Below are 44933 nucleotides of genomic sequence, written 5' to 3' on the forward strand. Positions count from 1 at the left end.
TGAACCGCCCTGGGTCTCCCGGAGGGTGGTTGTTTACGCGGCCTCCGAGTTCGGGGCTGCGGTCGTAGCCTGCCGGTGAGCGTTCTCGAACTCAATGGGGGGGGGCACGTGTCCGACCGACGAGTGCAGGCGTCCGTGGTTGTACCAATGGACCCATCGGGCGACCTGCCACTCGACCTCGGCGTGGTTCTTCCACGTCGGTCCGCCGTCATTGATCGCCTCGGTCTTGAACAGGCCGATCGTCGACTCGCACAGCGCGTTGTCCAGTGCGTCGCCGACCGTGCCGATCGATCCGGCGATTCCTGCCTCGGCGAGCTCGGCGGTCAGCGCCAGCGAAACGTACTGAGCTCCGGCATCGCTGTGATGGATGAGTCGGCCGTGTTCCCAGGTGGCGCCGGCCCGGTGACGGACACCGATCGCCTGACGCAGAGCGTCGGTGACCAGGACCGCTCGCATCGAGGAGGCCACCCGCCAGCCCAGGATCCGGCGGGAGTAGACGTCCACGACGAACGCGACGTAGACGAACCCGGTCAGCGTCCAGACATAGGAGAAGTCCGCGACCCACAGCTGATCCGTCGCGGTGGGCACGTTCCAGCCGCGCTTGACCAGGTCGGGATGACGTGGCGCATCACCGCGCGAGCGGGTGGTCACCGTCCGGTGCCGACCCCGGATCGCGCCCGTGATCGAAGGCGATTCTCATGAGCCGTCCGACCTGGTCCCGACCGACCTCGAGACCGGCGCGCCGAGCGGCGTGCCAGAGCTTGCGCACCCCGTAGACGCCCCAGTTCTCCCGGTGCAGAGTGACCAGCGCGTTCGCGAGGTAGGCCTCTTCCAGCAGCGCTTCGCTCACCGGCCGGACCTTGTGCGTGTAGTAGGTGGACGGCGCGATCTTCACGCCGTGCTCGCTGAGCACGACGCAGATCGGCACGGGCGCCGAACCTGTCCCGGTAGGAGTCGATGTAGGCCACGATCACTTGAGTCGGCGGCCTGGCTCCGCCTGAGCGAAAAACGCGGACGCCGTCTTGAGGATCTCGTTGGCCCGCTCGAGCTCGGCCACGCGCTTCCTGACGCGCTCGGACCTCCTCGGACTCTGTTGAACGTGTGGCCGCCGGGCGGGTGCCCTCGTGGCGTTCGGCGTCCTCGACCCAGTTCCGGAGCGTTGCCGGCTTCAGATCCAGCAACGCTCCCACATGCTTGCGGGCACCGAGCTTGGACTCGGCCCCCTCGGCGATCTTCTCGCGGTACATCCGAACCGCGCGCTCTCGGAACTCCTCGTCGTACTTCCGTGGTGCTGACACAAGAACCAGTCTCCCCTTGCTAGATCAGCACCCTCCAGGAGACCCAGGGCGGTTCAAGTGCCGGCGTCGGGCTGTGTGTCGTCGTCGAGTGTGGATCCGTCGTCGTCGGTGTCTGTGCCCGTGCCGTAGGCCGTGTACTTCGCGTTCGAGCCACGGGCGAGGTGCGCCGGGTACCTGGCCGCGTTCGTCACCATCTTCGCCTCCCACGCGGCACCGAGGTCGAGGCCCAGGCTGTCCGCGGTCTGCACGAGGTAGGACAGGACGTCGGCGAGCTCGTCACCCAGGTCCCGAGCGCCGTCGGGCGTCCGTGCCAGGTCGCGCAGCTCGTCGTCCGTGCGCCACTGGGTGAGCTCGGCCAGCTCGCCGACCTCGCCGACGAGGGCGAGCAGGAGGTTGCGCGGCTCGTGGAACTGGCCCCAGTCGCGCTCGGCGGCGAAGGTCCGCAGGTCGTCGCGCACGCGGTCGAGATCCATGGTCCCGTTCTACCGGCTCACGGGTGCACGGGCGAGGAGGGGCCGAGGATGCTCGGGCGCGGGGCGAGAAGCGGGCGAGGATGCTCGGTGTCCTGGCCGAGCGTGGCCGTGGCATCGCAGGCACGGACCACCGTGATGCCCCGCTCCGGACAGCGCCCGGACACCCGGGCGTGGTTCGATGATCGACGTGAACGAGCCCGACGAGCGTCCCCCCGCCGAGCGTGCCGTGCTCTTCGACGTCGGCGGCACCCTTGCCTCCAACGGTCCCGTCGTCTCGATCGCGGCCCGCCTCCTCGGCCTGCCAACCACGGGTCCCCAGGTCGACGCCCTCGCCGAGGCCGTCATGGCCCGCCGCGAGGAGTACGACCGCACCGGCGACGACACCGCCTACTGGCAGCAGGTCTCCGACGACGCCGACGGGCCGGAGCTCTCCGCCGAGGTCGTCGAGCAGCTCGTGGCGGCGGATGTGCAGCGCTGGGCACGCCTCACGCCCGCGGTGCTCGCGCTGCTGCGCGACCTCGACCGGGCCGGCGTCCGCCTGGGGGTGCTGTCGAACGCCCCGACGGCGCTCGCGCGGACCTTCGACAACCAGCCGTGGTCGGAGCTCATCGCGGTCCAGCGCTTCTCCTGCTTCACGCAGCTGAGCAAGCCGGACCGCCGGGCGTACGAGGACGCCGTCGAGCACATGGACGTGCCCGCCGGTCGGGTGATCTTCCTCGACGACCGGCAGGTCAACGTCGACGCCGCCGTGGCGGCCGGCCTGGACGCACACCTCTGGCAGGGCGCGGACGCCGCGCGGGAGCTGCTGGAGCGGCGCGGGCTGATCGCCCCCGACTGATCCGGCGCGTGCTGGTGGCGCCCGACTGACCGGGCGCGGCTACTCGAGCCCGACTGACCGGGCCCGGCTACTCGAGCCCCCGGGCCCGGCGGTCCATGTACTCCCGGATCCCGTGCAGATGGCGGTCGACCATGCGCTCGATGCGGTCGTGGAGGTCGGACATGCCGGGCATCGCCGCGGGATGGGCGACGAACGCCAGGTACATCGCGGTGCCCTCGACCGACGTGATGAGGTCGGTGGCGTCCTCCTCGGTCGGCGTGTGCACACCTTCTGCCTTCTCCAGGAGCGTCGCCGTGAGCTCGCGGATGCTCGCCCCGATCGTCTCCTGCCAGATCGTGTCGAAGACCTCGGGGTAGATGCGCGCCTCGATGTTGAGGCGGTACAGCGCAGGCCCGTAGGTCCCGCCGTACTGCGTGATGCGGCGGTTGGCGGCGAAGATCAGCAACTCGCGCACCCCGGGGCCGTCGTCCTGGCCGGCGTCCGGCGCCACGACCGTCACGTCCACGTGCTTGAGCGCGTCGATGAGCAGCGCCTGCTTGTCCGTCCAGCGCAGATAGATGGACGACTTGCCCAGGCCGGCCTCCGCGGCGACGGCGTCGAGGGAGAGGCCCGCCCAGCCGCGCTGGCCGAACAGCTCGAGAACCGCGGCGAACGCCTTGCGCTCCGCGTCCGCGTTCCTCGGGCGCCCGGGACCACGCCTGGTGGCCATGACGGGGGCCCGACGTGACATGCGGGTGCGGCCCGCGCGGACCTCGCTCGGGTCGAAGCGGTACCCGCCCGGCGGGGGGAGGCGGTCGCCGGCCGCGAGCCAGGGCTCGAACGGTCGGCCGGAGACCGTGGGGCGGCGTCGTGAGGGCCGGTTGTCCTCCGGGTGCGGGTCGAGGTCCGGTGCGGGATCAGGGAGGGCGCTCGCGGCGGCGGCAGCACCCGGGGCGCTGCCGGGCGTGCGCCCCTGCTCGCTGCCCGGCGTGCGGATCCGGTCGCTGCCCGACCCCGTGGGCTCCGAGTCGATCGGTGCCCGTGGCGGGTCGACCGGTGTGGTCGTGCGGACCCAGGGCAGCGGTCGGCGCCCGGGCTGCGAGCTCTCGTCGTCCATCGGGTTCCTCGTTCTGGGAGGTCGGGCCCTCGTCGGCCCGGTCGTGGGGTCGGTCAGGAGTGTGCCGCCGCCAGGGCGAGCGTGAGTGCGAGGGTGAAACGTGTCTCGCGGTCCTCGGGCGACATGTCGCCCGAGTGGTCGAGGAGGTGGTCGGAGATCGTGAGGACGGCGAGGGCCTCCCGGCCGTACTCCGCCGCGACGCCGTACAGGCCGGCGGCCTCCATCTCGACGGCGAGCGTGCCGTAGGAGGCCAGAGCCTCGTTGAGATCGGCCGCGTTGCCGTAGAAGTGGTCCCGCGACACGATCGGTGCGACGTGCACAGGCGTGTCTCCCGCGTGCTCCTTCGCCGCCGCGACCGCCGCCGCCACGAGCCCATAGCTGGCGATCGCCGAGAAGTGCAGGCCGGGGAGCCGGGGCACGTTGATCGCGGAGTCGGTGTGTGCGCCCAGCGCGACGACGACGTCGCCGACCCGCACGTGCCGCGCCAGGCCGCCGGCGGTGCCGACCCGGACGATGCGCTGCACGCCGAAGTGCTCGAACAGCTCGTTGGCGTACAGGACCGTCGAGGCCATGCCCATGCCCGAGGCCATGACGGACAGCGGCTTGCCGTCGACCTCGCCCGTGAAGACCTTGTTCGCGCGGACGTCGGAGACCACGCGGGCGTCGGGCATGAGGAGCTCGGCGATGCGTGCTGCGCGCCGGGGGTCACCGGGCAGGAGGACGGCCGGGGCGATGTCGCCGGGCTCGGCGGCGATGTGAGGGGTAGCCATGACAATGATCCTGACGTCGACAAAGGCGCCGCAGGTGACGGCGTCGTGTGAATGATTCCACGGATGGGACGTGGCGTGGGTCCGTCCGTTGCGATGCCGGTCCGGACGAACCGCCCGGCCGGCCACTCTCTCGACGAGTGAGCGCGGTTCGGTCCGTTCCGTGTGGCGAGTGAGCGGACTTCTGCCGGCTCCGTGTCGCGAGTGAGCGGGGTTCGGTCCGTTGGAGAGCGAGTTGCGGTGTCGCGTCGTTGCGTCGTCACCGAGTCAATCAGGTATCCATCGAGACATGCCCCCCGGTCGACTGACTCGGCGATTACCCCACTGCCTCACCGAACTGACCGAGCCGATGCCGGGCGGGACCATGTCGAGCTGGTGCAGGGAATGACGACGAGGGGCGGGCACCGCACCCCATCAGGGTGCGGGGCCCGCCCGACAGTTGAGCGCCGCCCGGACCGAGATCCGGGCGGCGCCTATCCGTGGAGCAGAACTCCGCTCACTCGTGGAGCAGAGCAGAGGTCCGCTCACTCGCCGATGATCGGCATCAGGTTCTGGTCAGCGGCGGACTCCGAGGGTGTCGGAGCCGTCGCCGTCCCAGTCACCGACGTACACCTCGTCGCCGGCCCGGCCGTACCGGACCTCGGTGTCGGCCACCGTGGAGGTCAGCGAGTTCGACACCAGGTAGAGGTTCCCGCGGCGCACGGCGAAGGTGTCGACCGCGTCGCCGTCCCAGTCACCGACCAGGACGTCGTCCGACGCCCGGCCGTAGTCCAGCTCGACGTCCGCCCAGCCCGTGCTGAGCGAGTTCGAGACGAAGTAGGTGTTGCCGCGGCGGACGGTGAAGGTGTCGACGGCGTCGCCGTCGTAGTCCCCGACCAGCACGGTGTCGTCGGCGCGGCCGTAGTCCAGCACCGCATCCGCGTTCCCACCGGTCAGGGAGTTCGACAGGAAGTAGCTGTTCCCACGACGCACCGCGAAGCTGTCCGCACCGTTGCCGTCCCAGTCACCTACCAGCACCGCGTCGTCCGCGCGGCCGTAGGTCAGCTCGACCTCGGCCGCCCCGCCGTACAGCGAGTTGGACAGGAAGTACCTGTTGCCTCGGCGGACCGCGAGCGTGTCGCTGCCGTCGCCGTCCCAGTCACCGACCAGGACCTCGTCACCCGGGCGGCCGAAGCTGAACTCGTGATCGGCCCAGATCTCCCACCCGTCGTTCAGGTAGAACCCACGCCCCGGTGACGGCGGCACCGGCTCGGGGTCCGGCTCACCCGGGTCGTCCTGCTCGGCCCACAGCTCGTCGAGCATGACCTGTCCGATGTCGGCGTTGTCGAGGTAGCTCCCGCGGACCGGGTCCTCCCCGGTGGCGCGGGCGTGGAAGGCTTCGGAGCCGGCGCCGATGGCGAAGAAGGGCACGAGGTGGTTGGAGTGGGCCAGTCGGTGCCACTCGTGGTCCGGCAGCTCGCCCACGCCGTTGGACACCATGGGCGTCCACGCGGGATCGGAGTCCGGGCCGGTGATGTAGCCGGCCTCGTGGTCGGCGGTGACGACGACCATCGTCTCGTCCCAGCTGCTGTGGGTCTCGACCCAGTCGGAGATCGCCTCGACCGTCTCGTTGAGCGTGATGGTCTCCTCGATGGCCCGGGCCGGGGCATTGAGCTCGGAGGACCAGTCGATCGCGCCGCTCTCGACCGCGAGGAAGAAGCCCTCGTCGGAGGCGTTGTCCAGGACGTTGAGGGCGCCGAGCGTCATCTCGGACAGCTCGGGCACCGTCTCGATGAACGGGTCCTCGAACGGGACGTCGCTCTCGCCGTCGCCCCGGGCTTCCTGGGTGGTGGTCCACGCCTGCGCGAAGCCCATCACGTGCGTCGGCGGTGCCTCGGCTCCCGCGAGCGCCTGGAAGTCGGCCCGTTCCTCGATGAACTCGAACGGCGTGTCGCCGTTCTCCAGCCGCGTCCAGGTCTCCTCGCTCACGTAGTTGAAGTCCGGCTCGTCGTACCGGTCGCCGTTGTCGTCGTACCAGGGGTGGCCGGAGCCCATGACCACGTTGAGGCCGCTCTCGTCGACCAGCAGGTCGGAGACCGCGAGGTAGTCGAGGCGGCTCTCGTTGTGGATGGCGAAGGCGGCCGTCGTGGGGTGGGGGACCACGACGTTCGTGACGACGCCGGTGGCGCGGCCCTGCGCCTGCGCCCGCTCGACGACGTTCTCGATCGGCGCACCCTCGCGGTCGACGCCGACGGCCTGGTTGATCGTCTTCACCCCGGTGGCCATGGCGGTGGCCGCCGCGGCCGAGTCGGTCGGGGCGGCCAGCGTGGAGGCGGCGAAGTCGCCCCACATCACCTCGGGGTCGTAGGAGCCGCCGACCGAGAAAGTGCTCATGGCGTACTGGACGGGCCAGTGCTCGTAGACCTGGGTCGGGGTGTCCCCGTCGACGTCCTCGATCGTGCCGGCCTCCGGGTCGACGGCCACCTGGTAGCGGCTCTGGTCGGACTCGAACATGCTCGCCATGTCGATGTGGTTGTAGCCCATGCCGTCGCCGACGACGACGATGATGTTGTCCGGCCCGTCCTCGGAGCCGTTATCGGAGGTATTGGAAGCACCCGCGGAGGCGTTCGCGGCGTCGGTCGCGTCCCGTGCAGCGGGCTCGCCCTCGCTCGGCTCGTCGGCGGTCGCTGGAGCGGCAAGGGCCGAGAGGACGACCGCGCCGGCGGCCGCCAGCCCGAGTCCGATCGACCGGCGTCGGCCGGTCCTGTGCGTGCGCATGGGAGATCTCCTCTGCTCAGGGGGACGTGCGGTGTGAGGCCGTCCACATCACGGGGTCTGGCGAGGGGGTCGGACGGCGCGGCGACCGTACGGAGGGCAGTCGACCGCACGGCGATGTGCGTACCAACGGACGGTGGCCACTCCGTGAACGGGCAGGTCCCACATATGAGCGGACCGACCGCGCGCGCAGGAGTTTGCCGTGCCGTCGCGCGCCGGTCGCGCGCCGGACACGGGGCCTGCCTAGCGTCCGCCGCGTCCGAAACCGAGCCAGACGAAGGGGACGTCCCATGGCAGCCATCACCCACCGCACGCACCGGTCACGACTACATCCGCGCACTCTCGCCCTTTCGGCTCTCGCGCTCGCGACGACGGCGATGGGTGCCGCCGCCGTGCCGGCCGCGGCCGACGTGTCCGCCACCGCACCTCTCGCCGCGCCCGCCGGCCCCTCGCCGTCCGCCCCCGCACCCGCCCCGACCGCCGAGTCGGAGGACATCGAGATCGAGCGGACCGGCGTCGGCGAGCTCGCGGACGGCGTCCAGCACACGACCTACCGTGTGACCACGCCCGAGGGCGCCTCGACCGCCAACCTCCTCGCGGTCGACCTGCGCACGGCCGGCACCGACCTCATCACCGGGCCGACGATCACCACGCCGCAGCGCCTGGACGACATGGGCGAGGACGCCGGCGCCATCGCCGCCGTCAACGGCGACTTCTTCCAGAACACGGTCGACCCGACCCACGGGGAGATCGCCGCCACCTTCGCGGCCGCGGGCGTGGAGATCCGCGACGGCGAGATCCGCCAGTCCGCGGTGCCCTACGCCCAGCGGCACGGCGAGTCGCTCGACGCGGCCTGGAACGACGGCGACGAGGTCGTCGGCGTCACACGCTCGGGCCGCGGCGTGGTCACGGACGTCGAGCTCGACGCCTTCGCCGCCCCGCGCGGCCAGCGACCGATCGACATCGACGGCCTCAACCAGTACGGCATGGCGACCGACCAGATCACGCTCTTCGACGCCCGGTGGGGCGACACGTGGGGCGACGACACGCGGGCGCGAGCGGCCTGCGGCGACGAGACCGCCCGCGGCGCGGCGTGCACGGATGACGTGCTCGAGGTGCTGCTGGAGGACGGTCGCGTCGTCGACGTCGCCGAGACGGCCGGCGGCACCGGTGCGCTGGAGGAGGGGCAGCAGGTCCTCCTCGGCCGCGAGGACGGCGCGGACGAGCTGCGCGGGCTCGAGGTCGGCGACAGCGTGCGGACGCACATGCGGTCGCGGTCGGACGGCGCCGGACGGCTCGACTGGGCCGTCGGCGGCGGGGTCGTCGTCCGCGACGGCGAGGTCGGCACCATCCCGGAGCGACCGCTCAACCCGCGCACGCTCGCCGGCGTGTCCGAGGACGGGCGCACGCTGTTCCTCCTCGTCGTCGACGGCCGGAACCCCGACAGCGTCGGCGCCTCCACCCGGGACGCGGCGGTCGTCATGGCCGAGCTCGGGTCCGACGACGCCGTCCTCCTCGACGGCGGCGGCTCGAGCACGATGCTCGGCCGGCCCGGCGTCGATGACGAGTTCTCGCTGCTGAGCCGCAGCCGCGAGGACGGCATCGAGGTCCTGCGCGAGGTCCCCAACGGCATCGGGGTCTTCGCCGGCTGATCCTGGCCGGCGGCAGGGGCGCCCGACCCGACCACATGCACGACGGCGGGGCTCACCGTGCAGGTGAGCTCCGCCGTCGTGCAGGGGGGCTGCGACGGGCCGGCCGGCCTGCGCTCAGGCCGCCGCCCCTCGCTCGGCCCGCGCTTCGCACTCGGGCCGGCCGGCCTGCGCTCAGGCCGCCGCGCCGCCCGCGAGGCGCCGGTCCGCGATCCGCGCGCCCTCGACCAGTGAGTCCAGCTTCGCCCACGCGATCTGCTCGTGGACACGTCCCCCGAGCCCGCAATCGGTCGACGCCCACACGCGCTCCGGTCCGACGAGGCGCGCGAACCGCTCGATGCGGTCGGCGACGAGCTCGGGGTGCTCGAGGACGTTGGTGGCGTGCGAGACCACGCCGGGCACGAGCACCTTGTCGGCCGGCAGCGCGAGGTTCTCCCAGACCCGCCACTCGTGCTCGTGGCGCACGTTCGCGGCCTCGAAGGAGTAGGCGGCGGCGTTCACCGTGAGCATCGTCGGGGCGATGTCCGCCAGCGGCAGGTCGGTCGAGTGCGGGCCGTGCCACGAGCCCCAGCACAGGTGGAACCGCACGCGCTCCGTCGGCAGCCCCTCGAGCGCCCGGTTGAGGGCAGCGACGCGCTTCTCGGTGAACGCGACGTAGTCCGCCACCGCCGGCTCGGGCGTGATCTGGTCGAAGTTCTCCGCCACCGACGGGTCGTCGATCTGCAGCCACAGCCCGGCGTCGAGGATCGCCTTGTACTCCTCGCGCAGGACGCGCGCCCAGGCGTCGAGGTAGGCGTCCTCGTCGCCGTAGAACCGGTCGGTGATGCGGGTCGCCGAGCCGGGGGACAGGGCGGTGACGAAGCCGGCGCTCGGCTCCTTGCCGGCGGCCGCGAGCGCGGCGACGAGGTGGTCGACGTCGGCCCGCACGGCGTCGGCGCCGGTGTAGGTGAGCTCGCCGGTGACGACCGGGAACGGGCGTGGCTTGTCGCCGCCGCTCCAGATGCCCGACGTCGGGTCGGCGTAGGCGTCCGCGAACAGCGCCCGGTCGCGGCGGTGGAGGAAGCCGGTCAGGCGCACGTCGCCGGGGGAGGAGACGTAGCTGTCCGCGGCCCACGACTGGTCGTCCGGGTCGATGGTCAGGCCGCCCGTGCGCCCGAACGAGTAGGACCACCAGGCGCCGTAGTCGACGGACTCGCTCATGAGCTTGCCGTACTCGCCGTCGTTGACGTGGTCGAGGCCCGCCTCGGTCTGCCGCGCGACCACGCCCGCGACCTCGGACTCCAGCAGCGCGGTGAGCTCGGCCTGACCGATGCGGTCCTCGGCGCGCGCGGCGTTGGCGTCGATCAGCGCGGCGGTGCGGGGCAGCGAGCCGGCGTGCGTGGTGCGGACCTTCGACATGGTGACCTCTCGGATCGGGGACGGGCTGGCGTCGGGGCGCGGGAACGGCGTACGACGACGTCGCGCGCCACGCCCGGGCGCCCACTCTGGCACCGCGCGGCCGGCCGCGCCGCGCCCGTCGGGGGAGGTCCAGATGACGGGACGCCGTGCCCTGCTCCCGGCCGTCGCACCGGCCGGGCCACGGAGGGTGCGGGCCGTCATTACGCTGGCCGGGTGATCGACAAGCACCCCGACGGGCATGCGGCGACGGCCGGGTACCGGCCCCTGTGGCACCAGCTGCGCGAGCGCCGCGGGTCGGACGCCGCCGCGCTCGTCCTGGACGACCCCGGCCTGCGCCGACGTGTCACCTGGCGCGAGCTCGCCGACGACGTCGAGATGCTCGCCCTGGGGCTGAAGGACGCCGGGGTCCGGCCCGGCCAGCGGGTCGGCGTCTCGATCCCGCCCGGCGTCGAGCTCACGCTCAGCCTGTTCGCGGTCCTGCGCCTCGGCGGCGTCGCCGTGCTCGCCGACCCGCGCCTCGGTGCCCGCGGCCTCGACCGGGCGCTGCGCGGCGCCGAGCTCGACCACCTGCTCGGCACGCCGGTGGCCGCGCGGGCCGCACGCGTGCGCGGCTGGACGGCGAACCGCTACCTCGTGCGCACCCCGTTCGACCGCGTGATCACCGCCAACGAGCGCCGGCTGCTCGGCCTGCGCGGCGTGTTCCTCGAGATCCTCGACCACGGTCGGGAGCTCGTCGCCGGCGGGGTCGCCCTCCCGGAGGAGCCGGACCCCGACGACGACGCCCTCGTCGTCTTCCAGGCCGCCGGCTCACTGCGTCCCAACGGCGTGGTCTACACGCACCGCACGCTCGCGGCCATGTGCGAGGCGACGACCCAGGTCGTCCCCCTCGACCACGACCACGGCCTGGTCGCGGGCTTCGCGCCGGCCGCCCTGCTGGCCCTCGCCGTCGGGGCGCCCGCGGTTATCCCGGGCACCGGGCGCCCGGGCACGCTCACCGGATCGCAGCTCGCGCGGGCGGCCCGCCGCGTCCCGTCGCCGGCGCTCGCCGTGAGCCCGGCCGGCCTGGCCTCGGTCGTCGCGACGGCCGGCCGGCTCGCCCCCGACGAACGGGACGCGCTCACCCGGCTGCGCCGCGTCGTCGTCGGCGGGGCGCCCGTCACCGCCGGTGAGCTCGCCCGCGCCGCGAGGCTGCTCGGCGAGCCCGAGATGCACGCCCCCTACGGCATGGCCGGGCTGCTCCCGCTCACCGACCTCACGCTGCCCGAGCTACGGGCGGCGACGGCGTCGAGCGCGGACGGGGCGGGCGGCGGTACCTGCGTGGGACGACCAGTCCCGGGCGCCCGCGTCGGCATCGTCCCGCTCGACCACCTCGGCGCGCCGGTCGGGGACGCGGTGAGCACGCCCGGCGTGACCGGCGAGGTCGTCGGCACCGCGCCCCACCTGCGCGACCGTTACCTCCTGCCGGCCGCCGAGCAGGCGCGCGCCCAGACACTGGTCGGGTGGCACCGGACCGGTGACCTCGGCCACCTCGACGCCGAGGGCCGGCTCTGGCTCGAGGGCCGGGTCGGGCACGAGATCACCACCGAGAACGGAGTCGTCACCCCGATCGCGCTCGAGATCGCGCTCCGGGCGATCCCGGGCGTGACGGCGGCGTGCGTCGTCGGGGTGGGGCCGCGTGGGGCGCAGGACGTGGTGGCGGTCCTCGAGACCGACCCGCGGCGCCACCGGGGTGCCCGGGCGAAGGCGTCGAGGGCCCCGCGCGGCCTGACCGCCGCGGCGCGCGCCGCGGTGGCCGGGGCCGTGGCGGCCGAGGCTGCGGTGGCCGGCTCCGGTCCGGTGCCGGTCCGGCTCGACGCCGTGCTGCGGATGCCCCGGATCCCCGTCGACGTCCGGTACGGCGCACAGGTCCAGCGGGCCGCCGTCGCGCACCGCGCCAGGGTCGTCCTCGGCCGAACTACCCTGGGGGAGTGACGAGCGAGCAGGCGGGCGGCATCGGGCAGGCGGACGACGCCGGGCAGAGGCCGGACGGCCCCGCTCCCGCCGAGCAGGTCGACCGCAGCGAGCGTGCGGACGCACCCCGGACGGCGCCGGACTCCTCGGCCGCACCCGATCGGACGGACGTCGCCGCGCGGGCCGACGACGTGGCCCCCGCCGGGACGACGCCGGACGAGGCACCCTCCGCCGGGCAGGCCGACGAGGTAGCCCCCGCCGGGACGACGCCGGACGAGGCACCCTCGGCCGGGCGGGCCGACGAGGTAGCCCCCGCCGCGCCGCGCCCGCCGAGGTCCGCCCGGGTTCTGTTCCTCACGGCGATCCTCGCGCTCGAGGCGTTCGTCATGCTCTTCGCCACCCTGGTCGCGCACGGTCTGCGCGTGGCACCGCTGCCGTGGGTGTGGGCGGTCGGGATGACGGCGCTCGTGGTGTGCGTCGTCGGGGCGGGACTCGTGCGGAAGTACCCGCGCGAGGTGGGCGTGCTCGGTTGGTTCGTCCAGATCGGGCTGGCCGCCGTCGCGCTCGTCGTGCCGATGGTGCTCAGCCTCGCGATCGTCTTCGCTCTGCTGTGGCTCATCGCGCTGCGCACGGGGGACGACATCGACGCCGACCGGCGCGTCCGCTACGCCGCCGAGCTCGAGCACCACCGGCTGGCGACAGCCGAGGGCGCCTGACCGCGTGGCGACGGCCGAGGGTGCCCGACCACCTGGCGACAGCCGAGGGCACCTGACCGCGTGGCGACGGCCGCCGGTGCCCGACCACCTGGCGACGGCCGAGGCGCCTGACCGCTGCCGGCCGCGCATCCCTGGGTGCGGCGGGCGCACGGACCTGGCGCGCCGCGCCACTAGGCTGCGGGCATGACTTCCCCGCTCGAGCGCACCCTCGTCCTCGTCAAGCCCGACGGCGTCGCCCGCCACCTCACCGGCGAGATCCTGCGCCGCATCGAGACCAAGGGCTACACGATCACCGCGCTGCAGTTGCTGCACCCGGACCGTGCGCTGCTCGAGCAGCACTACGCCGAGCACGCGGAGCGCCCCTTCTTCGGCGGGCTCGTGGAGTTCATGGGCTCCGGCCCCGTGGTGGCGGCCGTCGTCGAGGGCCACCGCGTCATCGAGGGGATCCGCACCATCGTGGGCGCGACCGACCCGACCGTCGCGGCACCCGGCTCCGTGCGCGGGGACCTCGGGCACGAGGGCGGCGGCGCTGTCATCGAGAACCTCGTCCACGCCTCCGACGCCGTCGAGAGCGCCGAGCGCGAGATCTCCCTCTGGTTCGCCGCCTCCTGACGCACCGCTTGTTCTGACGCTCCGCACTTCTGGCGCACCGCCCCGCCGGCGAGTGAGCGGATCTCTGTGCGGCGAGTGAGCGCGATTCGGTCGCCGGTCCGGTTCGGTTCAGTCCGGTTCGGCTCTCCGGTCGGTGAGTCAGTGGGCTATGTGCCGATTCAGTCGACGCGGGGCACTGCCTCGATGGTTACCCCACTGGCTCGGCGACAGCGCGACGCCGCCCACTCACTGCCCGCAGCATGGCGAGCAGAACCGCGCTTACTCGTCGGGCGGAAGTCCGCTCACTCGTCACAGATGCTCGGGCGGGTTCCGCTGGATCACGGCCCTCCTGACCTAGGCTCGCGGGCGTGTATCTCAAGACGCTGACCATGCGGGGCTTCAAGTCCTTCGCGTCGGCGACGACCCTCCACCTCGAGCCCGGCATCACGTGCGTGGTCGGGCCGAACGGGTCGGGCAAGTCCAACGTCGTCGACGCCCTCAGCTGGGTGATGGGTGAGCAGGGCGCGAAGTCCCTGCGCGGCGGCTCGATGCAGGACGTGATCTTCGCCGGCACCACGGGCCGCGCCCCGCTCGGTCGCGCCGAGGTCTCGCTGACGATCGACAACACCGACGGCGTGCTGCCCATCGAGTACACCGAGGTGACGATCTCCCGCACCTTGTTCCGCTCCGGCGGCTCCGAGTACCAGATCAACGGCGAGTCCTGCCGGCTGCTCGACATCCAGGAGCTCCTGTCCGACACGGGCATGGGCAAGGAGATGCACGTCATCGTCGGGCAGGGACGGCTCGACTCCGTCCTCCAGGCGACCGCCGAGGACCGCCGCGGCTTCATCGAGGAGGCCGCCGGCGTCCTCAAGCACCGCCGCCGCAAGGAGAAGGCGCTGCGCAAGCTCGAGGCCACGGCCGCGAACCTCGCCCGGCTGAGCGACCTCACGGCCGAGATCCGCCGCCAGCTCGGTCCGCTCGCCCGCCAGGCCGACGTCGCGCGCCGCGCCCAGGTGGTCCAGACCGACCTGCGCGACGCCCGCGCCCGTCTCCTGGCCGACGACCTCGCCCAGCTCCGCGCCGCCGCCGACTCCGCGACCACCGACACCGCCGCGATCGCCGCCCGCCTCGAGCAGGCCGAGGGCGAGCAGGACGTCGCGCGGCGCTCGCTGGCCGCCCTCGAGCAGGCCGCCGCCGACGCCGCCCCGCGGCTCGGCGCCGCCACCGACACCTGGTACCGGCTCTCCGGCGTGCGCGAGCGGCTGCGGGCGCTCACCGACGTCGCCACCGAACGGGTCCGCCTCCTCGGCGGCACGGGCGAAGAGCACGACGACGAGGGGCCCGCCCAGGACGGCGACCGCGAGGGCGCCGGCCGCCAGGACGACGCCCGCGACCCCGACGTCCTCCAGGCCCGCGCCGAGCAGGCTCGCGCCGCGGAGGCCGAGCTCGGCGTCGAGCTCGACGCCGCCCGCACCACCCTGACCGACGCCGAGGCCCGCCGCACGGAGGCGGAGACCGCCGAGCGCGCGGCCGAGCACGCGCTCGCCGCCGTCCACCGCGCCGACGCCGACCGCCGCGAGGGGCTCGCCCGGCTCACGGGCCAGGTGGCCGAGCGCCGGTCCCGACTCGAGGCCGCCCAGGCCGAGCTCGACCGCCTGCACGACGCCGAGGCCGCCGCCCGCACCCGCGCCGAGGACGCGCAGCGCGAGTTCGACCGCCTGGAGCGGGACGTCGCGGGCGCCGAGTCCGGCGAGGAGGACCTCGACGACGCCTACGAGAGGGCCGCCGACCGGCTCGCGGCCGCCGAGGCCGAGACCGAGCGGCTCGACGAGGATCTGCGCGCCGCCGAGGAGGCACGTACCTCCGCCCAGTCCCGCGCCGAGGCACTGGCCCTCGGCCTGGCCGCCTCCGACGCCGCGCCGGCCGGGGACGTCGAGGGCCTGCTCGGCCCCCTCCCGGAGCACCTCGAGGTCGAGGCCGAGTGGGCCGACGCCGTCGCCGCCGCCCTCGGGCCGCTCGCCGCCGCGCACGTGGTCGCCTCGCTCGATGCCGCCGTCACCGCTCTGCGCGCCAGCCGCGAGGAGGGAAGCGGCAAGCTGCGCCTCGTCGTCGCGGCGGACCCCGGCGCCGACGCCCCGCCGGCGGCGGGCGGCTCGTCGGCCGGCGACCTCCCGGACGGCGTCGTCGCGGCCCCGTCGGTCGTCACGGCGCGCACCGACGTCGCCGTCACCCTCGCCCGGCTCCTCGACCGGGTCGTCCTCGCCGAGGACCTCACGGCGGCCCGGGCGGCCGTCGCGGCCCGCCCCGACCTCACGGCGGTGACGAGCGACGGCGACGTCGTCGGTGCCGCGGCCGTGTCCGGCGGTGGGGGCGAGGAGTCCTCGGTGCTCAGCCTGCACGCCGCCCACGAGCAGGCCCTCGCCGACGTCGACGACGCCGCGCGCCGCGCCGAGGCCACCCGGTTCGCGCTCGGCCCGGCCCGCGAGGAGGTCGAGGCCGCCCGGGCGCAGGCCGCCGGCGCGCTGGACGCCCTGCACGCCTCGGACGCCGAGATGTCCGCCGTCACCGAGCGGCTCGGCCGCCTGCGCCAGACAATCCGGGACTCGGGCACGGAGGTCGAGCGGTCCGGCCCCGCCCGCGAGCAGGCGGAGACCGCGCTGGCCGAGCACCGCGAGGTCCTCGCCGAGCTGGGGGAGCGCCTCGAGCTCGCCGGCCGCGAGCCCGAGGAGGCCGAGGCCGATCTCGAGCGCGCCACCACCGAGCGGGACCAGGCGACCGCCGCTGCGCGGGAGGCCCGCTCCGCGGAGACCGACACCCGCCTCGCGCTGCGCACCGTCGAGGAGCGGGTGAGCGCGCTCGCCGGCCGCGCCGCCTCCCTCGAGGCCGCCGCCCGCACCGAGCGCGCGGCCCGCGCCGCCGCCGCTGACCGGGCCGCGCGACGCCGCCGACAGGCAGCGGTCGCCGCCGAGGTCCACGAGCGTGCCCAGGAGGGCGTGGCCGCCGCGGACCGCGCCGTGGGGGAGGCCGCCGCGCGCCGCGCCGAGGCCGAGGCCGAGCGGGAGGACCGGGAGAAGGCCACGACCTCGGTGCGCTCCCAGCTCGCCGAGATCGACAAGACCCTGCTCGGCCTGCGCGACGCCGCGCACCGCGAGGAGCTCGCCCGCACCGAGCACACGATGCGGGTGCGCCAGGCGGAGGAGCGGTCCGTCGAGGAGCTCGGCACCGACCCCGACGTCCTGCTCGAGGAGTACGGGCCCCACGTGCTCGTCCCCTCCACCGCGCCGGTCGCGGACGGCGAGGAGCCGCCCGAGCCCCGGCCCTTCGTCCGCGAGGAGCAGGTCAAGCGGCTCGCCCGGGCGGAGAAGGACCTCGCTCGCCTGGGCAAGGTCAACCCGCTCGCGCTCGAGGAGCACGCCGCCCTGGAGGAGCGCCACCAGTTCCTCACCGAGCAGCTGGCCGACCTCACGCGCTCGCGCGAGGACCTGCTCCAGATCGTCAAGGACATCGACGCCCGGGTCGAGGAGGTGTTCACCTCCGCGTTCCACGACACCGCGGCCCAGTTCGAGCGCGTGTTCCCCCGGCTGTTCCCCGGCGGCGAGGGCCGTCTCGTGCTCACCGACCCGGACGACATGCTCACCACCGGCATCGAGATCGAGGCGCGGCCCGCGGGCAAGAAGGTCAAGCGCCTCTCGCTGCTCTCGGGCGGGGAACGCTCGCTCACGGCCGTCGCCCTGCTCGTGGCGATCTTCACCGCCCGCCCGAGCCCGTTCTACGTGATGGACGAGGTCGAGGCCGCCCTCGACGACGTCAACCTCGGCCGCCTCATCGAGATCTTCGCCGAGCTGCGCGAGTCCTCCCAGCTCATCGTCATCACGCACCAGAAGCGCACGATGGAGGTCGCCGACGCGCTCTACGGCGTCACCATGCGCGGGGGGCTGTCGACCGTGATCTCCCAGCGCATCGAACGCGCCGACGCCTCGGCCTGACGGAGTCCCCGTTCCCGGGCTGCGCGCCGCCCCGCGCCCCGCCCGCCGCCTCTCGACCACCGGGGAGCGCGACGCCGGCCGTCCGCGTTCCTGAGAGACTGTGGCCGTGGATACCCCGTACATCATCCTGACCGTCGTCGGAGCCCTGCTCGTCGTCGGGCTGATCGCCGGACTCTGGCTCGTCCCCTCGCGCCGCAGGCGCGACGACACGCTTCCCCCGGGGGAGTCGAGCCCGTACCCCTCCGGTGAGGAGCCGGCGTCGGGCGCCTCCGCCGCGCCGACCGCCGTCATCGACGAGGACCGCGCGGGGACCGACGTCGCCGAACCGGGCGCCGCCGAGCCGGCGGCCCCGCCGACACCGACCCTCGAGCAGCCCGAGACCGTCACCTCGCGGCTCCAGCGCCTGCGCGCCCGCCTCGCCCGCTCCGGGTCGTTCGGCCAGGCCCTGCTCTCAATCCTCTCGCGCGACTCGCTCACCGAGGAGGACTGGGAGGAGCTGGAGGACACGCTGCTGGTCGCCGACGTCGGCATCGGCCCCACCACCGAGCTCATCGACACCCTGCGCACGGAGGCCAAGGTCACCGGCGCGGGCGACGCCGGCGCCGTCAAGGACATCCTGCGCCGCGAGCTCCTGGAGTTCGTCGGGCCCGACGCGGACCGCACCCTCGACCTCAGCCCCGTCCTCGGCGACGACGGCGCGCCCCACCCTGCGACCGTGCTCGTCGTCGGCGTCAACGGCACGGGCAAGACGACGACGATCGGCAAGCTCGCGCGCGTGCTCGTCGCCGAGGGGCACTCGGTCGTCCTCGGCGCCGCCGACACCTTCCGTGCGGCCGCCGCCGAGCAGCTGACCACCTGGGGCGAGCGCGTCGGCGTGCCCGTCGTCCGGTCCGAGACCGAGGGCGCCGACCCGGCGTCGGTGGCGTTCGAGGCCGTGCGCAGCGGCCGGGAGCAGGATGCGGACGTCGTCGTCGTCGACACCGCCGGCCGACTCCAGAACAAGGCCGGCCTCATGGAGGAGCTGGGCAAGATCAAGCGCGTGATGTCGCGCCAGGCGCCCGTCCGCGAGGTCCTGCTCGTCCTCGACGCGACCACGGGTCAGAACGGCATGCAGCAGGCGAAGATCTTCTCCGAGGCCGTGTCCGTCACCGGCATCGTGCTCACCAAGCTCGACGGCACCGCGAAGGGTGGCATCGTCGTCACCGTGCAGCGCGAGCTCGGCGTGCCGGTGAAGTACGTCGGGCTCGGCGAGGGCCCCGACGACCTCGCGCCGTTCGTCCCCGAGGACTTCGTGGACTCGTTGCTCGGCTGACGCCTACCGCACCGTCTCCCGGCGCCGTCACGTGATCGTCACGTGGCGGCGCTGCCGGTTACACGGGTGAAACCTGGGCCGCGCCGCGGCGAAACACGCTCGAAGGAGAGTGCCTCCCAGACCGGCCGACGGTGCCGGCGAGGAGGAGACATGACACCACTCATCGCGACGTCGGCAGCGCCGACGCTCGACACCGGCGCCACGGCCTGGATGCTGATGTCCGCCACGCTCGTGCTCATGATGACCGTGCCGGCCCTGGCCCTGTTCTACGGCGGCATGACCCGCAGCCGCGGGGTGCTCAACATGATGATGATGAGCTTCGGCGTCATCGCCGTCGTCGGCGTCATCTACCCGCTGTGGGGGTGGTCGATGAGCTACGGCGACTCGCTCGGGGGCATCCTCGGCAACCCGTTCGACGGCTTCGCCCTCGACGGTCAGGTGGTCGACGCGGACGGCGCCCACATCATCGACGACCTCGGCGTACCCGCCTACGTGGGAGTGGCCTTCCAGTCAACCTTCGCCATCATCACCACCGCACTGGTCTCCGGGGCGATCGCCGAACGCGTGAAGTACGCGTCCTGGCTCGTTTTCGCCGCCCTGTGGGTGACGCTGTCCTACTTCCCGATGGCCCACATGGTCTGGGGTGGCGGCATCCTCTCCGGCGACGGGTGGTTCGGCTCGATCGCCGAGCCGATCGACTTCGCCGGCGGCACGGTCGTCCACATCAACGCGGGCATCGCCGGCCTCGTCCTCGCCCTGGTCATCGGTCGGCGCAAGGGCTTCGGCAAGGTGCCGATGCGGCCGCACAACCTGCCGCTCGTGATGATCGGCGCCGCCCTGCTGTGGGTCGGCTGGTTCGGCTTCAACGCCGGCTCCGCCTTCACGGCCGACGGCACCGCCGGTCTCGCGTGGGTCAACACGACGTCGGCCACGGCGGCCGCCATCCTCGGCTGGCTCGTCGTCGAGCGCCTGCGTGACGGGCACATGACGTCGCTCGGCGCCGCCTCGGGCACCGTCGCCGGTCTCGTCGCCATCACCCCGGCGGCCGGGGCGCTCAACCCCGTCACCTCGATCGTCCTCGGCGCGGTCGCGGGCGTGCTCTGCGCGCTCGCGGTGAGTCTGAAGTACCGGTGGCGGTTCGACGACTCGCTCGACGTCGTCGGCGTCCACCTGGTCGGCGGACTGGTCGGCACGATCGTCGTCGGCCTGCTCGCTGACGAGGGCGGTCTTTTCATGGGCGACGGCGCGGACCAGCTGATCGTCCAGGCCCTCATCGCGGTCGTGGCCGTGGTCTACTCGGGGCTCGTCACCCTCGTGATCGCGCTCGTCCTCAAGGCCACCATGGGCTGGCGCGTGAGCGATGATGACGAGGCCAGCGGGATCGACACCGCACAGCACGCGGAGAGTGCCTACGAGGGCATCGGCTCCGGGCGACTGCTCACCGGATCGGAGAAGTGAGGACCGACATGAAGCTCATCACCGCCATCATCCAGCCGTTCCGGCTCGAGGACGTCAAGGCGGCCCTCGAGGCCGCGGGTGTCACCGGTATGACCGTTTCGGAGGCCAACGGCTTCGGCCGCCAGCACGGCCACACCGAGGTCTACCGCGGTGCCGAGTACGAGGTCCGCCTCGTGCCCAAGGTCCGCATCGAGGTCCTCGTCGACGACGCGGAGGCCGATCAGGTGCTCGACGCCGTGGTCGGCGCCGCCCACACGGGCCGCATCGGTGACGGCAAGGTCTGGGTCTCCGACGTGGGGCAGGTCGTCCGCGTCCGGACCGGCGAACGGGGCTCCGAGGCCCTGTGAGCACCGGCGCGGCGGGCGGTCACCGGCTCCTCACCGAGCTGCGGGCCGCCCGCCGCGCCGTTCGCCCCCCGGCGCCCGCCGAGCTCGCCACCGGTGCCCTGGAGCACGGGCGGGCCTACCGCCGCGCGCTCGCCGACCTGACCGACGCCGCACTCGTCGAGCTCTGGGCGGACGCCGGGCGCCGGCTGGGCACCGATGTTCGACGAGGCGTGGCGCTCGCGTGCGTCGGCTCGCTCGGACGACGCGACGGCGGGCCGTGCGCCGACCTCGACCTCGTGCTCCTGCACGACGGCTCCCGCGACGACGTGACGCTCGCCGCTCTCTCGGACGCCCTGTGGTACCCGATCTGGGACGCGGGCCTCACGCTGGACCACTCCGTGCGGACGCTCGCGGACTGCCGGTCCGTGGCCTCCACCGATGTGCCCGCCGCCGTCGGCCTGCTGGGCATGCGGAACCTGGCGGGCGACGCCGACCTCGGCGCGGAGGCCGCCTCGGCGGTCCTGGCCGACTGGCGCGGGGCGGCCCGGGTCCGCCTCGAGGACCTCGCCGGCGCGGTCGCTGCGCGCGGGCGGCGGACCGGGGACCTCGCCCACCTCAGCGAGCCCGACCTCAAGGAGTGTCGTGGCGGGCTGCGGGACGCCCGCATCGTCTCCGCCCTCGCAGCGTCCTGGCTCACGGACCGGCCGCACGGGGAGATCGACGACGCCGTCTCGCACCTGTGCGACGTGCGCGACGCGCTGCACGTGGTCACCGGCCGGGCGGCCTCCCGGCTCACCCTGCACGACCAGGACGCCGTGGCGTCCGCCATGGGGCTCGGCGACCGTGCCCCGCGCACGCGGGCGGAGCTCGACGAGCTGCGCGGGGCGGTGCCGTCCCCCGGGGCCTCGCCCGGCCGCACCGAGGCCGGTGCGGACCCCGCCGACGAGCTCCTTGCAGGGGTGAGCGCGGCCGGCCGCACGATCCGGCATGCGCTCGACACGACGCTGCGCTCGGCCCGCCGGGCCGCCACCCGTCCGCGGGGCCGACTCATCACCGCCGCCCTGCGGGCCGGGCGTCCGCCGCGGCTCACCACGCTCGCGCCCGGCCTGGTCGCCCACGACGGCGAGGTCGTCCTCGCCGCGGGTGCCGACCCCGCGAGCGATCCTCTCCTCCCGCTCCGCGCCGCCCGCGCCGCGATCGAGCACGGCCTCCCGCTCTCGCCGGTGACGACGACCGCCCTGGCCCGCTGCCCGGACCCGGCGGGCGAGCACGGGCGGTGGCCCCCCGAGGCGCTCACCGACCTCCTCGCCGTCCTCGCCGCGGGGACGCGGGCGCTGGACGTCCTCGACGCGCTCGACCTCGTCGGCGTGGTCGCCGTCTGGCTCCCCGAGTGGGCACCGATCCGCAACCGGCCCCAGCGCACCGCCGTCCACACCCGCACGGTCGACCGTCACCTCCTGCTGACGGTGGCAGGACTCGCGGAGCTCCCCGGGACGCCGGGTCTCACGGCGGCGGGCGGGGCGAGCGACCCTCGGCTGCTGCTCGCCGCACTCCTCCACGACCTCGGCAAGCTCCCGGGGGAGCGGGACCACTCCGCGCGCGGTGCGCGCATCGCCGACCCGCTCCTGGTGCGCCTCGGTGTCCGCGCCGCCGACCGTGCCGACATCGTTCATCTGGTGGCCGAGCACCTCCTGCTCGCGGAGACCGCGACCGGCCGCGACGTCTCGGACCCGGCCGTGGTCGACGAGGTCGCCGGCCGGGTCGGTTCGCGCGAGCGTCTCCATCTGCTCCGGGCGCTGACCGAGGCCGACGCCCGTGCCGCGGGTCCCCGCGCATGGACCCGGTGGCGCGCCGAGCTCGTCGACAGGCTCACGGCCGCGGTGGATGCCACGTTCGCTTAGCGGCGTCCACCACCCCGGCGCCACCGGACCCGTTGTTACCCTTGTGGGCAACGACCTGACTGCGCGCGGCGACCCGTGCCGAGCTGCCCGGCACCGCCGCAGCGCCCCGACCGACGAAGGACCCACGTGTTCGCCAGCCTCTCCGACCGGATCACCGGCGCCTTCAAGGGCCTGCGCGGGAAGGGGCGCCTGTCCGAGGAGGACGTTGCCGGCACGGTCCGGGAGATCCGGCGCGCCCTGCTCGAGGCCGACGTCGCGCTGCCGGTCGTCCGGGAGTTCACCGCCGCGATCCGTGAGCGCGCCACGGGCGCCGACCTGTCCAAGGCACTCAACCCGGGTCAGCAGGTCATCAAGATCGTCCACGAGGAGCTCGTCGAGGTCCTCGGCGGCGAGTCGCGCGACCTGCACATCGCCAAGCACCCGCCGACGGTCATCATGCTCGCCGGCCTCCAGGGCGCGGGCAAGACCACGCTGGCCGGGAAGCTGGGCAAGTGGCTGCGCGACCAGGGGCACACCCCGCTGCTCGTCGCCTCGGACCTCCAGCGGCCCAACGCCGTCACCCAGCTCCAGATCGTCGGCGAGCGCGCCGGCGTGGCGGTGTGGGCGCCGGAGCCGGGCAACGGCGTCGGGGACCCGGTCGAGGTCGCACGCACGGGCCTCGAGCGAGCCCGGCAGGCCATGCACTCCGTCGTCATCGTCGACACGGCGGGCCGCCTCGGCGTCGACGAGGAGATGATGCGGCAGGCCGCGAACATCCGCGACGTCGTCCAGCCGCACGAGACCCTGTTCGTCCTCGACGCGATGATCGGCCAGGACGCGGTGACCACCGCCAACGCGTTCGCCGAGGGCGTGGGCTTCACCGGGGTCGTCCTGTCCAAGCTCGACGGCGACGCACGAGGTGGTGCCGCCCTGTCCGTCCGCGGCGTCACCGGCGTGCCGGTGCTGTTCGCGTCGACGGGTGAGAAGCTCGAGGACTTCGAGCGCTTCCACGCCGACCGCATGGCGTCGCGCATCCTTGACATGGGTGACGTGCTCACCCTCATCGAGCAGGCGGAGCGGACCTACGACGCCGAGGAGGCGGAGAAGCTCGCCGAGAAGCTCGCCGGCGACGACTTCACGCTCGGCGACTTCCTCGGCCAGCTCCAGCAGATCAAGAAGATGGGCTCGATGAAGAAGATGCTCGGGATGCTCCCGGGCATGGGCCAGATGCGCGATCAGCTGGACAACTTCGACGAGCGCGAGGTCGACCGGGTCGAGGCGATCGTGCGGTCGATGACGCCGGCCGAGCGCGACAACGTGAAGATCCTCAACGGCTCGCGCCGCTCGCGGATCGCCAAGGGCGCGGGCACCACCGTCCAGCAGGTCAACTCCCTGCTCGAGCGCTTCGAGCAGGCGCGCGTGATGATGCGCAAGATGGGCAGCGGTGGCGGGGGGATGCCCGGGATGCCGGGTATGCCCGGTGGCCCCGGGATGGGTGGCGGCAAGAAGTCGAAGGGCCGCCAGGCGCCGCAGGTCAAGAAGAAGAAGGGCAAGAGCGGCAACCCCGCGAAGCGTGCGCAGCAGGAGCGCGAGCTCGCCGCGCGGGCGTCCGCGCCCAAGGGCGCCTCGTTCGGCGGTGGCGGGAGCGGCCCGGTCCAGCCCTCGCCTGAGGACCTCGACATCTCCGAGCTGCAGAAGTACCTGCGCTGAGGCGTCTCGTCGCCGAGTGAGCACTTCTCGGTCCTCGTGTGCCGGACAGAATCGCGCTCACTCGTGAGGCAGAACCCCGCTCACTGGTGAGGCGGAACCGCGCTCACTCGCGGAAGAATCCCCTCACTCGCCGGAGTGGGGGCGGTAGGTGGTGCCGCGGAGGACAATCGCCGTCGGCCGCTGCGTGACGCTCACGTCCGCCCGGGGGTCGCTCGGGTAGACGACGAGGTCCGCGCTCGCCCCGTCGGTGATCCCGTCCACGCCGAGGTAGTCCCGCCCGCGCCAGCTCGCCGCCGCGAGCACGTCGGCGTGCGGGAGTTCTAGCTCGGCGCACGCCACCAGCTCGGCCGGCAGCGTCCCGTGGTCGAGCGTGCCCCCGGCGTCCGATCCCATGAGGAGCGGCACGCCCGCCGCCACGACCTCGCCCCAGAAGTCCCGCCGCCGCTCGTGCATCGCCCGCATCCGGGCGGCGTAGATCGGGTACTTCGCCACCGCCTGGTCGGCGAAGTCGCCGAACTGGGACGTCTGCCGGGCCGTCACCGTCACCGGGACGCCGCGAGCGGCGAGCTCGGCCATGTGGTCGGTCGTCATCCCGGTCCCGTGCTCGAGGCAGTCGACGCCGGCCGCCAGGCAGTCCTCGACCGTCTCGGTGGCGAACGTATGGATCGTCACCCGGGCACCGTTCTCGTGCGCCGCCGCGACGGCGTCACGGAGCACCTCGCGCGGCCACAGCGGCGTGAGGTCGGCGTCGGCCCCCATCGACCGGTCGATCCAGTCCCCGACGAGCTTGACCCACCCGTCCCCGCGCCGCGCCTCCTCGGCCACGACCTCGGGCAGCAGCGCGACGTCGTCGAGCTCGCGGGCGAAGCTGCGGATGTACCGCTTGGGCCGGGCGATGTGCCGGCCGGCGCGGATCAGCCGGGGCAGGTCGTCCCGGTCGTCGACCCAGCGGGTGTCCGCGGGCGAGCCCGCGTCGCGGACGAGCAGCACGCCGGAGTCGCGATCCGCGACCGCCTGCGCCTCGGCCGTCGCCTCGTCCACGGCCCCCTCGGCGCCGAGGCCGATGTGGGCGTGCACGTCCACCAGGCCCGGCACGACGACGCCGCGCACCTGCTCGAACGAGTCCGCCCCGGGCGGGGGAGAGAGGTGGATCCGTCCGTCCGCCACCCAGATCTCGGACAGGACGGTGGTGTCGTCGACGACGACGGTGCCGGTCAGGTGCAGCGGGCGTGACGGGTCGCTCATAGGAGGAGGGTGGCACGCGTTGACGGTTCATCGGTTCTGTGGTTCATTAGTCGAGTAATGAACCGATGGGGAGGTGGTGGCATGTTCGACGGACCGGAGCCGATCTATCTCCAGATCGCCGAGCACCTTCGCCGCCAGATCCTCACGAGCAACCTCCGGGAGGAGGAGCAGGTCATGTCGACCACCCAGTTCTCGACCACGTACCGGATCAACCCGGCCACCGCCGCAAAAGCGTTTGCGCTGCTGGTGGACGAGGGCATCCTGTACAAGCAGCGCGGCGTCGGCATGTTCGTCGCCCCCGGGTCGCACGCCGCCCTGCTGAGGAGCAGGCGTCAGGCGTTCTTCGCCGAGCACCTCGACCCGGTGCTCGCCGAGGCAGAGGCCCTGGGCATCGGCGCCGACGACCTCATCGCGCACATCAAGGGAGCGACGTCATGACCGGCTACCGGGTCGAGCTCGACGAGCTCGGCGTCCGTCTCGGCCGCACGCAGGCGCTCGACGGAGTCACGGCGACGATCGAGCCCGGTGCCATCACCGGCCTGCTCGGACGCAACGGTGCCGGCAAGTCCACGCTGCTCGGCGTCGCCGCCGCCCTGCGCCGGCCCACAACGGGGCGCGTGCGCGTCGAGGGCGCCGACCCCTTCGAGAACGAGACCCTCATGGAGGGCACCTGTCTCGTCCGCGAGGCCGGCGACCTCCTCACGACCGAGAAGGTCCGCACCAACGTGAAGTTCCTGCGCGAGACCCGCCCCCGGTGGGACCAGGCGTTCGCGGACGAGCTGCTCGACGCGTTCGAGGTCGACCCCAAGAAGTCGGTCGACGCCCTGTCCCGAGGGCAGCGCTCCGCCGTGGCTGCCACGGTCGGGCTCGCCTCGCGGGCGCCGCTGACGATGTTCGACGAGGTCTACCTCGGGATGGACGCGCCCTCGCGCCAGCTGTTCTACGAGCGGCTGCTCGCGGACTACGCCGAACACCCGCGCACGATCGTCCTGTCCAGCCACCTCATCAACGAGATCGAGCAGCTGGTCGAGCACGTGATCATCCTCGACCGCGGCGGGCTGCGGATGGCCGGCGAGGCCGACGAGCTCACCGCCGGTGGCGTCACCATCACGGGCCCCGCCGACGCGGTCGACCGCGCCGTCGCCGACCTCGAGGTCCTCGCCGAGCGCACCCTCGGCGGCACGAAGGAGGCCGCGGTCTACGGCCGGCTCGACCGGGTCGCCGCCCGCGAGCTCGAGGACCAGGGGCTCGCCGTCGGCCGCCTCGGTCTGCAGGAGCTCGTCATCCACCTCACGGAGCGCACGACATGACCTCCACCGACCCCACCCTCACCACGCCGACCACCGTGTCCACCGTCGGTCGACGCGCCCGCCCGCAGTGGGTGCGCGCGGCCGCGTCGATGCTCTCAGTGCACGGCGTCGTCGGGGCGTGGTTCTGGGTCGGGGCCGTCGTCCTGGTCACCCTCGCCACCCTCGTCGTCGACCGCTTCACCACCGTGCGGGTCTCGATCCTGCAGTACGCCTCCTACGCGATGCTGTGGTTCCCGTTCTCGATCGCCGTGGTCGTCGCGGCCGTCCTCACGGTCTACGTGGCCAACGGGATGACGCGACGCTCGTTCATCCGCGGGGCGCTCGCCTCGTCGGTCGTCGTTGCGCTCGGGTACGGGTTGGTCATGGCCCTGCTCCTGCTCGTCGAGGGCTGGATCTACGGCGCGCTCGGCTGGGCGCACGGCGCCATGGGTACCGACGACGACGGGATCGTCGAGGGCATCTGGGAGTCCGGGCTGCTCGCGCCGTGGGGAGTCGCGACGCTCATGGTGCTCGCCGGTCTCGTCTCCGGGCTCGCGGTCGGCGCCGGCTACTACCGGTTCGGCGGACTGCGCGGCACCGTCCTGCTCCCGTTCGCGCTCCTGCCCGTCCTCGGCGCGCAGGTACTCATCGACCTCGGCCGGCCCGACTCGGTCGGCCACCTCGCCGGCCTGGGGGACTGGGTCTACCCGATCGTCGGCGCCGCGACCCTCGTCCTCGCGGCCTTCGTCGTCGCCGTGCTCCGGCGTGCCCCGATCGGCGGCGTCGAGGCCTGAGCGCCCGCGACCGCCCACCGGTACGTGCCGCCGCCCGGCACCTACCAGCACGTACCGCCCACCAGTACCTACCGCCCACCAGCTCCGCACCTATCGCACCCCGAAGGAGGGGACCCCAGTGTCATCCGCCATCGAGATCACCAACCTGCGCAAGACCTTTGGCCAGAAGGTGGCCGTCGCCGACGTCAGCCTGAGCGTCGAGCCCGGCGAGATCGTCGGCATCCTCGGCCCGAACGGCGCCGGCAAGACCACCACCGTCGAGATCCTCGCCGGCCTCCAGCGGCCCGACTCCGGCACGGTCCGGGTCCTCGGGATCGACCCGCAGGCCGACCCCGTCGCGGTCCGACAGGTCCTCGGCGTCCAGCTCCAGGAGTCCAAGCTCCCGGCCAAGATCCGGGTCGAGGAGGCGCTGCACCTGTACGCGGCGTTCTACCCCGAGCCCGCCGACGTCGACGAGCTCATCGCCATGCTCGGCCTGACCGGCTCCCGGCGCACCGCCTTCGACGACCTCTCCGGGGGACTCCAGCAGCGCCTGTCGATCGCGCTCGCCCTCGTGGGCAGCCCGAGCGTCGTCATCCTCGACGAGCTGACCACGGGACTCGACCCGGTCGGCCGTCGGGAGACCTGGAAGCTCGTGGAGAAGGTCCGCGACTCCGGGGTCACCGTCCTGCTCGTCACGCACTTCATGGACGAGGCAGAGCAGCTCGCCGACCGGATCGTCGTCATCGACGCCGGCCGCGTCGTGGCCACGGGCACGCCCGAGGAGCTCACCGCGGCCGGCGGCGCGGAGACCGAGCTCACGCTCGGCCTGGCCGGGTTCCTCGACGAGGTGACTCCCGGCGACGAGACGCGCGACGCCGAGCCTTCCGGTGTCACCACCACCGCCGGCGTCACCGGCACCCGCACCGACCCGGTCCGGGCGCTGCGCGAGCTCGACGGCGTCACCGGCGTCACGCGCAGCGGCAGCACGCTGCGCGTCACCGGCGGCCCGCGCGTCCTCCCGGACGTCGTCGCCGCCCTCGACGGCATGGGCATCGTCCCGGCCGCGCTCAACACCCGCACCCGGACGCTCGAGGACGTCTTCGTCGACGTCACCGGGCGCGAGCCCGAGGAGGTTCCCGCATGACCGCCATCGTCCACGACCCGCCCATGACCAGGCCCGCGCCCCGTCGCGGCGCCCCACGCGGCCTGGCCGCCCTGGTCCGCTCCGAGCTCGTCCTGTTCTCCCGGGACCCCGGCTCGGTCTTCTTCGCCCTGCTGTTCCCGACGGTCCTCGCCGTGGGGCTCGGCTTCGCCCTGCCCGGCATGCGCGACCCGATCGAGTCCCCGGGCAGCGTCTACGACGGCGCACTCGTCATCGCGATGTTCATGCCCGTCATCATGGCGACCGCGATCGCGGCGCCCGCCCTGACCACCCTGCCGTCGTACGTGGCCGGATACCGGGAGCGCGGCGTCCTGCGTCGGCTGGCCGCGACCCCGATGCGACCGCACGGCATCCTCATCGCCCAGGTCGTCGTCAACGTCATCGCGTTCGTCGCGGCCGCGGCCCTCGCGCTGGGTCTCTCGGCGATCGTCTTCGACCTCGAGCCCGTCCGGCAGCCGCTCCTCCTCGTCGCGGCGTTCCTGCTCGGGGCCGCCGCCACGTTCGGCATCGGACTGCTCATCGCCGCCCTCGCCGCCAAGGCGTCCACGGCGAACGGGCTGGGGATGCTCGCCTACTTCCCGCTGCTGTTCTTCGCCGGCCTGTGGACGCCGGGGCCGATCATGCCCGACATCGTCGAGTCGATCGCCCGGTTCACCCCGCTCGGCGCCGCCAGCCAGGCGATGACCGAGGCCTGGTTCGGCACCGACGTGCCGTGGCTGCAGCTCGGCGTCATGGTCGCCTACGTCGCCGTGCTCTACCCGCTGGCCTCGCGTCTGTTCCGCTGGTCCTGACCCGGCGGTCGGGTCGGGAGCGGCGCTCCCGCTGGTCCTGACCCGACCGCCAGACCCGACCGGCCTACCCGACCGCCCCACCCGACCCGACAAGGAGTCCTCATGACCGCCCACCCGCCGATCGGCGCACGGCTCCAGGACGTCGGCGTGCGCTACGGCGCAACCGCCGCCCTGGACGGCGCCACGTTCGACGTGCGGCCCGGCGTCATCACCGGGCTGCTCGGCCGCAACGGATCGGGCAAGACCACCGCGCTGTCGCTGCTGGCCTCGTACCGCCGCCCGAGCTCCGGCCGGGTGATGGTCGGGGGCCGGGACCCCTTCGAGCACGCGCCGACGCACGCCGCGGTGTGCCTCATCCGTGAGTCCGGCGACTTCGACACCGACGACAAGGTCAAGGACGTCCTCGAGCTGTGGTCGTCCTTCCGCCCGGCCTGGGACCAGCGCTGGGCGGAGGAGCTGCTCGACCGGTTCGAGGTCTCGACCACGCGCGGCCTCGGCAAGCTCTCGCGCGGGAAGCGGTCGGTGGTCGGGGCGGTCGTGGGGCTGGCCTCGCGGGCGCCGCTGACAATGTTCGACGAGGTGCACCTGGGGATGGATGCGCCCACCCGGGTGGCGTTCTACGACCTGCTCGTCGCCGACTACGCGGCCCACCCCCGCACGATCGTCGTCTCGAGCCACCTCATCTCCGAGATCGAGCACATCCTCGAGCGCGTGGTCGTCCTCGACGCCGGACGCGTCGTCGCCGACACGACGACGGACGAGCTGCGGTCCATGGGGGCCCGCCTCACCGGCCGCGCCGACGTGGTCCGCGCGGCCGCCGCCGACCACCGCGTCCTCGCCGAGCGCGAGCTCGGGCCCACCGCCGAGCTCACCGTGGTCGGCCTCGACGACGCCGCGCGCACCGACCTGGCCGCCCGCGGCATCGGCGTCGAGCCGGTCGGCCTTCAGGACATCGTCATCCACCTCACCGGGAGCCCCGCATGATCCCCGACGACGACGACGAGACTCCGGGCGCGAGCCCGCACCGCGCCCGGAGCGCCACCCCGGTCGAGACGCCCGGCACCACCCCGGTCGAGACGCCCGGCACCACCCCGGCCGCGACGCCGGCACGGGTGCCCGCCCCGTGGCGGGCGGCGACGACGAACCTGGGTGCCGTCCACCTGATCTTCGCGCTGGGCGTGGTGGCGGCCGCGGCGCTCGTGCTCTCGGTGGTGGTGCTCATCGTGCACCTCGCCGGAACGCCCGGGCAGTCCTATCTCCAGTACGGCTTCCAGCTCCAGGTGTGGTTCGCCATCGGCATGCCGGTGTGGGCCGTGTTCGCCGGGCTGGACACCCTCGTGCCCGCCGGGTCGACCCGCAGGGCGGTGTGGATCGGCACGCTGGTCGGCGCCTGCGTGAGCGTCGTGCTCGCCGGCGCCCTCAGCACGGTCGTCCTGTGGCTGGAGTCGCTCGTGTACGACGCCGCCGGCTGGGCCCACGTCGCCCGGGTCGAGGACGGCGTGGCCGAGCCGGGCGTCTGGTCGGACGGCTGGCTCGCCCTCGGCCTCGAGCGCTGCGCCGTGCTGCTCGGAGCGACCTTCACGGGCACCCTGCTCGGCGCCGCCTTCTACGGCCTGGGCTACCTCGGCGCCGCGCTCGCCCTCCCGCTCTCGCTCGTGCCCGTCGTCGCCGTGGGGCTGGTCACCGGGAGCGACTCGCTCCCGCTCGTCTCGCGGCTCGACCTGCCCGGATGGGCGGACGGGACGCCGGCGGTGCCCCTCGGGGTGCTCCTCGCCGTCGGTGCCCTGGCCGCCCTCGGCTCGTGGCTGCTCATGCGCGCGGTGCCGGTGCGGATGCGCCCGCTGTGACCGCCGCCGGACCCGACCGAGAAAGGCCCCTCATGGACCTGCCCCGACCCGTCGGAGCCGCGCTTGACGGCGTCGGTGTGCGGCTCGGCCGCACCACCGCCCTCGACGGCGCCACCTTCGACGTCCGACCCGGGACGATCACCGGTCTGCTCGGCCGCAACGGCTCGGGCAAGACGACCGCCCTGTCGCTGCTGGCCGCGTTCCGCCGCCCGAGCTCCGGCCGGGTGACGATCGACGGCCGCGACCCGTTCGACGACGCCGCGCTCATGCCCGCCGTGTGCCTCGTGCGCGAGTCCGGCGACGTCATCCCGGACCAGTCGATCAGCGACACGTTCTCGCTCGTGGGGATGCTCCGTCCGACCTGGGACCAGCGATGGGCGGAGGAGCTCCTCGAGCACTTCGGGATCGGGCTCGACGAGCACCCGAACCAGCTCTCGCGCGGCAAGCGGTCGGTGGTCGGTGCGGTCGTGGGGCTGGCCTCGCGGGCGCCGCTGACGATGTTCGACGAGGTGCACCTGGGGATGGACGCGCCGACGCGGGTGGAGTTCTACGACCTGCTCGTGGCCGACTATGCCGAGCACCCCCGCACGATCGTCATCTCGAGCCACCTCATCTCCGAGATCGAGAACGTCCTCGAGGACGTGGTGCTCCTGGACGTGGGCCGGGTCCTGCACTCCGGCGGCTCCGAGGAGCTGCGGGCACGCGGCGCGACCCTCACCGGCCGCACCGAGGTCGTGCGCGAGGCGAGTGCCGACCTCACCGTGCTGTCCGAGAGGACACTGGGACCGACCACCGAGCTCACCGTGCTCGGCACGATCGACCACGCGCGTCGCGCCGAGCTGGCCGTCCGCGGGGTCGGCGTGTCCCACGTCAGCCTGCAGGACATCGTCATCCACCTCACCGGGAGCCCGTCATGACCACGCTCGTCGCCCAGCCCCGGATCGCCGGGCCGCGCCGGCCGCAGTGGCTCGTCGTCACCGGCTGGACGGCCACCGCGCACGCCTCCATCGGCCTGATCTCGCTCGGCGCCGGCGTCCTGCTCTCGGCGCTCGTCCTCACCGTGATGTCGGTGTGGTTCAGCGTCGACCGGTCCTTCGTCGTCACGCTGTCCTCGATCTTCATCGGCATCCCGTTCGTCGTCGCGCTCTCGGTGGCCCGGCAGCACGTGGCCGCGTTCGTCCCTCAGGGGGCCACGCGGCCGGCCGTCGTCCTCGGCAACCTCGCCGCCGCGCCCCTGGCCGGCCTCGTCTGGGCGGGCGTCGGTACGGCCCTGGTCGCGGCCGAGGCGCTCGTCTTCCGTGTCGCCGGCTGGGAGCACGCCTTCCGCGACGCCGACGGCGCCGCGCCCTGGGAACGGGGCTGGTGGTTCCTCGCGCTGATCTGCCTGGTCAACGTGTTCGGCACCGCGCTGTCCGGATCGCTCGTCGGCGTGTTGTTCTACCGGTTCCACGGCGGAGGGGTGCTGGTCGCGATCCTGCTGCTCGTGCCGTGCATGGTGCCCGTGGCGGCGACCGTCGCGCTCGTCTCCGGCTACGACCTGGGCGGCCCCGCCTTCGACGCACTCCTCACGTTCGACCGCTCGCCGGGGCTGCGTGCGGGCGTGCTCGCGGCGGTCGTGGCGGGGTCCGCGGTGGGTCTCGGCCTCCTGCTGCGCAACGTCCCGGTGCGCAGCACCGGCTGAGGGCCCCGGGGTCCCGCGGGACGTGGCCGACGGCACGCCTGCCCGGCGAGCTCGGCCGGTGCCCGCGGGGGAGATGTCTGGCACAATGATCGGCTGTACACCGATGTGCGCGGGCCCCTCTCTCCCGCGCGGGTCGTGTCCCGGGCAGCAACCACGGTCGTGTTCCCACCGGCCGCGCGCGCACGCCCATCTGAACCCCAGAACCAGGAGCACCCACACCCGTGGCAGTCAAGATCCGACTCAAGCGTCTCGGCAAGATCCACTCCCCGCACTACCGCGTGGTCGTCATGGACTCGCGGACCCGCCGTGACGGCAGGGCCATCGAGGAGATCGGCCTCTACAACCCGATGGAGGAGCCCTCGCTCATCCAGATCGACTCCGAGCGCGCGCAGTACTGGCTCGGCGTCGGCGCCCAGCCGACCGAGCAGGTCGCGGCCCTCCTCAAGGTCACCGGCGACTGGCAGCAGTTCAAGGGCCTTGACGGCGCCGAGGGCACGCTGCGGACGAAGGACGCCTCCGAGGAGACTGTCGCCGCCGCCCGCGCCGAGGCCGTCAAGGCTGCCGAGGACGCCGCCGAGAAGCGCAAGGCCGACGCGTCGGCCAAGAAGTCCGCCGACGAGGCCGCGGCCGCCGCCGAGGCGAGCACCGAGGAGTCCGCCGACGCGGGCGAGGCCGACCAGACCCCGGCCGAGGACGCCGCCGAGGCCGAGGCTCCGGCCGAGGAGGCCTGACGTGCTCGCCGACGCCCTCGAGCACCTCGTGCGCGGGATCGTCGACAACCCCGACGACGTCCGGGTCGCCGAGCGCTCGCTGCGCCGCGGCGACCTGCTCGAGGTCCGGGTGAACCCCGCCGACCTCGGCCGCGTCATCGGCCGCCAGGGTCGCACCGCCAAGGCGCTGCGCACCGTGGTCGGCGCGCTGTCGACCTCGGGTCCCGTGCGGATCGACGTCGTCGACACCGACCGCCGCTGACCGACCGACGCCGGACCCGGCCCGCCAGGCGGGCCGGGTCCGGCGTCGTTCCAGCACCGAGGCCGTCCCACCACCGAGGCCGTCCCACCACCGAGAAGGAGTCGCCGTGCAGCTCACCGTCGCCGTCGTCGGCGCCCCCCACGCGCTCGGGGGCGAGGTCCGGCTCGACGTCCGCACCGACGACCCCGATCGCCGCCTCGTCGTCGGTGCCACCCTCGAGACCGACCCCGCCGACGCCGGACCGCTCGAGATCACGAGCGTGCGCGTCGATCGCGGGTCCCGCTACGTCCGGTTCGCCGGCGCCGAGGACCGCACCGCCGCCGAGTCCCTGCGCGGCGTCCGCCTGGTCGTCGAGACCGACGAGGAGGACGACGAGGAGGACGCCTGGTACCCGCACGAGCTGCGCGGCCTGCGCGTCGAGCACCCGGACGGGCGTCACGTCGGCGAGGTCGCCGACCTTCGGCCCGCGCCCGGGCACGACCTGCTGCTCGTCCGCGAGGCCGGCGGCCCCACCACCCCGGTGCCGTTCGTGCGCGCCCTCGTCCCGGTCGTCGACGTCGCCGCGGGCAGGGTCGTCATCGACCCGCCGCGCGGCCTGCTCGCCGGCGACCCCCTGCCCGACGACTCAGCCTCGCCCGCCGACGGCGCCGCGGACACGGGCCGAGGCGCCGCCCCGGGGACGACGGGCGACTGACGTGCGCATCGACGTCGTGACGATCTTTCCCGACTACCTCGCACCGCTCGACCTCAGCCTCATCGGGAGGGCCCGCCGTGACGGGCTCGTCGACCTCCGGGTCCATGACCTGCGCGACGTCACCACCGACCGCCACCGCACCGTCGACGACACGCCCGCCGGCGGGGGAGCGGGGATGGTCATGCGCGCCGACGTCTGGGGCGACGCGCTGGACCCGCTGCTCGCCGGCGGCGGCGTGCTCGCGATCCCGGCGCCCGCGGGCACCCCGCTCACGCAGGCCACCCTCGAGGAGCTGGCCGCCGCCGGCGAGCCGCTGGTGATCGCGTGCGGCCGGTACGAGGGCATCGACGGCCGGGTCGCCGAGCACTACCGGGAGCGCCCGGACGTGCGCGTGCTCGAGTACTCCCTCGGCGACTACGTCCTCAACGGCGGGGAGGTGGCCGCGCTCGCGCTCGTCGAGGGCGTCGTGCGGCTGTTGCCCGGCGTCGTCGGGAACCCCGGGTCGCTGACCGAGGAGTCCCACGCCGGCGACGGCACGCTCGAGTACCCCGTCTACACGCGGCCCACGAGCTGGCGCGGCCTTCAGATCCCCGGCGTCCTCACGTCCGGCGACCACGGGGCCGCGGCGGCATGGCGGCGGGAACGCTCGCTCGAGCGGACCGCCGAGCGCCGTCCCGAGCTGATCGACGCGCTCGACGCCGGCGGCCTCACCCGCGCCGACCGCCGCACGCTCGCGGGGCTCGGCCGGGTGGTCCCGGACGGCGCCGCCCACCCCGTGCCCGTCACCGTCCGTGCCGCCACCACGGACGACGCCGAGGCGGTCGCCACCCTCGCCGCCGACACCTTCGCGCTCGCCTGCCCGCCGGGCACCGCGCAGGCCGACATCGACGCCTTCGTCGCCGAGCACCTCACGGCCGAGCGCATGCGCGACCACGCCGCCTCTGCCACCGCGATCCTCCAGGTCGCCGCGACGGGCGGTGAGGGCGCCGGCACGGTGGTCGGCTACACGCTCACCCACCTGCCCGCCCGGGCCGAGGACCCGCCGTACGCGGACGACGTCGCCGGCCTCGTCACCGCGCGCCCGGCCGCCGAGCTGTCGAAGATCTACGTCGCGGCCGAGATGCTGGGCTCCGGCCTGGGCCGCATCCTGCTGGAGGCAGCGGCGTCCGCCGCCGCGGCCTCGGAGGTCGACGGCTCTCCGGTGCGTGCGCTGTGGCTCGGCACGAATGCGCGCAACCGCCGTGCCCGGAAGGCCTACGAGCGCGCGGGGTTCGTCGTCGTCGGCCCGCGACGGTTCCGGGTCGGCGACCAGGTGCACGACGACGTCGTCATGGTGCGCGACCTCACGTGAGCGGGTGCGGCGCCCGCCCTGGGGGTGGGCGCCGGGTTGTGGCAGGATGGACCGGCTTGCGCGGCACAGCCGCGGCCACCGACCTGCCGCAGGGGGTCCTGGCCCGAGCAGGCACCCGAACCGACACGGCGCGACGCGCCGACCAGCCGGCCGTGACCTGCGCGCACGGGCGAAGGAGAGAAGCTCATGCAGACCCTGGACTTCATCGACAACGCGTCGATCCGCACCGACATCCCCGAGTTCCGGGCGGGCGACACCGTCAAGGTCAACGTCAAGGTCGTCGAGGGCACCCGGTCCCGCGTCCAGGTCTTCCAGGGCGCAGTCATCGCCCGCCAGGGCCAGGGCGTCCGCGAGACCTTCACGGTCCGCAAGGTGAGCTTCGGCGTCGGCGTCGAGCGCACGTTCCCCGTGCACGCCCCGTCGATCGACTCCATCGAGCGCGTCTCCCGCGGTGACGTCCGCCGCGCCAAGCTGTACTACCTGCGCGAGCTGCGCGGCAAGGCCGCCAAGATCCGCGAGAAGCGCGACAACACCTGAGTCCGCGTCGGCCCCCGGAGTACCCGGCGGGACGATCCGGAGCGACGCCCGGCGGACGGAATGTCCGCCGGGCGTCGCTGCGCGCGGGATAACGTGAGGATCGACGGCGGCGGGACCGCCCAGCGTGCGGGCATCCCGGCCGGCCGTACCGAGGAGGACGCATGACCGAGTCGCTCACGCCCCCGAGCGCACCGACCCCCTCGGAGACCGACGGGCCGACGACCGACGGGCCGACGGGCGACGGGCCGGTGGACGACGGGCCGGTGGACGACGAGGCCCCGCGCAGGCGCGGCACCGGCAGGTCGGCCCGGCGGGGCGGCGTCGGTGCGTGGCTGCGGGAGACGGCCATCGTCGTCGTATGTGCGCTCGTGCTGTCCGTCCTCATCAAGACGTTCCTCGTGCAGGCCTTCTACATCCCGTCGGGATCGATGGAGGAGACCCTCGAGGTCGGCGACCGGGTGATGGTGAGCAAGCTGACCCCCGGGCCGTTCGATCTCGAGCGCGGCGACATCGTCGTGTTCCTCGACCCGGGCGGCTGGCTCGAGGAGGAGCCGGAGCAGTCCACCAACCCGGTCCGGCGGGCGGTCACCGATTCGCTGACGTTCGTCGGGATCCTGCCGCAGGACGCGGGGCAGCACCTCATCAAGCGGGCCGTCGGGCTGCCGGGCGACACCGTGACCTGCTGCGACGCCGACGGCCGTCTCATGGTCAACGGCGAGCCCGTCGACGAGCCGTACCTCGCGCCGGGGGCGAACCCGTCCAGCCTCGAGTTCGAGGTCGTCGTGCCCGAGGGGCACTTGTGGGTGATGGGCGACAACCGGGACAACTCGGCGGACTCCCGCGCTCACATGGGCGGCCCCGGGGGCGGGTTCATCCCGATCGACAACGTGGTGGGCACCGCCTTCGCCACCGTGTGGCCGCTGAGCAACGTCACCTGGCACTCCGACCCGGAGGAGACGTTCGAGGACGTCCCCGCACCGTGAGCACGTCCCCGAGCGCAGCAGACGGGCCCGGTCCGGCGTCCCGTTCCGCCCGGACCGGCGGGTCGTCCCGTACCGCGCAGCCCGGCGGGTCGTCCCGTTCCGCCCGGCCCGGCGGGACGTCCCGTTCCGCCCGGCCCGGCCCGGATCTGAGCCGCGAGCGCGAGCTTCTCGCCGACCTGCCCGACGACGCGGTGGTGCTCGGCGTCGACGAGGTGGGTCGCGGTGCGCTGGCCGGTCCAGTGACGATCGGCGTCTGCGCCGTCGGGCGGGCGGTCGGCGAGATGCCCGTCGGGCTCACCGACTCCAAGATGCTGCGCCCCGCCGCGCGGGAGGCCCTCGTGGAGCCGGTGCGGCAGTGGTCGGCAGCCTGGGCCGTGGGCCACGCGTCGCCCGCCGAGATCGACTCGCTCGGCATCCTGGCCGCTCAGCGGTTGGCCGCCCGTCGGGCGCTGGCCGTCGTGCGGAGCGAGCTCGCCGCCGCCGGTCTCGTCGCCGGGGCGACGATCCTCGACGGCGCGCACGACTGGCTCGCCGAGCCGGTGGCGGACCTGCTCGCCCTGGTGAGCGACGACGTCGTGCCGCCGCCCGGTGACTCCCCGCGGGCCTGGGACGTCCCCGTGCTCTGCGAGGTCAAGGGTGATATGCGGTGCGCGTCGGTGTCCGGGGCGAGCGTGCTGGCCAAGGTCGAGCGCGACGCGCTCATGGTCGAGGCGGCGCTCCGGCCGGAGCTCGAGGTCTTCGGGCTGGCCGGCAACAAGGGTTACGGCTCCGCCCGTCACCTCGCGGCGCTCGCCGACGTCGGCCCCAGCGACTGGCACCGGCGCTCGTGGCGGCTTCCCACCCGTCGGGGTGCATGATGGGGCGGTGAGTGCCGAGGACCTGGAGAACTACGAGACCGAGCTCGAGCTCGGCCTGTACCGCGAGTACCGCGACGTCGTGAACCTCTTCACGTACGTCGTCGAGACGGAGCGCCGCTTCTACCTGTGCAACAGCGTCGACGTCCAGGTGCGCAACGCCGGCGGCGACGTGTTCTTCGAGCTCAACCTCGCCGACGCGTGGGTCTGGGACGTCTACCGGTCGGCACGTTTCGTCAAGAACGTGCGCGTGGTGACGTTCAAGGACGTCAACGTCGAGGAGCTCAACCAGGCGGACATCAAGCTCCCGTAGCCGTGGGCGCCGCTCTGCCGGCGCCCGTCGCGATCGGCCGGGGCATCGCCGCCCCGCTGCCGCGCTGCATCTCCGCGCTGCCGCGCTGCATCTCCGCGCTGCGGCGCGGCATCGCCCCGCTGCCGCGCTGCCAGGAGCTCCACGCGGTCCCCACAGGGCACCCTGTGGCAGGTCCGTCCACAGCCCCGACGACGACGTGCCCCGCCTGACCGACGTCTCGCCTTGGGTGGGTGGCGGAGGTGGTCGAGATGCCGAACGGCACGGGCACGAATCAGGTCGAGGGGACGCCGAGCACGCATGCCGACGCGCGCACGTCCCCGGGGGCGGTGCCGCCGTCCGCCGCCGGGCGGCTGGCGCTCGGCACCTGGGGCGAGCGGGTGGCGGAGCAGCACCTGGAGTCCCTCGGGATCGCCGTGGTGGAGCGCAACTGGCGGGTGCGCGACGGCGAGCTCGACCTCGTGGCGTGGGACGACGAGGAGGGCTCCTGGGTCGCTGTCGAGGTCAAGACGCGGCGCAGCGCGGCGTTCGGCGACCCCGTCGAGGCCGTGACCCGCGTCAAGGCCGCGAGGCTGCGCCGGCTCGCCCGCGCGTGGGTCGTCGCCCGGGCGGTCGGCGATCGGCCCTGGGACCGGGAGGCAGGGCCCGAGGCCGTCCGGAGCGCACGGATCCGGATCGACGTCGTCGGCGTCCTCGTACGCGACGTCGGACCGGTCGTCACGCACCTCAGGTCGGTCGCCTGATGGGGGCCGCCCTCGGGCGGGCGCGGGCGGTTGCCCTGGTGGGAACGACCGGTCACGTCGTCGACGTCGAGGCGCACATCGCCGACGGCCTGCCCGCCTTCACGATCGTCGGACTCCCGGACACGGCCGTCTCCGAGGCACGTGAACGTGTCCGGGCGGCTCTGTCCTCGTGCGGCCGCCCGTGGCGCCCGTCGCGGACGACCGTCAACCTCGCGCCCGCCTCCCTGCATAAGCACGGGACCGGACTCGACCTGGCGCTCGCGGTCAGCGTGCTCGCAGCCGCGGGGGACATCGAGGACCGCCGTCCGCGCATGTTCCTGGGCGAGCTGGGCCTCGACGGACGCGTCCAGCCCGTCCGCGGCGTCCTGCCCGCCGTCCTCGCCGCACGGGACAGCGGCCTCACCGAGGTCGTCGTCCCCGCCGGGAACGCCCCGGAGGCGCGCCTGGTGAGCGGTATGACGGTGCGGGCGGTCGAGCACCTGGCCGACGTCGTCGTCGCCCTGGGTGGCGAAGCGCGCCGCCCCGTGCTCCCGGCCGGCGCGGGGGCTGGCGTCGGTGCCGGGCGGAAGGCCGACGCGGCCGGAGATGCGGCGAGACCCGAGCCGGATCTCGTCGACGTGCTGGGTCAGTCCGCCGCGCGGCGGGCGCTCGAGGTCGCCGCGGCAGGTGGGCACCATCTCCTGCTCCTCGGGCCACCGGGCGCCGGCAAGTCGATGCTCGCCGCCCGGCTGCCCGGACTGCTGCCCGACCTCGACGACGACGCGGCTCTCGAGGTGACGACCGTGCACTCCGTGGCGGGCACGTACTCCGGCGACTCGCTCGTGCGCCGGCCGCCGTTCGAGGAGCCGCACCACACGGCCACCGCGGTCGCCGTCGTCGGGGGCGGTTCCGGTCTGCCGCGGCCGGGTGCCGCGTCTCGCGCCCATCGCGGGGTGCTCCTGCTCGACGAGAGCCCGGAGTTCCCCACCCGCGTGCTCGACACGCTGCGCCAGCCCCTGGAGTCCGGGGAGATCGTGCTGCACCGGGCGGCGGGATCCGCGCGGTTCCCTGCGCGCTTCCAGCTCGTGCTCACCGCCAACCCGTGCCCGTGCGGGTACGCCGACCGGGACGGCGCGCTCTGCACCTGCTCGAGCGCCGTACGGTCCCGTTACCTCGCGCGGCTCTCCGGCCCGCTGCTCGACCGGGTGGACCTGCAGGTCAGGGTCAAGAGCGTGTCCCGCGCTGCCGCCGCGGTGCAGGACCCGAGCGAGCCGACCGCGGTCGTCGCCGCCCGTGTCGCCTCCGCCCGGGCTGCGGCCGCCGAGCGACTCGCGGGCACGCGCTGGTCGACGAACGCCGAGGTGCCGGGTTCCTGGCTGCGCGAGCGCACGGGACGCAGCGCCGTGGCGACGGTCGCCCACGCCGTCGACACGGGAAAGCTGACGATGCGCGGGATGGATCGGGTGCTGCGCGTCGCGTGGTCGATCGCGGACCTGGCAGGGAGCACGTCCCCGACCGGTCTGCACGTCGGGGAGGCCACGATGATGAGGACGGAGGGGGTCGGTCGTGGGTGAACGCGGAGGTAAGGGTGCGCCTGGGCGCTCGGAGGAGCTGGTGGCCGCGGCGGCGTGGACGCGGCTCGTGGAGGGGGCCGATCCGCAGGCCCACCGGCTGATCACCGCGCTCGGGGCGGCCGAGGCTCTTGCCTGGGTGCGGCGCGCGGTCGCCGGAACCGTCCTGCCCGCCGTTCCCGCGGGCGTCGAGGTCGGTCGGGGCACCCTCGCGACATCGGTCTCGAGGTGGGCGCCGCGGGTCGAGCATCTCGCTCCCGAGCGTGATCTGGACGCGATCGAGCATCTCGGCGGCTGGTTCGCCGTCCCGGGTGGCCCGGGTTGGGCGGCCGGCCTCGACGACCTCGGGGAGGACGCACCGCCGGGGCTGTGGGGGCGTGGCCGCCGGGATGCGCTCGGCGCCCGCGCCGTGTCGGTGGTCGGTTCACGTGCGTCGACGCCGTACGGGATGACGGTGGGCGCCGAGCTGTCCGCGGGGGCGGCGGAGGCGGGGCTCGTCGTGGTGTCGGGAGGTGCGTACGGCATCGACACCGCCGCGCACCGCGGGGCGCTCGTCGTCGGCGGTCGGTCCATCGGCGTGATGGCGGGCGGGGCCGATCGCTTCTACCCGCAAGGGAGCGCGGAGATGCTCGGGCGGCTGCTCGAGGACGGCGCAGTGGTCGCCGAGGCCCCACCCGGCTCGAACCCGGCGCGGCACCGGTTCTTGTCCCGCAACCGACTCATCGCAGCGATGTCCGGGGCGACGCTCGTGGTCGAGGCCGCGCTGAGGTCGGGCGCGTTGTCCACGGCACGGCATGCGGCAGCGATGGGTCGGCCGCTGGGCGCGGTGCCGGGGCCGGTGACGTCGATGGCGTCGGCCGGGTGCCACCGACTCATGCGCGATCAGGGTGCGATGTGCGTGACGACCGCCGAGGAGCTCGTCGAGCTCGCCCTGCCCATCGGGGCGAGCATCGAGCGCGGCGGTGGCGGTGGTGCGGCCGTGACCCGACCCGAGTCGGTCGGTGGACGTGGGCGGAGCGGTGCCGAGGGTGGTGCGGATGACGGTGGCGACGCAGGGCCCGGCGGTGGCGCCGGTCCCGGTCTGCTCGACGGGCTCGACCCGGTGTGCGCGCGGGTGCTCGACGCCCTGCCGGCGGTCCGTGCCGCGCAGGAGGCGTCGATCATGCGCAACGCCGGGCTCGATGCGAGGTCCGTGCGCTCAGCACTGGGCCTGCTCGAGCTCACCGGCCGCGTCGAGCACGTGGGGGAGCGGTGGCGCAGGGTCGAGGTTCGGCGGGCGTCCTGAGGGGCGGCCTGTCCGGCAGGTCGCCGGTCTGGGTGGCGGCGGTGGAGGGTCGAGGTTCGACGGGCGTCCCGAGGGGTGCTCCGGCCTGCCGGTCGCCGGTCGAGGAGCCGGTGCGGAACTCCGGCGGCACGCGTAGCCTGCGTGCCATGACCGGGACGAACGCGGGTGCGGACTGCGTCGGTACATCTGCACCGGGCGTGACTCGGGCGGAGCTCCTGGCGGGCTTCGAACGTCACCTCGGTCGTGAGCGTGGGCTGTCCGCGCACACCGTGCGCGCCTACCTCGGTGACGTCACCACGCTTCTCGCACACCTCGGGCACTCCGACGACGATTCCGACGTCGATGTCTCGGCGCTCAGCCTGGCGGGGCTCCGGTCGTGGCTCGCCCAGCAGAGCTCCGAGGGACTCGCCCGATCGACGCTCGCCCGGCGTGCCGCGGCCGTGCGGTCCTTCGGAGCGTGGCTCGCCCGCTCCGGGCGGGTCGAGGTGGATCCGGCCCAGCGACTGCGCTCGCCCCGGCCGGATCAGCACCTGCCGACGGTGCTGGGGGTGGACGCCGTCGAGCGTCTCCTGAGCTCGGCCGAGGAGCGTGCCGCCGACGGCGACGCCACACACCTGCGCGACCATGCGGCCCTCGAGCTGCTGTACGCCACGGGTCTGCGGGTCGGCGAGCTCGTGTCTCTGGACGTGGGCGACGTCGACCTGGCCGAGCACACGGTTCGCGTGATCGGCAAGGGGGACAAGGAGCGAGTGGTCCCGCTGGGGGTGCCGGCGGCGGAGGCGATTCAACGGTGGTTGGGGGACGGCAGGCCGGCCCTACCGGTGCGAGCCGGCGAGCGAGCACTTCTCGTCGGTGTCCGTGGCGGCAGGATCGATGCCCGCACGGTCCGCGGGATGCTTCACCGGGCGACGGCGCTCGCCGGCGTGGCGGACCTCGCCCCGCACGGCCTTCGGCACTCGGCCGCCACGCATCTGCTTGCCGGTGGTTCGGACCTGCGGTCCGTGCAGGAGATCCTCGGGCACTCCTCGCTCGCCACGACGCAGCGGTACACCCATGTGAGCCCGGAGCGGCTCCGGTCGGTCTTCTCCCAGGCTCACCCGCGCGCGTAGCTACCGATCCACGAGTAGGTGTGGATCCACCAGGGGGGGCGAGCAGCTCGCGCGCGAGCACTCGCGACCGACGCGCCAGAGGTGCCGGGGGCCGACGTCGGTGCTCGCTTTGCTTCCTCGCAGCCTCGCAGCCTCGCAGCCTCGCAGCCTCGCAGCCTCGCAGCCTCGCAGCCTCGCAGCCTTCCAGCCCGTCGGTCCGGACCGCGTGCCCTGCACCCATGTCCGGGCTGGTGTCGTGGGCGGACAACTGCGTAGACGGCGGCGAGCCTTTATTCGCGTTGGTGCGGCTCGTCGCGGCCGGTGGGTGTCCGGCTGGTGATGGGTCGGCCGTGTTGGTCGTGGAAGTGCCAGTGGCCGGTGCGGCGGGTGATGGTGATGTTGCGGGTGTGGATGAGGTCGTGGTGGTGCCAGCACAGCAGGATGCCGTGCTCGATGCTGGTGGGGCCGTGGTCCTTGTACCAGTGCAGGGAGTGGTGGATCTCGCCGAATCCGGGTGGTTCGTCGCAGTCGGGGTATTGGCAGTGTTGGTCGCGGGCGTGGATGGCCCGGGTCATGTTCGCGGGGAAGATCCGTTTGTCTCGTCCGACGTCGAGGACTGTGGATTCCGGGCCGAAGATGACGCGCATCAGTGCGCTGTCGCAGGCCAGTCGGGCGAGCATCGCGTGCGGGATGGGGGTCCCGTCCTCGAAGGTGGCGGGTTGGATGCCGTCCATCACGCGGGGGTCGATCGCGGCCGAGATCACGTGATCCTCACCGGGCTGCCAGTCGGTCAGCCACTGCCGTGCCGTCTCGGACAGGTCGAAGATCCCCGACCCATCCTGGCTCGCCGACCCGTCGGGGGTGCTGCCACGCTCGTCCACCAGCCCGAAGGTGGCGTCGATACCGAACGCTGCACCGGCGTGGGTGCGGGTGGTGGTGTGGGGGCGGGTGGTGGTGTGGGTGCGGGTGGTGGTGTGGGGGTCGCGGGGTCCGCCGGGGGCGGTCAGGGTCTGCTCGGCGGTGATCGGGGCGACGATCTGCCCGGCGGGTAGTCCCGCATGGGCCTGGCCGTGGTTGGGGGTGAGGTCGTGGGTGGCCAGCCAGCCGGCGGTCGCCGAGGCGGGTGGGATCACGGACCCGGTCGCTTTGGTGAGGGCGGTGAGGGTGTCCAGGGTGGCGGTGATCGTCACGTGCGGACGGACCCGCGCGTTGGCCTGCTGCTCACCTCGGTCGAGGCACTCGTGGGCCAGGGCGACCAGTGCGCCGGCGCGGCGTTGGGCCGGGGTGCGGTCGTCCTCGGCGCCCTTGCGGCCGGCGTGAGCGGTCAGGGCGGTGGTCACGACCTGCCCGGACAGCTCGTCGAGCCACCCCGTGAGGTGATACCCACCCGTGGTCGGGGCGATGGTCAGTTCTTCGCGGGCATCGTCCTGCCGCCAGGCCTTGTCAGCTCCGACCGGGTCGGCCCGAACCTTCCACGCCGGGCGTGTCAGATGGTTTGTGTAAGGGGTGGGGTCAGCGTTCGAAGGAGAACATGCTGTGACCATGACCAAGGAGAGTCCGGAGCGTGCGG

General features: G+C 73.8%; 39 protein-coding genes, 1 pseudogene and 1 other annotated feature. Of the genes and pseudogenes, 32 read left to right on the forward strand and 8 right to left on the reverse strand.

Annotated features, from left to right (window positions below; genetic code table 11):
- Positions 1 to 33: 33 nt before the first annotated feature.
- A pseudogene (locus ACPYO4_RS14730) lies at positions 34 to 1298 on the reverse strand (IS3 family transposase).
- Positions 881 to 1013 (reverse strand) — a sequence feature (AL1L pseudoknot). It overlaps the preceding pseudogene by 133 nt.
- A gap of 53 nt (positions 1299 to 1351) precedes the next feature.
- Positions 1352 to 1771: a nucleotide pyrophosphohydrolase gene (locus ACPYO4_RS14735; RefSeq protein WP_425710007.1), complete on the reverse strand. Its 420-nt coding sequence runs from the start codon at positions 1769 to 1771 to the stop codon at positions 1352 to 1354.
- A gap of 178 nt (positions 1772 to 1949) precedes the next feature.
- Here ACPYO4_RS14735 and ACPYO4_RS14740 point away from each other — a divergent pair, with 178 nt between their 5' ends.
- Positions 1950 to 2609, forward strand: coding sequence for an HAD-IA family hydrolase (locus ACPYO4_RS14740; RefSeq protein WP_425710008.1), 660 nt, complete (start codon positions 1950 to 1952; stop codon positions 2607 to 2609).
- Positions 2610 to 2676: 67 nt separating this feature from the next.
- Here ACPYO4_RS14740 and ACPYO4_RS14745 read toward each other — a convergent pair whose 3' ends face one another.
- From ACPYO4_RS14745 to ACPYO4_RS14755, 3 genes are all read right to left on the reverse strand, one after another.
- On the reverse strand, positions 2677 to 3705 hold the full coding sequence (locus tag ACPYO4_RS14745) for a TetR/AcrR family transcriptional regulator (RefSeq protein ID WP_425710009.1): 1029 nt from the start codon (positions 3703 to 3705) through the stop codon (positions 2677 to 2679).
- 53 nt (positions 3706 to 3758) lie between these two features.
- Positions 3759 to 4475 carry a DeoD-type purine-nucleoside phosphorylase gene (locus tag ACPYO4_RS14750; RefSeq protein ID WP_425710010.1) on the reverse strand — a complete coding sequence of 239 codons (717 nt, stop codon included), beginning with the start codon at positions 4473 to 4475 and terminating at the stop codon, positions 3759 to 3761.
- A 552-nt stretch (positions 4476 to 5027) separates the two neighbouring features.
- Positions 5028 to 7229 (reverse strand): alkaline phosphatase, encoded by a 2202-nt coding sequence (locus ACPYO4_RS14755; protein WP_425710011.1) that lies wholly within the window; start codon positions 7227 to 7229, stop codon positions 5028 to 5030.
- A gap of 287 nt (positions 7230 to 7516) precedes the next feature.
- On the opposite strand from ACPYO4_RS14755, the gene ACPYO4_RS14760 reads away from it, so the two are divergent.
- Positions 7517 to 8878, forward strand: coding sequence for a phosphodiester glycosidase family protein (locus tag ACPYO4_RS14760; protein ID WP_425710012.1), 1362 nt, complete (start codon positions 7517 to 7519; stop codon positions 8876 to 8878).
- Between the two features lie 171 nt (positions 8879 to 9049).
- Here the strand turns inward: ACPYO4_RS14760 and ACPYO4_RS14765 are convergent, their stop codons facing one another.
- The gene (locus tag ACPYO4_RS14765; RefSeq protein WP_425710013.1) at positions 9050 to 10273 is read right to left on the reverse strand and encodes a cobalamin-independent methionine synthase II family protein; all 1224 of its coding nucleotides are present in this window, start codon (positions 10271 to 10273) and stop codon (positions 9050 to 9052) included.
- Positions 10274 to 10486: 213 nt separating this feature from the next.
- Here ACPYO4_RS14765 and ACPYO4_RS14770 point away from each other — a divergent pair, with 213 nt between their 5' ends.
- From ACPYO4_RS14770 to ffh, 9 genes are all read left to right on the forward strand, one after another.
- Positions 10487 to 12244, forward strand: coding sequence for an AMP-binding protein (locus ACPYO4_RS14770; protein WP_425710014.1), 1758 nt, complete (start codon positions 10487 to 10489; stop codon positions 12242 to 12244).
- Entirely contained in the window at positions 12241 to 12939 is a 699-nt protein-coding gene (locus tag ACPYO4_RS14775; RefSeq protein ID WP_425710015.1) for a DUF4233 domain-containing protein, read from the forward strand. The genes ACPYO4_RS14770 and ACPYO4_RS14775 overlap by 4 nt, the downstream gene beginning before the upstream one ends.
- A 183-nt stretch (positions 12940 to 13122) precedes the next feature.
- The gene (gene ndk / locus ACPYO4_RS14780; protein ID WP_425710016.1) at positions 13123 to 13551 is read left to right on the forward strand and encodes a nucleoside-diphosphate kinase; all 429 of its coding nucleotides are present in this window, start codon (positions 13123 to 13125) and stop codon (positions 13549 to 13551) included.
- 347 nt (positions 13552 to 13898) lie between these two features.
- Positions 13899 to 17519, forward strand: coding sequence for a chromosome segregation protein SMC (gene smc, locus ACPYO4_RS14785; protein ID WP_425710017.1), 3621 nt, complete (start codon positions 13899 to 13901; stop codon positions 17517 to 17519).
- A 106-nt stretch (positions 17520 to 17625) separates the two neighbouring features.
- Entirely contained in the window at positions 17626 to 18831 is a 1206-nt protein-coding gene (ftsY, locus tag ACPYO4_RS14790; protein WP_425710018.1) for a signal recognition particle-docking protein FtsY, read from the forward strand.
- Between the two features lie 150 nt (positions 18832 to 18981).
- The gene (locus ACPYO4_RS14795) at positions 18982 to 20289 is read left to right on the forward strand and encodes an ammonium transporter (protein ID WP_425710019.1); all 1308 of its coding nucleotides are present in this window, start codon (positions 18982 to 18984) and stop codon (positions 20287 to 20289) included.
- Between the two features lie 8 nt (positions 20290 to 20297).
- Positions 20298 to 20636 (forward strand): P-II family nitrogen regulator, encoded by a 339-nt coding sequence (locus ACPYO4_RS14800; protein WP_425710020.1) that lies wholly within the window; start codon positions 20298 to 20300, stop codon positions 20634 to 20636.
- Positions 20633 to 22516: an HD domain-containing protein gene (locus tag ACPYO4_RS14805; protein WP_425710021.1), complete on the forward strand. Its 1884-nt coding sequence runs from the start codon at positions 20633 to 20635 to the stop codon at positions 22514 to 22516. Before ACPYO4_RS14800 ends, ACPYO4_RS14805 begins: the two co-directional genes overlap by 4 nt.
- Before the next feature lie 126 nt (positions 22517 to 22642).
- Positions 22643 to 24205 carry a signal recognition particle protein gene (gene ffh / locus ACPYO4_RS14810; RefSeq protein WP_425710022.1) on the forward strand — a complete coding sequence of 521 codons (1563 nt, stop codon included), beginning with the start codon at positions 22643 to 22645 and terminating at the stop codon, positions 24203 to 24205.
- Between the two features lie 123 nt (positions 24206 to 24328).
- Here ffh and ACPYO4_RS14815 read toward each other — a convergent pair whose 3' ends face one another.
- Positions 24329 to 25450, reverse strand: coding sequence for an amidohydrolase family protein (locus ACPYO4_RS14815; RefSeq protein WP_425710023.1), 1122 nt, complete (start codon positions 25448 to 25450; stop codon positions 24329 to 24331).
- 81 nt (positions 25451 to 25531) lie between these two features.
- On the opposite strand from ACPYO4_RS14815, the gene ACPYO4_RS14820 reads away from it, so the two are divergent.
- The 21 genes from ACPYO4_RS14820 (at position 25532) to ACPYO4_RS14920 (ending at position 43384) form a co-directional block, all read left to right on the forward strand.
- Entirely contained in the window at positions 25532 to 25888 is a 357-nt protein-coding gene (locus tag ACPYO4_RS14820; protein WP_425710024.1) for a GntR family transcriptional regulator, read from the forward strand.
- Positions 25885 to 26760, forward strand: coding sequence for an ATP-binding cassette domain-containing protein (locus ACPYO4_RS14825; RefSeq protein WP_425710025.1), 876 nt, complete (start codon positions 25885 to 25887; stop codon positions 26758 to 26760). The genes ACPYO4_RS14820 and ACPYO4_RS14825 overlap by 4 nt, the downstream gene beginning before the upstream one ends.
- Complete coding sequence (locus tag ACPYO4_RS14830) at positions 26757 to 27533, forward strand: hypothetical protein (RefSeq protein ID WP_425710026.1); 777 nt, start codon at positions 26757 to 26759, stop codon at positions 27531 to 27533. The genes ACPYO4_RS14825 and ACPYO4_RS14830 overlap by 4 nt, the downstream gene beginning before the upstream one ends.
- Positions 27534 to 27651: 118 nt before the next feature.
- A complete protein-coding gene (locus ACPYO4_RS14835) occupies positions 27652 to 28659 on the forward strand; it encodes an ABC transporter ATP-binding protein (protein ID WP_425710027.1) in 1008 nt (335 codons plus the stop codon).
- Positions 28656 to 29468, forward strand: coding sequence for an ABC transporter permease (locus ACPYO4_RS14840; protein WP_425710028.1), 813 nt, complete (start codon positions 28656 to 28658; stop codon positions 29466 to 29468). The genes ACPYO4_RS14835 and ACPYO4_RS14840 overlap by 4 nt, the downstream gene beginning before the upstream one ends.
- Before the next feature lie 102 nt (positions 29469 to 29570).
- Positions 29571 to 30452: an ATP-binding cassette domain-containing protein gene (locus ACPYO4_RS14845; protein ID WP_425710029.1), complete on the forward strand. Its 882-nt coding sequence runs from the start codon at positions 29571 to 29573 to the stop codon at positions 30450 to 30452.
- Positions 30449 to 31315, forward strand: coding sequence for a hypothetical protein (locus ACPYO4_RS14850; protein ID WP_425710030.1), 867 nt, complete (start codon positions 30449 to 30451; stop codon positions 31313 to 31315). Before ACPYO4_RS14845 ends, ACPYO4_RS14850 begins: the two co-directional genes overlap by 4 nt.
- A gap of 32 nt (positions 31316 to 31347) precedes the next feature.
- Entirely contained in the window at positions 31348 to 32232 is an 885-nt protein-coding gene (locus ACPYO4_RS14855; RefSeq protein WP_425710031.1) for an ATP-binding cassette domain-containing protein, read from the forward strand.
- The gene (locus ACPYO4_RS14860) at positions 32229 to 32996 is read left to right on the forward strand and encodes a hypothetical protein (RefSeq protein WP_425710032.1); all 768 of its coding nucleotides are present in this window, start codon (positions 32229 to 32231) and stop codon (positions 32994 to 32996) included. The genes ACPYO4_RS14855 and ACPYO4_RS14860 overlap by 4 nt, the downstream gene beginning before the upstream one ends.
- 221 nt (positions 32997 to 33217) lie before the next feature.
- A complete protein-coding gene (rpsP, locus tag ACPYO4_RS14865; RefSeq protein ID WP_425710033.1) occupies positions 33218 to 33727 on the forward strand; it encodes a 30S ribosomal protein S16 in 510 nt (169 codons plus the stop codon).
- A gap of 1 nt (position 33728) precedes the next feature.
- Positions 33729 to 33968 (forward strand): RNA-binding protein, encoded by a 240-nt coding sequence (locus ACPYO4_RS14870; RefSeq protein WP_425710034.1) that lies wholly within the window; start codon positions 33729 to 33731, stop codon positions 33966 to 33968.
- 106 nt (positions 33969 to 34074) lie between these two features.
- Positions 34075 to 34662 (forward strand): ribosome maturation factor RimM, encoded by a 588-nt coding sequence (rimM, locus tag ACPYO4_RS14875; RefSeq protein WP_425710035.1) that lies wholly within the window; start codon positions 34075 to 34077, stop codon positions 34660 to 34662.
- A gap of 1 nt (position 34663) precedes the next feature.
- The gene (gene trmD, locus ACPYO4_RS14880; RefSeq protein WP_425710036.1) at positions 34664 to 36013 is read left to right on the forward strand and encodes a tRNA (guanosine(37)-N1)-methyltransferase TrmD; all 1350 of its coding nucleotides are present in this window, start codon (positions 34664 to 34666) and stop codon (positions 36011 to 36013) included.
- 186 nt (positions 36014 to 36199) lie between these two features.
- Positions 36200 to 36550, forward strand: a complete 351-nt coding sequence (gene rplS, locus ACPYO4_RS14885) for a 50S ribosomal protein L19 (RefSeq protein WP_425710037.1) — start codon at positions 36200 to 36202, stop codon at positions 36548 to 36550.
- 161 nt (positions 36551 to 36711) lie between these two features.
- Positions 36712 to 37533, forward strand: coding sequence for a signal peptidase I (gene lepB / locus ACPYO4_RS14890; RefSeq protein ID WP_425710038.1), 822 nt, complete (start codon positions 36712 to 36714; stop codon positions 37531 to 37533).
- Positions 37530 to 38390 (forward strand): ribonuclease HII, encoded by an 861-nt coding sequence (locus ACPYO4_RS14895; protein ID WP_425710039.1) that lies wholly within the window; start codon positions 37530 to 37532, stop codon positions 38388 to 38390. Before lepB ends, ACPYO4_RS14895 begins: the two co-directional genes overlap by 4 nt.
- Positions 38391 to 38397: 7 nt before the next feature.
- Positions 38398 to 38700, forward strand: coding sequence for a DUF2469 domain-containing protein (locus tag ACPYO4_RS14900; protein ID WP_425710040.1), 303 nt, complete (start codon positions 38398 to 38400; stop codon positions 38698 to 38700).
- Positions 38701 to 38948: 248 nt separating this feature from the next.
- Positions 38949 to 39440, forward strand: coding sequence for a YraN family protein (locus tag ACPYO4_RS14905; RefSeq protein WP_425710041.1), 492 nt, complete (start codon positions 38949 to 38951; stop codon positions 39438 to 39440).
- On the forward strand, positions 39440 to 40993 hold the full coding sequence (locus tag ACPYO4_RS14910) for a YifB family Mg chelatase-like AAA ATPase (protein WP_425710042.1): 1554 nt from the start codon (positions 39440 to 39442) through the stop codon (positions 40991 to 40993). Before ACPYO4_RS14905 ends, ACPYO4_RS14910 begins: the two co-directional genes overlap by 1 nt.
- A complete protein-coding gene (gene dprA / locus ACPYO4_RS14915) occupies positions 40986 to 42275 on the forward strand; it encodes a DNA-processing protein DprA (RefSeq protein WP_425710043.1) in 1290 nt (429 codons plus the stop codon). The genes ACPYO4_RS14910 and dprA overlap by 8 nt, the downstream gene beginning before the upstream one ends.
- 146 nt (positions 42276 to 42421) lie before the next feature.
- On the forward strand, positions 42422 to 43384 hold the full coding sequence (locus ACPYO4_RS14920; protein WP_425710044.1) for a tyrosine recombinase XerC: 963 nt from the start codon (positions 42422 to 42424) through the stop codon (positions 43382 to 43384).
- Between the two features lie 269 nt (positions 43385 to 43653).
- Here ACPYO4_RS14920 and ACPYO4_RS14925 read toward each other — a convergent pair whose 3' ends face one another.
- Complete coding sequence (locus ACPYO4_RS14925; protein WP_425710045.1) at positions 43654 to 44907, reverse strand: DUF222 domain-containing protein; 1254 nt, start codon at positions 44905 to 44907, stop codon at positions 43654 to 43656.
- Positions 44908 to 44933: the final 26 nt, after the last annotated feature.

This window comes from Georgenia sp. Z1491 (assembly GCF_049856175.1).
Taxonomy (GTDB): domain Bacteria; phylum Actinomycetota; class Actinomycetes; order Actinomycetales; family Actinomycetaceae; genus JB111.

What these genes read in the sequence shown, in the direction of transcription:
- ACPYO4_RS14735 (WP_425710007.1), bottom strand. Translation starts at nt 1,771, where the DNA reads ATGGATCTCGACCGCGTGCGCGACGACCTGCGGACCTTCGCCGCCGAG.
- ACPYO4_RS14740 (WP_425710008.1), top strand. Translation starts at nt 1,950, where the DNA reads ATGATCGACGTGAACGAGCCCGACGAGCGTCCCCCCGCCGAGCGTGCC.
- ACPYO4_RS14745 (WP_425710009.1), bottom strand. Translation starts at nt 3,705, where the DNA reads ATGGACGACGAGAGCTCGCAGCCCGGGCGCCGACCGCTGCCCTGGGTC.
- ACPYO4_RS14750 (WP_425710010.1), bottom strand. Translation starts at nt 4,475, where the DNA reads ATGGCTACCCCTCACATCGCCGCCGAGCCCGGCGACATCGCCCCGGCC.
- ACPYO4_RS14755 (WP_425710011.1), bottom strand. Translation starts at nt 7,229, where the DNA reads ATGCGCACGCACAGGACCGGCCGACGCCGGTCGATCGGACTCGGGCTG.
- ACPYO4_RS14760 (WP_425710012.1), top strand. Translation starts at nt 7,517, where the DNA reads ATGGCAGCCATCACCCACCGCACGCACCGGTCACGACTACATCCGCGC.
- ACPYO4_RS14765 (WP_425710013.1), bottom strand. Translation starts at nt 10,273, where the DNA reads ATGTCGAAGGTCCGCACCACGCACGCCGGCTCGCTGCCCCGCACCGCC.
- ndk (WP_425710016.1), top strand. Translation starts at nt 13,123, where the DNA reads ATGACTTCCCCGCTCGAGCGCACCCTCGTCCTCGTCAAGCCCGACGGC.
- ACPYO4_RS14795 (WP_425710019.1), top strand. Translation starts at nt 18,982, where the DNA reads ATGACACCACTCATCGCGACGTCGGCAGCGCCGACGCTCGACACCGGC.
- ACPYO4_RS14800 (WP_425710020.1), top strand. Translation starts at nt 20,298, where the DNA reads ATGAAGCTCATCACCGCCATCATCCAGCCGTTCCGGCTCGAGGACGTC.
- ACPYO4_RS14815 (WP_425710023.1), bottom strand. Translation starts at nt 25,450, where the DNA reads ATGAGCGACCCGTCACGCCCGCTGCACCTGACCGGCACCGTCGTCGTC.
- ACPYO4_RS14820 (WP_425710024.1), top strand. Translation starts at nt 25,532, where the DNA reads ATGTTCGACGGACCGGAGCCGATCTATCTCCAGATCGCCGAGCACCTT.
- ACPYO4_RS14825 (WP_425710025.1), top strand. Translation starts at nt 25,885, where the DNA reads ATGACCGGCTACCGGGTCGAGCTCGACGAGCTCGGCGTCCGTCTCGGC.
- ACPYO4_RS14830 (WP_425710026.1), top strand. Translation starts at nt 26,757, where the DNA reads ATGACCTCCACCGACCCCACCCTCACCACGCCGACCACCGTGTCCACC.
- ACPYO4_RS14840 (WP_425710028.1), top strand. Translation starts at nt 28,656, where the DNA reads ATGACCGCCATCGTCCACGACCCGCCCATGACCAGGCCCGCGCCCCGT.
- ACPYO4_RS14845 (WP_425710029.1), top strand. Translation starts at nt 29,571, where the DNA reads ATGACCGCCCACCCGCCGATCGGCGCACGGCTCCAGGACGTCGGCGTG.
- ACPYO4_RS14850 (WP_425710030.1), top strand. Translation starts at nt 30,449, where the DNA reads ATGATCCCCGACGACGACGACGAGACTCCGGGCGCGAGCCCGCACCGC.
- ACPYO4_RS14855 (WP_425710031.1), top strand. Translation starts at nt 31,348, where the DNA reads ATGGACCTGCCCCGACCCGTCGGAGCCGCGCTTGACGGCGTCGGTGTG.
- ACPYO4_RS14860 (WP_425710032.1), top strand. Translation starts at nt 32,229, where the DNA reads ATGACCACGCTCGTCGCCCAGCCCCGGATCGCCGGGCCGCGCCGGCCG.
- rplS (WP_425710037.1), top strand. Translation starts at nt 36,200, where the DNA reads ATGCAGACCCTGGACTTCATCGACAACGCGTCGATCCGCACCGACATC.
- lepB (WP_425710038.1), top strand. Translation starts at nt 36,712, where the DNA reads ATGACCGAGTCGCTCACGCCCCCGAGCGCACCGACCCCCTCGGAGACC.
- ACPYO4_RS14905 (WP_425710041.1), top strand. Translation starts at nt 38,949, where the DNA reads ATGCCGAACGGCACGGGCACGAATCAGGTCGAGGGGACGCCGAGCACG.
- ACPYO4_RS14910 (WP_425710042.1), top strand. Translation starts at nt 39,440, where the DNA reads ATGGGGGCCGCCCTCGGGCGGGCGCGGGCGGTTGCCCTGGTGGGAACG.
- ACPYO4_RS14920 (WP_425710044.1), top strand. Translation starts at nt 42,422, where the DNA reads ATGACCGGGACGAACGCGGGTGCGGACTGCGTCGGTACATCTGCACCG.
- ACPYO4_RS14925 (WP_425710045.1), bottom strand. Translation starts at nt 44,907, where the DNA reads ATGGTCACAGCATGTTCTCCTTCGAACGCTGACCCCACCCCTTACACA.